The following is a 54182-nucleotide window of genomic DNA, read 5'->3' on the forward strand; positions in this document are numbered from 1 at the left end:
CTGATCCGCGAGCTAACCATCGACCCGACCAGGGACTACCAACCCCGAAACGTGCCCTGCGGCCGACCAAAGAAAAAGCCCTGAACCCCAAACGCAGGTTCAGAGCTATTCCGATGTCTTGACACATCACAATGTACCCCCGATGGGATTCGAACCCACGCTACCGCCGTGAGAGGGCGGCGTCCTAGGCCGCTAGACGACGGGGGCTAGAACTGGTTTTCCGGATGGCCAGCATATCTCAGCGAGAATTGTCGGCCTAATCACGGTCATTGGCTGGGGTACCAGGACTCGAACCTAGAATGGCTGAACCAGAATCAGCTGTGTTGCCAATTACACCATACCCCATTGGCGCCCATAACCGCAGGTCACGGGACTATTTCGATCCCCCGCGGCGACGAGTGGATCCCGTCGCGCGTGTGATCGGACCGACGTGCAGACTACCAAAGATCTGCGGGCCGCTTTTCACGCCTGGGCTGCGGCCGCGGCGTACTCACGGCCGGCGCGCAACCGGGCCAGGCTGCGCTCGCGACCCAGGAGCTCGAGCGATTCGAACAGCGGCGGGCTGACCGACGCGCCGGTGGCGGCCACGCGGATCGGCCCGAACGCCTTGCGTGGCTTGAGACCCAGACCCTCGAGCAGAGCCTCCTTGAGCGCCGCCTCGATGGCCGCCGTGGCCCAGTCGCCGGTGCCTTCGAGCGCAGCCAGCGCGGCGTCGAGCACCGGAACCGCCTCGACCCGCAGCTCCTTGCCAGCGGACTTCTCATCGAGTGCGAACTCGCCGTCGTTGAGGAACTTCAACAGATCCCACGCATCACCCAGCACCACGATGCGGGTCTGCACCAGCACGGCGGCTTCGGCGAACCCCTTCTCGTCGAGGCCCGTGTCGTAACCGCGTTGGGCGAAGTATGCGTTCAACCGAGCCGTGAAATCCTGCCCACTCAGCAGCCGAATGTGCTCGGCGTTCAACGCGTCGGCCTTCTTCTGGTCGAAGCGGGCCGGATTCGAGTTGACGTCGGTGACGTCGAACGCGGCCACCATCTCGTCGAGGCTGAACACGTCGCGATCCTCGGCAATGCCCCATCCCAGCAGTGCCAGGTAGTTCAGCAGGCCCTCGGGGATGAAGCCACGTTCACGATGCAGGAACAGGTTGGACTGCGGGTCCCGTTTGGACAGCTTCTTGTTACCGTCGCCCAGAACGCTTGGCAGATGGGCGAATTCGGGAACCTGCTCGGCGACACCGATGCGGCTCAGCGCCTGGTACAGCGCTATCTGACGCGGGGTTGACGACAGCAGGTCCTCACCGCGCAGCACATGGCTGATCTTCATCAGCGCGTCGTCGACCGGATTCACCAACGTGTACAACGGCTCACCGTTGCCCCGGGTCAGCGCGAAATCGGGCACCGACCCGGCGGGGAACGTCGTTTCTCCGCGCACCAGATCCCGCCAGCCGATGTCCTCGTCCGGCATCTTCAACCGCACGACCGCGCGCCTGCCCTCGGCGCGGAAGGTCGCACGCTGCTCCTCGGTCAGGTTGCGGTCGAAGTTGTCGTAGCCGAGTTTCGGGTTTCGCCCGGCAGCCAGATGGCGCGCCTCGACTTCCTCGGGCGTGGAGAACGACTCGTACGCGTCACCGGTCTCGAGAAGTCGGGCGATCACGTCACGGTAGAGGTCGAGCCGCTCGGATTGCCGGTACGGCCCATATGGTCCACCGATTTCGGGCCCCTCGTCCCAGTCCAGACCGAGCCAGCGCAGCGCATCGAGCAGCGCGTGATAACTCTCCTCGGAGTCGCGCGCCGAATCGGTGTCCTCGATGCGGAATACGAATGTTCCGCCGGTATGGCGGGCATAGGCCCAGTTGAACAGCGCGGTGCGGATGAGGCCGACGTGTGGCGTACCCGTCGGCGACGGACAGAACCGCACCCGGACGGCGTTTTCGGTTGTCATGTTTTCCCTTTGCGCACAACTGGATTCGTCAGTGTGCCGATGCCCTCGACGGTGATACTGACGGTGTCGGATTCCTCGATCGGCCCCACCCCCTCCGGTGTGCCGGTGAGGATCAGGTCGCCGGGGAGCAACGTCATCACCCGCGAGATCCACTCGACGATCGCCCCGACGTCGTGAATCATGTTCGACGTCCGGCTGTTCTGTTTGACTTCACCGTTGACCTCGGTGCGAATCGCCAGATCCGCTGGGTCGACGTCGGTGACGATCCACGGCCCGATCGGGCAGAACGTGTCGTGGCCCTTCGCGCGGGTCCACTGCCCGTCCTTCTGCTGCTGGTCGCGGGCCGAGACATCGTTGCCGATGGTGTATCCGAGGATGTTCTCCGCCGCTCGCGCGGCAGGTACGTCCTTGCACGGCCGGCCGATCACCACGGCCAGTTCACCTTCGAAATGGACAGGATCGGCGTCGGCGGGCAGCTGAATGGGCACGTTCGGGCCGATGATCGCGGTGTTGGGCTTCATGAAGATGACCGGATCCTCGAACGACGTCACGCTGTGTCCCGCGCTGCTGCTCGCGTGCGCAGCAGCTGAACTGCTCCTCGCGTGCGCAGCCATCTCCTCGATGTGCGCGGCATAGTTCTTCCCGACACAGACCACCTTGCTGGCCAGGATGGGCGCGAGCAGGCGGACATCGGCGAGCGGCCACTGCCTACCGGTGAACTGGGGGGCGCCGAACGGATGCTCCGCGATCTCCCGCGCGACTGCCTGGTCGGGATCGTCGGGCGGGCCCTCGACGCTGACGAAGGCGACTCCGTCGGGACTGGCTATTCGGCCAAGGCGCATGCCGTCAGCCTAGTGGGGGTGGTCATCGCGGCCGCGGACCGCTCCCCTGCCGCTTACGTCTCACGATATGAGAGGACGATTCAGCATCGTGAGAAGCCTGTGTCACCATGGACCGATGTCCGTCGAGTCGATCAGCAGCGCGCGGCGCTGGTCGCTGCTTGGGACCGCGCTCGCGGCGACGACGAGCGCAAACGTGTTCATCAACGGCGCGGCATTTCTCATTCCGACGCTGCACACCGAGCGCGGACTCGACCTCGCCGCGGCCGGGCTGTTGTCCTCGATGCCCAGCCTCGGTCTCGTGATCACGTTGATCGCGTGGGGCTATGTGGTCGACCGCGTCGGGGAACGTTTCGTGCTGACGGTCGGCTCGGGCCTGATCGCCGCCGCGGCGTTCGCGGCGGCCTCGGTGGAATCACTGTTCGCGATGGGCGCCTTCCTGCTTCTGGGCGGAATGGCCGCCGCCAGCAGCAATTCGGCCAGCGGCCGGTTGGTGGTCGGCTGGTTCCCGCCCGAGCAGCGTGGGCTCGTGATGGGCATCCGCCAGACCGCGACGCCGCTCGGCGTCGGGTTCGGCGCGTTGGTGATTCCACGGTTGGCCGAAAGCCACGGTGTGTCAGCGGCATTGCTGTTCCCGGCGATCGTGTGCGCCGTCTCGGCGGCGGTCTGCGCGGTCGCGGTGATCGACCCGCCCCGGCCGCCGCGCTCCGAAGCGCCCGCCGATCATCTGGCCAACCCCTATCGCGGGTCGTCCGTGCTGTGGCGCATCCACGCCGTGTCGGTGTTGCTGGTCGTCCCACAAGCCGTGCTGTGGACGTTCACGTTGGTGTGGCTGATGACCGACCGAGGTTGGTCGGCGGCCTCGGCGGGTGTCCTTGTCACCGTTGCTCAAATACTCGGTGCCGGCGGCCGTATCGCCGCCGGGCACTGGTCCGACCGACTGGGCCGGCGGTTGCGGCCGATCCGGAGGATCGCTGCGGGCGCCGCCGTCTCCATGGGCCTGCTGGCGCTGTCGGACTGGCTCAGCTCACCGGTGAGCGTGGCCGTGATGGTCGTCGCTTCGGTGATCACCGTGTCCGACAACGGGTTGGCGTTCACCGCGATCGCCGAGATCGCGGGCCCGTTCTGGAGCGGACGCGCGCTCGGCACCCAGAACACCAGCCAGCACCTGGCGTCGGCGGCCGCCGCCCCGCTGTTCGGCGCGTTGATAGGCGCGGCGGGATATCCGGCGGCGTTCGCGGTCAGTGCATTGCTACCGCTGGCGGCCATCCCGATCGTTCCGGACGACGAAACGGCTTTCGCGAAACGTCTAGAGGCGCGAAACGATTAGAGGTTGGCCGCGATCCGATCACCGATCTGCGTGGTGGACAGCGTGGCGTCGCCGCGGGTGGCCAGATGCTGTTCGACGGCCTTGTCGACGCGGGCGGCCGCGTCGATCTCGCCCACGTGGGACAACAGCAGCGCGACCGACATGACCGCAGCGGTCGGATCGGCGATCCCCTGCCCCGCGATGTCGGGGGCGCTGCCGTGCACCGGTTCGAACATCGATGGATTGGTCCGTGTCGCATCGATATTGCCGCTGGCCGCCAGGCCGATACCCCCGCACACCGCGGCGGCGAGATCGGTGACGATGTCGCCGAACAGGTTGTCGGTGACGATCACATCAAATCGATCAGGACCGGTCACCATATGGATGGTTGCGGCGTCGACGTGCTGGTAGGCCACCTCGACGTCGGGGTAGTCGGCGGCGACCTCTTCGACGATGCGCGACCACAGCGCGCCCGCGAACGTCAGCACGTTGTTCTTGTGCACCAGGGTCAGATGCTTGCGGCGCTGTTGCGCCCGCGCGAATGCATCCGTCACGACCCGACGCACGCCGAACGCGGTGTTGACGCTCACCTCGGTCGCGATCTCGTGCGGGGTGCCGACCCGGATCGCCCCGCCCGTACCGGTGTACGGACCTTCGGTACCTTCCCGCACGACGACGAAGTCGATGTCGGGGTCGCCGGCCAACGGACTGGTCACACCGGGATAGAGGCGACCCGGCCGCAGGTTGATGTGGTGGTCGAGGGCGAACCGGATGCGCAACAGCAGACCGCGTTCGAGCACGCCGCTGGGCACCGACGGATCACCGATCGCGCCGAGCAGGATCGCGTCGTGCTCGCGCAGTTCGTCGAGCACAGAGTCCGGCAGCACCTCGCCAGTTTCGTGATATCGGCGCGCGCCCAGATCGTAGCGCGTCTTATCCACCCCGGGCACCACCGCGTCGAGCACCTTGACGGCCTCGCCGACGACCTCCGGGCCGATGCCGTCGCCGGCGATGATCGCCAGTTTCATGACAGGTCAACCACTTCCAGCATGTTGGCGCCGACCTGGTCGGCGATCGCGGAGCGCACATCGCCGGGCACATCGCGGTCGATGCGCAGCAGGATCGTCGCGCCCGGCCCCTCGGCGTCCTCGCTCAGTTGGGCGGCGTGGATGTTGATGTCCGCACCTCCGAGGATGGTTCCGATCTTGCCGAGCGTGCCCGGCCGGTCGAAGTAGTTGATGATCAGGTAGACGCCTTCCGCGCGCAGGTCGAAGTTGCGCTCGTTGATCTGGACGATCTTCTCGATCAGCTGCGGGCCCGTCAGCGTGCCCGCCACGTTGGCGGTCGACCCGTCGGCGTAGACCGCCCGCACGTCGACCATGCTGCGGTGATTGGGGCTCTCGGTCGCAGTGGTGATATCCGCCTGCACTCCGCGTTCGGCGGCCAGCGCCGGCGCGTTCACGAATGTCACGGGATCCTCGATGACCGCCGAGAACAATCCGCGAAGCGCCGAAAGCCTGAGCACCTCAACGTCTTCGGCTGCGAGCTCACCGCGCACCTGAACCGAGAGCGACACCGGCAGCTCGTCACCCAGCACGCCGACCAGCAAGCCGAGCTTGCGGACCAGGTCCAGCCAAGGCGCGACCTCTTCACCGACGACTCCGCCGCCGACATTGACTGCGTCGGGGACGAATTCGCCGGCCAGTGCCAGCTTCACGCTGGCCGCGACGTCGGTACCCGCCCGGTCCTGCGCCTCTGCGGTCGACGCGCCCAGGTGCGGGGTCACGACGACCTGAGGCAAATCGAACAAAGGGCTTTCGGTGGTCGGCTCCTTGGCGAACACATCGATGCCGGCCGCCCGGACATGCCCCGACTCGACGGCCTCCGCCAGCGCATCCTCGTCGATCAGCCCACCGCGGGCCGCGTTGACGATGATCACGCCGGGTTTGGTCTTCGCCAGCGCGTCCCTACCGATCAACCCCGCCGTCTCCGGCGTCTTGGGCAGGTGCACCGAGATGAAGTCGGCGCGGGCCAACAGGTCGTCGAGGGTCAGCAGCTCGATACCGAGCTGCGCCGCGCGGGCCGCCGAGACGTAGGGGTCGTAGGCCACGACGTGGGTACCGAACGCGGCCAGCCGCTGGGCCACCAGCTGGCCGATCCGGCCCAGGCCCACCACGCCGACCGTCTTGCCGTAGATCTCGGTGCCCGAGAACGACGAGCGCTTCCAGGTCCGCGCGCGCAGCGACGCATCGGCGGCGGGAATGTCACGCGCCGCGGCCAGCATGAGGGCCAGCGCGTGTTCGGCCGCGCTGTGGATGTTCGACGTCGGCGCGTTGACCACCAACACCCCGCGGGCGGTGGCGGCGTCCACGTCGACGTTGTCGAGGCCGACGCCGGCGCGGGCGACGATTTTGAGTTTGGGCGCCGCGGCGAGCACCTCGGCGTCCACCGTCGTCGCCGAACGCACCAGCAGCGCGTCGGCTTCGGGCACCGCGGCCAGCAACTTCGGCCGGTCCGGGCCGTCGACCCAGCGGACTTCTACCTGGTCGCCGAGGGCGGCGACCGTCGACTCAGCCAATTTGTCGGCGATCAGTACAACGGGCAGGCTCACGCGGTCAGCCTAATGGGCTTGACTCGGCGGGCGGTGGGCGGGAGAAATGCGAGCGTGGATATCACGGTCGTCGGAAGCGGACCCAACGGTTTGGCCGCCGCCGTCATCTGCGCCCGGGCCGGCCTGTCGGTGCAGGTGCTGGAGGCGCAACCGACTTTCGGCGGTGGCGCGCGCACGCTGCCCGATCCCGAATTCCCAGAAATCTCGCACGACATCTGTTCGGCCGTGCATCCGCTGGCGCTGGCATCGCCGTTCCTCGCCGAGTTCGATCTGCCCGCCCGCGGCGTGACCCTGAACGTGCCCGAGGTGTCCTACGCCAATCCTCTCCCCGGTTCGCGCTCTGCAGTCGGTTATCACGACCTCGACCGGACCGCCGCGGAGCTCGAACACGGGCGGTCGTGGCGCAGGTTGTTCGGGCCGATGGTCGAACGCGACGCCGCGGTGCTGGACCTGCTGCTCGGTGACAAGCGCTCGATCCCGACGAATCCGGTTGCGGCCGTACAGGTGGCCCGCCGACTACTCGAACAGGGCACGCCGGCGTGGGGTGCACTGTCCGGCGCCGACGCGCGTGCGTTGTTCAGCGGCGTTGCCGCGCATGTGATCTCACCGATGCCGTCGCTCGTGTCGGCGGGCGGCGGGTTGATGCTGGGCACGCTCGCGCACACCGTCGGCTGGCCGATCCCCGTGGGCGGCAGCCAAGCCATCGTCGACGCGCTGATCGACGACCTACGCGCCCACGGCGGCGTTCTCGTCGCCGACCATGAGGTCACCGAACCCGCTGCCGGCGTCACGCTTTTCGACACCGCGCCCACCGCGCTGGCCGCCATCTACGGCGACAAGCTACCTCGCCGGTACGCGAAAGCTTTACAGCGCTATCGATTCGGCCCCGGCGTGGCCAAAGTCGACTTTGTGTTGTCCGACGACGTGCCGTTCACCGACGAGCGGCTACGACGGGCACCCACTTTGCACATGGGTGGCACCCGCGAACACATGGCCCACGCCGAACGCGAGATCGTCGCCGGCCGACACCCTGAGTGGCCAATGGTGCTCGCCGCCCTGCCACACCTGCTCGATCCTGGTCGAATCGATGCCAAGGGCCGGCGGCCGATGTGGACCTATGCGCATGTGCCGTCCGGTTCGACCGTCGACCAGGCCGAGCCTGTCACCGAAATCTTCGAGCGCTTTGCTCCAGGCTTCCGCGACGTCGTGGTGGCGGTCCGGTCCGTGCCCGCCGCGCGGCTGGCAGAGCACAATGCCAACCTTGTCGGCGGGGACATCGGCGTCGGCGGCAACACGCTGATGCATGCCCTGGGCGGGCCGACCCCACGGCTCAATCCGTGGAGCACACCCGTTCCTGGTGCGTACCTGTGTTCGTCGGCCACCCCACCCGGGGGCGGCGTGCACGGCATGGCCGGCTATTTCGCCGCCCGAACCGTGCTGCGCCGTGAGTTCGGAATCAAGACGATGCCCGCGCTGTCGCCCTGAGCCCACAGCGTCGCCCAGTCATCGATGCAAAGTCGATGCATAGATGCGACCACCCTGGGGTACCCCGATTGAGTTGCCCCGATTCGGGTACTTGTCGTCGCATCGAGTGAAGGGGACGCTGCTTGACCGGTACCAACGGACACCCGCGCGCCCCGCTGCTGGCGATGGCGGAGCCCGCTGCTCCGCAGAGGGGCCTATTGGCCGCGGCCTTTCCGGTATGGCGCGACGCCTTACGGCGTGAGGTGTTGCGGTCCCTCGCCGATTTCGTCCGTACGCGCTGCGCTGACGACCTCAGCGCCGCAGGAGTCGATGTCGCGACCGACGTACTGCAGGCCTTCGTCGCCGGCGGCAAGTGTGTGCGCTCGACTTATATGTATCTCGGCTGGCTGTGCGGTGCCGACGACGATCCGGGCGCGCTTCGGGCCGCAGCCAGCCTCGAGCTGCTCCACGCGTTCGCGCTGCTGCAGGACGATGTGATGGACGGCTCCGAGCTCCGGCGCGGACGCCCCGCGGCCCACGTTCGATTCGCGCAGTGGCACCGCGAACGAGCGATGTCGGGTTCACCGGAACGCTTCGGTGAGGCGGCCGCCGTCCTGCTCGGTGACCTGTGCCTGGTGTGGGCCCAGCAGATGATGCGCGAGAGCGGAGTCGACGACGTCGCACTGTCCCGCGGCTGGTCCCGCTACGACGCGATGCGCACCGAACTCGCCGTCGGCCAGTTCGCCGACCTGGTCAACGACGCCGCCGAATTCCCGCAGTGGGAAAAGGTTCTCGACGTGCTTCGGCGCAAATCCGGCAACTACACCGTGCGCAGGCCGCTCGAGATCGGGGCGGCCATGGCCGGATGTGCGCCTTCCCAGCTGCGGCTCCTCGGGGAGTACGGCGAAGCGGTCGGCGAGGCGTTCCAGTTGCGCGACGATGTACTGGGTATCTTCGGCTCGCCCGAGATCACCGGTAAGCCCGCGGGCAGCGACCTCTTCGAGCACAAGGCGACGAGCGTGGTGGTGGCGGCCTACCGGCTCGCCGACGCGACCCGTCGCCGCGAGCTGACGCAGTTGATGAGCACCTCCGATCTCCGCGACGCCGACATCCGGCGGTGGCGGAAGCTCATCGTCGCCACGGGTGCCGTGGAATGGATTGAGCAGCTTATCGATTCGCGCCTCACCCGCGCTCTCGACCTGATCGACACCGGACAGGTGGACCCGCTGATCCGCACCGCGCTGGCCGACATGGCCGCCGCCTGCACCGAACGGGCCGCGTGATGCGCACCGTCGGGGGCAGCACCGACCGCGTGGTGGTGGTCGGCGCGGGGCTCGCCGGGCTGTCGGCGGCGCTGCAACTCGTCGGCCGCGGCCGAACCGTGACCGTCGTGGAACGCGGACAGCACCCCGGCGGACGTGTCGGCCGCATGGACATCGGCGGCTACCGCCTCGACACCGGCCCAACGGTGCTGACGATGCCCGACATCATCGACGACGCGTTCGCCGCGGTCGGCGAGACCGTCACGGACCGACTCGACCTGAGCGGCGTCGATCCCGCGTACCGCGCGTCGTTCGCCGACGGGAGCACGTTGCAGGTGCGCAGCGATCCCGATCTGATGGCCGCCGAGGTCGAACGTTTCGCCGGCCGTGCCGAAGCGGACGGCTATGTGCGCCTGCGCAACTGGCTGTCGAGGCTGTACCAGGTCGAGTTCGACGGGTTCATCGCCGCGAACTTCGACTCACCGCTTTCGCTGCTCACTCCGCAACTGGCCCGGCTGGCCGCCATCGGCGGGTTCCGCCGTTGGGACAAGATGGTGCGCCGCTACCTGCGCGACGAGCGACTGCAGCGGGTGTTCACCTTCCAGGCGCTGTATGCGGGCGTGCCGCCGCATCGGGCGCTGGCGGTGTACGCGGTGATCGCCTACATGGACACCATCGCGGGCGTCTACTTCCCCCGCGGCGGGGTGCGCGCGCTTCCCGACGCGCTGGCCGCGGCCGCATCCGATGCAGGCGTCGAGTTCCGTTACGGCTCCGCCGTGTCGGCGCTGGAACGCGGCGGCGACCGCGTGGTGGCCGTGCACACCGACGGCGGTGACCGGATACCCGCCGACGCGGTGGTGCTCACCACCGAGCTGCCCGACACCTATCAGCTACTCGGAAAGACACCGCGTCGCGTGCTTGCGCTGCGACCCGCGCCGTCAGCGGTCGTCGCCCATGTCGGTTGCCGCGCGGTCGGGTGCGACGCCGCCGACATCGGTCACCACACCATTGTTTTCGGTGACGAATGGAAGCAGACATTCACCGACATCATCGACGACGGACGCGTGATGAGCGATCCGTCGTTGTTGGTCACCCGGCCCAGCGCCGCCGACGCCTCGCTGGCGCCCGCCGGCCGCGACCTGCTCTACATCCTCGCGCCCGCACCCAACCTCCAAGTGGGACAGGTCGACTGGGCGTCGATGCGGGACCGCTATGTCGGTCAGATGATGGACGTCGTCACCACCCGGCTGCCCCGATTGGGGGTGGACGCCGAGGTGTTGCACGTCATGGATCCGTCGGATTGGGCGCGTCAAGGCATGGCCGCCGGCACCCCGTTCGCCCTCTCGCACACGTTCGGCCAAACCGGCCCCTTCCGTCCCGCCAACACCGTGCGCGGCATCGCGAATGTGGTGCTCGCCGGGTCGTCGACCGTCCCCGGTGTCGGCGTGCCCACCGCGCTGCTGTCGGGGCGGTTGGCCGCCGACCGAATCACCGGCCTACCGATACGGCGGGCCCGTAGCCAGGTGGTGCAAGCATGATCGGTTCCGAACTCGACGCCGCGGGCGTGCATGACCCCGCCCTGCGCGAGGCCTATCGTCGTTGCCGCACAATCAACGCCGAGCACGGCCGCACGTTCTTTCTGGCCACCCGCTTGCTGGCTCCCGAACAGCGCCCCGCCGTGCACGCTTTGTACGGTTTCGCCCGCCGCGCCGATGACATCCTCGACGACTTCGACCCCGTCGTCAGCACGGGTGAACGCGCAGACCAGTTGCAGCGACTGGCCACCGAGCTCTTCAACTGCCTCGCGCAGGGCAGCTGCGACGACGACGACCCGACGCTCGCCGCGGTCGTGCACTGCGCGCGCCGGTACGACATCCCGTGGGAGCTGTTCGACGACTTCCTCGGCTCGATGCGCATGGACCTGACCGTCACCGACTATCCCGACCGGGCCGCGCTCGACCGCTACATGTACGGCTCGGCGGAGGTCATCGGCCTGCAACTGCTGCCGGTGCTCGGCACCGTCGGCCCGCCCGAGGAGGCGGCACCGTATGCGGCTGCACTCGGAAAAGCCTTCCAGCTCACCAACTTCCTGCGTGACATCGACGAGGACCTCGAGCGTGGCAGGGTCTACCTGCCCGCCGACGAACTGGCCAACCACGGCGTGGACCGCGACGTGCTGACGTGGTGCCGCGAGAACCGGCGCACCGACGCCAAGGTGCGGCGTGCGCTGGTCGAACAACATGCCATCAACCGGCGCGTGTACGACTACGCGCGGCACGGTATCGCCCTTCTGCGCCCGCGTTCGCGCCCGTGCGTGACGGCGGCCCTGACGCTGTACTCCGAGATCCTCGATCGCATCGAGGAGATGGACTTCGCCGTGTTCAGCCAGCGCGCCTCCGTGGGCATCGGCCGCCGCATCCGAGTCGGCGGGACCGGGCTGTTGAAGGCCTGGGCCGCACGGCATCGGGAACACAAGGTGTGACGATGGACAATTGGCAATACCTCCTCGTGCTGGCCGCCTGCCTCACGATCACGGCGCCGTTGGAGCTGCTCGGCGACGGGGTTTACCGGCAGGCGCGGCGGGCCGCGGCCGCGGTGCTCCCCGTCGCGGCGGTGTTCGTGCTCTGGGATGCGATCGCGATCGCCGCCGACGTGTGGACCTACAACCCGCAATACGTCACGGGTATCGACGTCGCGGGCGTGATGCCCGTCGAGGAACTCCTGTTCTTCGTGGTGATCCCGCTGTGCGGCCTACTGACCTACAACGCCGTCGACACCATACTGAGCTGGCTGCAACGGATGCGGAACCGAGCGGAGCGCGTGAAGTGATCGGTCTGGGATACACGGTGCCCGCCGTGCTGGCGGTGATCGCGGTCTGTGCAATGGAATTGGGCGTTCTGCGCACCGGGCTGTTCCGCAGGCCGGCGTATTGGATCTCGATGGTCATCGTGACCGGTTTCCAGATCCCGGTCGACGGCTGGCTCACGAAGCTGAGCGCACCCATCGTCATCTACGACGAGAAGCACACCAGCGGAATCCGCTTTCCGCTCGACATCCCGGTCGAAGACTTCCTTTTCGGATGGGCGATGGTCACCGCGGTGTTGCTGCTGTGGGAGCGGCAGCGGCTACGCGCACAGCGGGAGGACTTGTCGTGAAGGTCGGTGCGGGCCGTAATTCCGAAGACCCCTGCGATGTTCCGGCCGCATTCGACGACGGCGCACCGGCGTATGACACTCTGGTCGACTCCAATCCGGGATACCACGCGCACCTTCGGGTCTCCGCGCAGCGGATGCGGTTACCCGACTCCGGCCGCGGGCTACGCCTGCTCGACGCCGGGTGTGGCACCGGCGCATCAACCGCCGCGCTGCTGTCCGTGGCGCCACACGCGCAGATCGTGGGCGTGGACGGCTCGCAGGGCATGCTTGCCGAGGCGCGCGCCAAGCGGTGGCCCTCGACAGTCCGATTCGTACACAGCCGCATCGAGGACCTCGCCGCCGCCGGCGTCCACGGGCCCTTCGACGGTGTCTTCGCCGCCTACCTCGTGCGCAACCTGCCCGACCCCGATGCCCAGCTGCGCGAGTTCCGTTCGCTGCTGCGGCCGGGCGCGACGCTGGCGGTGCACGAGTACTCGGTGCGGGACTCACGGCTGGCCACCGCAGTGTGGAACGCCGTCTGTGCCGCGATCATCATCCCGAGCGGTCGGCTCCGCAGCGGTGACGCGTCGCTGTACCGGTATCTGCGCCGCAGCGTGAACCGCTTCGACGGTGCCGCCGAGTTCCGTGACCGTCTGCGCCGCAACGGGTTCACGGCGGTACGCAGCGAGACGATGCCGGGGTGGCAACGCAACATCGTGCACACCTTCCTCGCCGAGGCCCCCCAATGACCGATCCGCGCCGCGTGACGCACGCCGCGCCGACCGGCTCTGCCGCCGCGGCCGCGCTGCCGGACAGACCGCATGCGGTGGTCGTCGGCGCGGGCATCGCCGGTTTGGCTGCGGCCACCGGGCTGGCCGAACGCGGCGTGCGCGTCGATGTCCTCGAACGCGAGCCCTACCTCGGTGGGCGCGTCGGAGGCTGGACCGAGTCGCTCGAAGACGGCGCGCCGGTGGCCATGAACCGCGGTTTCCACGCATTCTTCCGGCAGTACTACAACTTGCGAAACCTCTTGCGGCGCATCGATCCTGCGCTGCGAATGCTCAGTCCTGTGCTGGACTACCCGCTCGTCGACGCGCACGGCAGGTGCGACACCTTTCGCGGTCTGCCCCGCACCCCACCGCTGAATGCGCTGGCCTTCGCGCTGCGCAGCCCGACCTTCCGGTTGCGCGACCTGGCGCGGCTCAACGCGCGCGCCGCAGCACCGTTGGCCGCGGTCACGGTGCCCGGGATCTACCACGAGCTGGATCACCTCGATGCCGACACTTTCCTGCGCGAGATCAACTTTCCCGAGCCCGCACGCCACCTGGCTTTCGAGGTGTTCTCGAGAAGCTTCTTCTCCGAGCCGGCCGAGCTCTCGGCCGCCGAGCTGGCGACGATGTTTCACATCTACTTCCTGGGTTCCAGCGAAGGCCTCGTGTTCGACGTCGCCAACGCCAACTTCGATGCGGCACTGTGGAACCCGTTGCGTGCGTATCTGGATTCACTGGGCGTACGCGTGCACACCGGCGTGTCGGCGACCGAGGTGCACAGCGGGGCCCGGTTCGTGGTGCGTACGGACGGCGGAGACCGCATCGAGGCGGACGGGGTCGTGCTCGCGACCGACGTGGCGGGCCTGCAGCGCATCGTCGACTGCTCGCCTGCCCTCGGCGACACCGACTGGCGGTCCCGGATCGGCGCAATGCGTACCGCCGCACCGTTCGTCGTGCAGCGACTGTGGCTGGACCGGCCGGTGAATTCGGACCGCGCCGCGTTTCTCGGGACGGGCGGGCGGCCGCCGCTGGACAATGTCAGTGTGCTGGACAGATACGAGCGCGAGGCCATGAGCTGGTCCAGCCGCACCGGCGGCTCTGTGGTGGAGTTGCATTCGTATGCCGTGACCGACGGGCCGGCCGACGTACGCGAGCGCCTACCGGCGCGGATGCGCGAACTGTATCCCGAGACCGCCGGCGCCACCGTCGTCGGTGAGCGGGTGCTGTGCCGTCAGGATTGCCCACGTTTCGCGCCCGGCGACTTTGCGCGCCGCCCGACCGTCGCGACACCGCAGGCCGGTTTGGTGTTGGCCGGCGACGGTATCCGCGTCGACCTTCCCGTCGCGCTGATGGAGCGCGCGGCCACCACCGGATGGACGGCGGCCAATCTGCTGCTGAAGCGCTTCGGCCTCACTGGACACGATCTGCACACCGTGCCGACCCAGGGTCGCTTCGCACCCCTGCGGCGACTGGCCGAAAGGCAGCACACATGAGCATGCTCGCGGACCTGAAAGCCCGGTTGGCGAAAACCACACCGTTCGAGGTACTTCCACGCACCCCGTGGTCCGGACAGCGGCCCACCTACCGCGACGCCGAACCGGCGGTCATCTCGTCCGCGCTGCGGCGCTCCCAACGCAGGCCCAGCGGCAACTGGTACGCGTTCGCGGCCAGCGACAGCATCGACAAACGGCCGATCGGTGCCACCGTCGGTGGTATCGAACTGGTCGCGTGGCGCGCCCGAGACGGTGCGCTCGCGGTCGGACCCGCGGCCTGCCCACACCTCGGCGCGGACCTCTCGACGGGCACCAACGACTGCGGAACGTTGATCTGCCCGTGGCACGGTTTGCGCTTCGACGGCGCCAGGACATGGAGTTGGCGGGCCTATCCGGCGCATGACGACGGGGTGCTCGCCTGGGTTCGGCTCGACACGCTCGGCGGTGAAACACCGACGGCGACACCGCTGTTGCCGAAGCGACCGCCGGGACCACAGCTGTCCGCGGTGACCCGGCTGGTCGGCGCCTGCGAACCCCGCGACGTGATCGCCAACCGGCTCGACCCGTGGCACGGGGCGTGGTTTCACCCGTATTCCTTCACGCGACTCGAGGTGCTTTCGTCGCCGGCCGCCGACGACGAACTGCCGGAGGAGACGGACCGCTTCCTGGTTGCCGTCACATTTCGGATCGGCCGGCTGGGGGTCCCGGTGATCGCGGAGTTCAGCACTCCGGAGCCGCGCACCATCGTCATGCGCATCATCGACGGCGAAGGGACGGGCAGCGTGGTGGAGACCCACGCCACCCCACTTGGAACCGATGCTGACGGCTCGCCCCGCACCGCCGTGATCGAAGCGGTCATCGCGCACTCCGACCGTCCCGGCTTCATCCATGCGTTGCGCGGCGCACCGTTGATCACCCCGTTCATGCGACGCGCGGCCACGCGGTTGTGGCGCGACGACCTCGACTACGCCGAGCGGCTCTATCGTCTCCGTCGACCCACTTGAGTCGGTTTTGCATCGATTTCATTGGGTATCCGTGCCTGATGAGCACAAACATCGGCAAGGGCGACAAGGTTCAGTGGAAGAGCCATGGCAACACCGTGACCGGGACGGTCGAGGAGAAGATCAGCGCCGACACCGAGGCCGCGGGCCGCACCGTGCGCGCCGACTCCGACAATCCGCAGTACCGGGTACGCAGCGACAAAAGTGGCCGCGACGCGGTGCACAAGCCGGAATCGCTGAAGAAGAAGTAGCGCCGTGGCCGGCACCTCAGGCGATCGCGCCACGACCTATGAAGAGTTCTCAGATGCCGTCAACATGACGACATCTGAGCTCGAGAAGTGGCTCGACACAGCCGAATCCAAGGAAGTGGGGCAGAAATCCGGCGGTGGCGAGTCGACCGGACACGCCAGCGGCCGGCGCATCGTCGACCTGTTGCGCAAGAAGAAGTCAGAACTCGACGACGATGACTACGCCCACATGCGCAAGGTCGTCGGCTATGCGCACCGCCACCTCGCCCAGCGACCGGATGGCGATGTCACCGACTCGGCGTGGCGCTACTCGCTGATGAACTGGGGCCACGATCCGTGCAAGTAGCGCTCGTCAAGTAGCGGTATCTGCTCCATGGCCCAGGGACTGATCGACCACGGCAGCGCGACGGCCGAGCGAAGCTGCTTCCAGGAGACCCACATCCATTCCATGACCTCGTCCGGATCGGGTCGAAGCCGGTCGTCGCAGCGGGCGAAGAACACCGGGCAGATCTCGTTTTCGACGGTGCCGTCGGCGGCCACCGCGCGATACCGGAAGTCGGGCAGCACGCAGACCAGCGATTCGATCGACACGCCCAATTCCTGTGCGGCACGGCGGCGCACCGCGTTCTCGACCTGCTCCCCCGGCGCCGGATGCCCACAAAACGAGTTCGACCACACCCCCGGCCACGTCACCTTTCCCAGGGCCCGACGGGTCAACAGCACATGACCGTCCGCGTCGAACAGATAACAGGAAAACCCGAGGTGCAGGGGTGTCGCGGCGTGGTGGACGGTCGTCTTGGCGGCGCTGCCGATGTGGCGTCCGTCCTCGTCGAGCAGCACAACGGACTCATCCGTCGTGGCGGTGGTCGATGCTGACACCTCGAATACATACCCAGAATCGGGCTAACCGACGCGAAGTCGATGCGCACGCGTCACGAGCCCGGTACGCAGCACTTCACGGCCTCGCGCAGGCTGTGCACGCGCACGCCCGGCTTCACCGCCGACATGGCCTCCCACCCCGGGCCGCCGAGCAGTACCTCGGCATCGGCGGCCGCCGCCCGAACCATTTCGCCGTCAGCGGTATCGGCGGTCTGCGACCACAACATCACCGTGACGGGCGGCCGCACCCGCGCGATCGCGTCGGTCAGCGCCGAGAGTGGAACGTCCGCGCCCAGGGTCAGCGCACCGTGTCCACGTTCCCCGAGCGTGGCGCGCAGCGCCTCGAGCGGCAGTGCGTGCGTCTCCCGCGAAGTGCATGCCAAGACCACGGACGACGTGTCGAGCGGCGCGAGCGGCTCCCGCTGCAGCGCCCGCGACACCGCCCAAGACAGCGCGTGCTCGACGTCGATACAACCGCCGCTCGCATCCTGTCTGGAAACGATGGCCGCGAACGCCGGCCGCACGATCAGGTCCCACGTATCGAGTACGCCGAAGTGATGCAGGTGCGACTCCAGCAGCCGGCCCAGCGCAACGAGGTCGAGTTCGAACGCTGCCGCCAACAACGAGTCGACGTCGCCGCGCGGTGGCAGAACGGATTCCATCGCCAGCCGCGCCGCGCTGCGCGCGCTCGTGCCCTGGTCGATCAGCTCGTGCATGTGCCGCACGACCACGACGTCGTTCTCGCTGTAGAGCCGATGCCGGCCGGGCCGGTGGCGCGACGGCCCCACGCCGTAGCGCTGACTCCAGCTGCGCAGCGTCGCCGTTGGGACACCGACACGTTCGGCTACCACACGGACGGTGTACCTGGGTTTGTCAGCGTCGTCCATCGGGCTTTCCACTGCGGTTTCGACCTCGTCACAGTAAACCCGTCGGCGAACTCAACGCACAACCGATGCAGCGATTCGTCTTTTGGATATTGCGGCGCCGCGAAGGGGGTAAATGTAGCTCCATGACCGATCAGGGCAAGGATCACCACCGCCGTCCCGAGGGACTCGACGACGCGACGGTCGAGGCCGTCGGCGCCGTATCGGAGGCGCTGGAGTGGGTGGAACGCGCGCGCGGCGAGCTGTATTCGTTCCATCAGCTGATGGGCCGGGCGGATGTTCTGCTCGGCGAGGCCTGCGACAAACTGCGCGATGCCGGTCATGCCGCGGTCGCCGACCGACTCCAGGATGAACTCGTCGGTCGCAATGTCCTCCACGGTCGCTGGACTTTTCAGATCGTCGAGGAGTTCGACGACTGCTACTGGTCGGTGTTCCGCGACCACGAACGCATGGTCCGCGACGAGCTACAGCAGGGCCGCAGACACGTATACGAGTCCGAAATGAAGGAGCGGCGCCGGACCCACGGCAAGCCGGGTCACGAACGCCGCCCCAACGAGTGATTTCGGTGTAGTCAGTTGCGTCCAGCGCAACCAACTACACCGAAATCGCAACTAGGCCGTCTCGGTGATGGGCCGGTCGACCCAGCTCATCAGGTCGCGCAGCTTCTTGCCGGTGACCTCGATCGGATGCTCGGCGTTCTTCTTGCGCAGCCCTTCGAGTTCCTTGTTGCCGCCCTCGACGTTGGCGACCAGCTTCTTGACGAAGGTGCCGTCCTGAATCTCTTTGAGGATGTCGCGCATCCGGTCCTTGGTGTCCGCGTCGATGACCCGCGGCCCCGACAGGTAGCCGCCGAACTCAGCGGTGTCGGACACCGAGTAGTTCATCCGGGCGATGCCGCCCTCGTACATCAGGTCGACGATGAGCTTGAGCTCGTGCAGCACCTCGAAATACGCCAGCTCGGGTGCGTATCCGGCCTCGACCATCACGTCGAAACCTGCCTTGACGAGTTCCTCTGTGCCACCGCACAACACGGCCTGTTCACCGAACAGATCGGTCTCGGTCTCGTCCTTGAACGTGGTCTTGATGACGCCGGCGCGGGTGCCGCCGATGCCCTTGGCGTACGACAGCGCCAGCGCCTGGCCCTCGCCCTTGGGGTCCTGGTCGATCGCGATCAGGCACGGCACGCCCTTGCCGTCGACGAACTGGCGCCGCACCAAGTGGCCGGGCCCCTTCGGGGCGACCATGCCGATGGTGACGTTCGCCGGCGGCTTGATCAGGTCGAAGTGGATGTTGAGGCCGTGGCCGAAGAACAGCGCGTTGCCATCCTCGAGGTTGGGCTCGATGTCGCGGGAGAAGATCTCGGCCTGAGCGGTGTCGGGCGCCAGCAGCATGATCACGTCGGCCCACTTGGCCACCTCGGCAGGCGTGTCGACCTCGAGACCCTGCTCGCTGACCTTCTCGCGCGACTTCGATCCCTCTTTGAGGCCGACCTTCACCTGCACGCCGGAGTCTCGCAAGCTCAGCGAGTGCGCATGACCCTGGCTGCCGTAGCCGATGACGCCGACTTTGCGGCCCTGAATGATCGACAGGTCCGCGTCGTCGTCATAAAACATCTCTACTGCCACTGAATTTCCTTATCTCTCACCTGATGGGGCTTACTTGGTGGTGCCGATCCCGCGGGGGCCGCGGGACAGCGACACCACGCCGGACTGCACGATCTCGCGAATTCCGTAGGGCTCCAACACCCGTAGCAGCGCCTCGAGCTTCTCGGGTGTGCCGGTCGCCTCGATCGTCAACGACTCCGTCGACACGTCGACGACCTTGGCCCGGAACAGGTTCACCGCCTCGATGACCTGACCGCGGGTCGACGCGTCGGTGCGCACCTTGATCAGTGCAAGCTCACGGGAAACCGAGTTCTCTTCTTCCTGCTCAACGATTTTGATCACGTTCACCAGCTTGTTGAGCTGCTTGGTGATCTGCTCGAGAGGTGCTTCCTCCACGCTGACGACGATCGTCATCCGCGACATGTTCTTCTGCTCGGTCGCTCCGACCGCCAGGGACTGAATGTTGAAGCCGCGCCGCGAGAACAGCGACGCGACCCTGGCCAGCACGCCGGGTTTGTCCTCGACGAGCACCGACAACGTATGCGTGGTGGTGCTCATGCGTGTCCTTCTTCCGGATCGTCGAACAGCGGGCGGATACCGCGAGCGGCCTGGATCTCGTCGTTGCTGGTGCCCGCCGCGACCATCGGCCACACCTGGGCGTCCGCGCCGACGATGAAGTCGATCACCACCGGGCGGTCGTTGATCTCACGCGCCTGCCTGATCACGTCCTCGACGTCTTCGGCTCGCTCACAACGCAATCCGACGCAGCCCAGCGCCTCGGCCAGCTTGACGAAGTCGGGGATGCGATGGCTGTGGGTGGCCAGATCCGTTTGGCTGTACCGCTCTTCGTAGAACAGCGTCTGCCACTGCCTCACCATGCCGAGGTTGCCGTTGTTGATGAGGGCCACCTTGATCGGCGCGCCCTCGACGGCACAGGTGGCCAACTCCTGGTTGGTCATCTGGAAACAACCGTCGCCGTCGATGGCCCACACCTCGGCCTCGGGGCGGCCGAACTTGGCCCCCATCGCCGCGGGCACGGCGAAGCCCATGGTGCCCAGGCCGCCGGAATTCAGCCACGTCTTCGGGTTCTCGTAGGAGATGAACTGCGCGGCCCACATCTGGTGCTGGCCGACGCCTGCCACGTACACCGCCTCCGGCCCGGCCATCTTGCCCAGCGTCTCGATCACGTACTCCGGCGACAGGCTGCCGTCGCTCTGCGGCCCGTAGCTCAACGGGTAGGTCGCCTGCACGCCGCGCAGGTACTCGAGCCAGTTCTCGATCAGGATCGCGCCGATGGTGCCGTCCCGGCGCAGGGCCGCGATCAAGTCGACGATCACCGCCTTGACGTCGCCCACGATCGGGACGTCGGCGTGGCGGTTCTTGCCGATCTCGGCCGGGTCGATGTCGGCGTGGATCACCTTGGCCTCGGGCGCAAAGGAATCCAGCCGGCCGGTCACCCGGTCGTCGAAGCGGGTGCCCAGCGCGATCAACAGGTCGCTGCGCTGCAGCGCGGCCACCGCGGACACCGTGCCGTGCATCCCCGGCATGCCCATGTTCTGCGGATGGCTGTCGGGGAACGCTCCGCGCGCCATCAGCGTGGTGACGACGGGGATGCCGGTCAGCTCGGCCAGTTCCAGCAGCTCGGCGCTGGCCTCGCCGCGGATCACGCCGCCGCCGACGTAGAGCACCGGCTTGCGGGCCGCCGCGATCAGCTTGGCGGCCTCGCGGATCTGCCGGCTGTGCGGTTTGGTGTTGGGTTTGTAGCCGGGCAGGTCGATGCGCGGCGGCCAGCTGAACGTGCACTGGCCCTGCAGAACGTCCTTGGGGATGTCGACCAGCACCGGACCGGGGCGGCCCGACGACGCTATGTGGAACGCCTCGGCTATCGCCTGCGGGATCTCATCGCCGCTGCGCACCAGGAAGTTGTGCTTGGTGATCGGCATCGTGATGCCGGAGATGTCGGCCTCCTGGAACGCGTCGGTGCCGATCAGGCCGCGTCCGACCTGGCCGGTGATCGCCACCACCGGGATCGAGTCCATGTGCGCATCGGCCAGCGGCGTGACGAGGTTCGTGGCGCCGGGACCGGAGGTGGCCATCATCACGCCGACCTTGCCGGTCGCGTGCGCGTAGCCGCTGGCCGCGTGTCCCGCGCCCTGCTCGTGGCGGACCAGCACGTGGCGCAGCTTCTGCGAGTCGAACAGCGGGTCGTAAACGGGAAGCACAGCGCCGCCGGGGATTCCGAAGATCGTGTCGACGTCGAGTTCCTCGAGCGACCGGATCACCGCCTGCGCACCGGTCATCTGTTGCGGCGCAAGCCGTTTGGCTGATGCGGGCGCCGGCTTGGCCGCCGGTTTCGCGGCATGTCCGTCATCGGGCACGGTGGCCGCCACTTGCTCCAGCGGTCGGGTGGTTGGTGCGCTCACGGTGTTCGCTCTCCTAAATCCTGTTCCGGATCCGTATCTAGGGTCTCAAATCAGTGGTCGGGCAAGAAAAAACCCCCGTCAGCTGGGCTGCTGTACGAGGGTCGCGCGTCGGTGCCGGTGGTTATGCCCGAGTAAGGGCGAGCGCGGCATCAACGCGCTTCCCAATTACTACGAGCAACCCCACGGCCTGCATAACCGTCGACCGTAGCCTCCGCACTGGTCACAGGTCAAATTGCGGAACCGCGGCGGTCGATTTCCCGGCCCCGGCAGCAGCGGTGCGAAGATGACCAGGTGAGTCCCGACGCCGAACCCGCCCCCGTCGTCATCCGTATCTCGCCCATGGCGCATTTCGCGGTGGGATTCCTGGCGCTGAGCCTGCTTTCGCTGGTTCTGGCCGGGCTGACGTGGGTGGCCGTTCTGCTGATCGTTCCGATCGGATTGTCGGTCTATGTTGCGCGCTACCGGACTGTTGCCGACCGCGACACGGTCACCGCGCGATCCCTACTGGGCAGCGAGACGGTGCAATGGGACGACGTCGACGGTCTGAGATTCGGTAAGGGATCGTCGGCCTACGCCCATCTCAAGGACGGTAGGGACCTGCGTCTGCCGGCGGTGACGTTTGCGACGCTGCCACTGCTGACCGAGGCCAGCGGCGGCCGCGTTCCGAACCCGTATTCGCAGGGTTAGGCGAGCGGGTTGCCGCCGTTGAACAGCACCCAGATCGCCACACCCGCACCCGCGCCGAGCACGAGTGCACCGAACGACCCGATGAACGGCCGGCGCGCCCAGCCGCGGCCGGCGTCGAACCCGTACCGGCCGGGGCCGGTCAACACGAGAGCGGCCACCGCGCACGCCAGGAACACCTTGTACTCATGCCCGTCGGTGAGGAAATCCGACAGCCGCGCCGCTTCGTGGGCCTCCATCGCATCGGCCAGCACGCCGGTCACCAGATATGCCAGCGCGCCGGCGGCCGCCACCGGCGTGAACAGGCCCAGGATCAGCAACACCCCGGCGGCGATCTGACCGCCGGTGGCGACGTAGGTCAGGATGTCGGCGTAGCGGAAGCCCATGTCGGACAGTTCCGCCTCCCACCCGTTGAGTCCGGGCCCGCCCCACAGGCCGAAGGCCTTCTGCAGGCCGTGGCCGATGAACAGCGCGCCGATCGCAAGGCGCAATAGGAGAATGCCGAGGTCGAGGGTGCCGCGGCGGTGCTTTTCCCGGCCCAGCGGCTCGGCTTCGATCTCGGCCGGTTCAGCCGCGAAGCCGCTCATGGCATGCCGCCCGCCGGGCTGCACGTACGGCAGCGGCTCGGGTTCGTTGAGTAGCCCGAACCCCGGCGTGCCCGAAGCGGTGCCGTTGGCGTCGTAGTGCGGGATCGCGGTGGTTTCGAAATCGCCTGCGTAGTCGGTGGACGGCAGATCGTCTTCGGGATCGACCAGGCTCGCCGACACGGGCCGCCCAGCCGCGTCGTCGGGCCGCTGCCAGGCGAGTGGGTCATTGGAATGACTGGTCACATTGCCAGCGTAAGTGCTAGTCACCCGCTAGTCGGGTATTGGCGCGGTGCTTTCCCGACCTTAATTTGCGAGCTCCCCGCGGTGACGTCAGGCGGGTGTGCGTGGCGCGTCCCGCCGAATGATCCGTAACCTGGCTCGCATGAAACTGCGCCGGCCGATGAGGGGCGTGCTCGCCGTGTTGTGCGCGGCGTCGCTCGTCGGTTCGGGCTGTGCGCGGTTCGACGACGCGCAATCGCAACCGTTCACCACGGAGCCGAAGCTCGAGCCGGGTCCGACATCGACGCCGCCGCCCCCGCCTCCGTTGCCTCCGACGCCGTTCCCGAAGGAGTGCCCGGCGCCCGGCGTCATGCAGGGCTGCCTGGAGAGCACGAGCGGGCTGATCATGCTGCCCGACAGCCAGTCGGCTCTGGTCGCCGAGCGCACGACCGGTGTGGTCAAGGAGATTTCGGTCCGGGCCGAACCCAAGGTCAAGACCACGATGCCGGTCGACGGCTCGGGTGACGGCGGGCTGATGGACATCGTGCTCTCGCCGACCTATCAACAGGACCGGCTGATGTACGCCTATGTCAGCACGCCGACGGACAACCGCGTGATCCGCATCGCCGACGGCGACATCCCCAAGCCGATCCTGACCGGCATCCCGAAGGGCGCCACCGGTAACACGGGCGCATTGATCTTCACCAGCCCCACGACGCTGCTGGTGCAGACCGGCGACGCGGGCAATCCCGCCGACGCGGCGAATCCGGATTCGTTGGCGGGCAAGGTGTTGCGCATCGAACAGCCCACCACGGTGGACCAGGCCCCGACGACGACGGCGCTGTCGGGCTTGGGCGCCGCCGGCGGCATGTGCATCGACCACTCGGACGGGTCGCTGTACGTCACCGACCGCGCGCCGTCCGGTGACCGGTTGCAGCGCATCACCAAGGACTCCAAGACGTCGACCGTGTGGACCTGGCCCGACCGTCCTGGCGTGGCGGGCTGCGCAGCGCTCGACGGCACGGTGTTGGTCAACCTCGTCAACACCAAGCAGACGGTCGCCGTGCGGCTCGCTCCCGATACCGGCGCGGTCACCGGCGACCCGGAGGTCGTGCGGCAGGATCAGCACGGCCACGCGTGGGCGCTGGCGATGTCACCCGACGGCAACGTCTGGGGCGCGACGGTCAACAAGACGGCAGGCGACGCCCAAAGACTCGACGACGTCGTCTTCCCGTTGTTCCCGCAGGGTGGCGGGTTCCCGCGGCAGAACGCCGACAACACCTGATCGCCCCGCGGGTCATGCGTTTGTTCCACCGTCGACGGTGAGCACCGCGCCGGTGATGTTGGACGCGCCCGGGCCCGCCAAGAATGCGACGGCATCGGCGACATCACGGGCGGCGGCATACCGGCCGAGCGCGCTCATCGCTCGTTGTTCGTCGGCTCCGGCAGCGTCGGCGGGGTTCATGTCGGTGTCCGTCGAGCCGGGTTGCACGAGGTTGACGGTGATGTTCCGACCGCCGACATCGCGCGCCAGCCCCTTGGTGAACCCGACGAGTGCGGCCTTGCTCATCGAATACAGCGTGACGCCCGGAAATGGGACGCGTTCGGCCAGATTGCTGCCGATGCTGATGATCCGGCCGCCGTCGGGCATGTGCCTAAGCGCGGCCTGGCTGGCCAGGTAAACCGCGCGGGCGTGGATGGCGAGCGTGCGGTCGATCTCGTCGACCGAGACGTCGTCGATCGGGCCGTACGGGAAGACGCCCGCGTTGTTGACGAGGATGTCGAGCCGGCCCAACTCGGCATTCGTCTGTTCGACTGCGGCCACCACGTCGACGGAGGCGCTGTCCGCCTTGATGGCCAGGCCGCGGCGGGCCTGCGCAGTGACCCCGTCGATCACTTCGTCGGCGCGCTCCTTGGATTGGGCGTAGGTGATGGCGACGTCCGCGCCGAGTTCGGCGAGCCGAGCCGCGATGGCGGCACCGATACCCCTGCTGCCTCCGGTTACCAGGGCGGTCTTTCCCGACAGGTCCGACATGGCGTTCTCCCTTTTTGTGTCGTTCGATACATAACTATCTGACATGCTTATGCTTGTCAACGATTACTTTGTCGTTCGATACAAAAGGAGGGTGCGGATGGCGTCACGCGGCAGACCGCGCACCTTCGACCGAACGCGCGCCTTGGAACGGGCCATGGAGGTGTTCTGGCAACACGGCTATGACGGTGCGTCGATGACCGACCTGACCACGTCGATGGGAATCAACTCACCGAGCTTGTACGCGGCGTTCGGCTCCAAGGAGGAGTTGTTCCGCGAGGCCGTCGCCCACTACGACCAGACCTTGGGCGCCGCGGCGGCCGCCGAATTGCGGGATCGGCCAACGGCGCGCGAGGCCATCGCGGCGGTGCTGAGACACCACGCCGACGTGTTCTGCAATCCCGACAAACCTCGCGGTTGCATGATCGTGCTCGCGGCCACCACATGCACCGAGCGCACCCGGTCAGTGCATGAACACCTCGCGCAGTGGCGGATCGCCACCGAGGACGCCTTCCGTGCGCGCGTCGAACGCGGCATCGCAGACGGTGACGTACCCCCCGGCGCCGACGCCGCGACGATTGCCGCGTTCTACAACACCGTGAACCACGGGATGGCGATTCAGGCCCGCGATCGCGCGGACAGAACCAAGCTGTCGGCGATCGCCGAAGCCGCAATCGCGGCCTGGGACAGTCTCGTTCGCGCTTAGTAGGCGTGAAATTGCGTTCACGGCTGTGGTTCGGCGTGAGCGAACAGCCCTCAGCGCGATTTCGCGATCAGGAGCAAGCCGCCAAGACCAGTTCACGCACCCGGGCCGCGTCGGCCTGCCCCTTGGTCGCCTTCATCACGGCGCCGACGATCGCGCCTGCGGCCTGCACCTTGCCGCCGCGGATCTTCTCGACGATGCCGGGGTTGGCCGCCAGCGCCTCGTCGACGGCGGACTGCAGTGCCGAGTCGTCACGCACGACCTCCAGGCCGCGGTGCTTCATCACCTGTTCGGGTTCACCTTCACCGGCGAGCACACCCTCGACGACCTGACGGGCCAGCTTGTTCGACAACTTGCCGTCGTCGACGAGTTTGACCACCGCGGCCACCTGCGCGGGCGTGATGGGCAGCGCGTCCAGTTCGACGCCTGACTCGTTGGCCTTCTGCACCAGGAAATTTCCCCACCATGCCCGGGCGGCGTCACTGGACGCCCCCTGTGCGACGGTCTCGGCGATCAGATCCAAGGCTCCGATGTTGACGAGGTCGCGCATGACCTCGTCGGAAATGCCCCAGTCGTCCTGAATCCGCTTGCGCAGCAACCACGGAAGTTCGGGGATCGTGCCACGCAGTCGCTCCACCCACTCGGCGTCGGGAGCCACCGGCTCGAGATCGGGTTCGGGGAAGTACCGGTAGTCCTCGGCGGTTTCCTTGCTCCGGCCCGGCGAGGTGTAGCCGTCCTCGTGGAAGTGTCTGGTCTCCTGTGTGACGTGACCGCCCGAATCGAGAACCGCTGCCTGGCGGCGCATCTCGTAACGGACGGCGACCTCGACGCTCTTGAGCGAGTTGACGTTCTTGGTTTCGGTGCGGGTCCCGAACTGCTCCTGCCCGATCGGCTTGAGCGAGACGTTGGAATCGCAGCGCATCGACCCCTGGTCCATCCGTACGTCGGATACGCCCAAGCCCCGCAAGAGATCCCGCAGCGCGGTCAGATACGCACGGGCGATCTCGGGAGCACGCGCACCGGTTCCCTCGATCGGCTTGGTGACGATCTCGATCAGCGGCACCCCGGACCGGTTGTAGTCGATCAGCGAGGTCGTCGCACCCTCGATGCGGCCGGTGTCGCTGCCGAGATGGGTCAGTTTGCCGGTGTCCTCTTCCATGTGGGCCCGCTCGATCTCGACCCGCCAGGTGGACCCGTCATCGAGCGGCACATCGAGGAAACCGTTGATCGCGATCGGCTCGTCATACTGCGAGATCTGGTAGTTCTTCGGCATGTCCGGATAGAAGTAGTTCTTCCGGGCGAACCGGCACCACGGCACGATCTCACAATTCAGCGCGAGCCCGATCCGGATCGCCGACTCGACGGCTTTCTCGTTGAGCACCGGCAGCGACCCCGGCAGCCCAAGACAGACCGGGCACACCTGCGTGTTGGGTTCGGCTCCGAACTTGTTGGCGCAGGTGCAGAACATCTTGGTCGCGGTGGACAGTTCGACGTGCACTTCCAAGCCCAGCACCGGCTCGTATCGCGCGACCACGTCGTCGTAGTCGATGAGTTCGGCGGTGGCGACAGTCATGACCCCGATCCTAGTGCGTCCTCTTTTTCCGCCGGACAGACGCAAACTGTCCGAAAAAGCCGCGAAAAGGGACCACTTCGCGGCTGCTCGCGGGAAGAACTCAGCCGAAGAACTCTGCGGCGTCGTCGTAGCGGCTCTGCGGCACCAGCTTCAACTGGCGGGTCGCATCGGCCAGCGAGACGCGCCCGATCTCCTGCCCGCGCAGCGACACCATCATCCCGTACTCGCCGGCATGTGCGGCATCGGCGGCGTTGACCCCGAAGCGGGTGGCCAGTACGCGGTCGAACGGCGTCGGAGTGCCGCCGCGTTGCACGTGGCCGAGCACCGTCACCCGCACCTCTTTGTTGATCCGCTTCTCCACCTCGAGCGCGAGTTGCTGCGCGACGCCGGTGAAGCGTTCGTGGCCGAACTCGTCGATGCCGCCTTCGCGCAACTGCATCGACCCCTCGGCGGGCTTGGCGCCTTCGGCCACCACGCAGATGAAGTGCGAATCGCCGCGCACGAAGCGCCCTTTGATCAGCCGGCACACCTCTTCGACGTCGAACGGCTGCTCGGGGATCAGCGTCATGTGGGCGCCGGAGGCCAGCCCGGCGTTCAGCGCTATCCATCCGGCGTGGCGGCCCATCACCTCGACGAGCATCACCCGCTGGTGCGATTCCGCGGTGCTGTGCAGCCGGTCGATGGCTTCGCTCGCCACGCCGAGCGCGGTGTCGTGACCGAACGTCAGATCCGTGCAATCGATGTCGTTGTCGATCGTCTTGGGGACTCCGACCACCGGGACGTTCTCCTCCGACAGCCAGCGCGCCGCGGTGAGCGTGCCCTCGCCGCCGATGGGGATCAGCACGTCGATGCCGTTGTCGTCGAGCGTCTGCTTGATCTGGTCCAGCCCGGCACGCAGCTTCTCCGGGTGTACCCGCGCGGTGCCCAGCATGGTGCCGCCCTTGGCCAGCAGCCGATCGTTTCGGTCGTCGTTGGCGAGTTGGATGCGCCGGTTCTCCAGCAGACCGCGCCAGCCGTCCTGGAAGCCGACGACCGACGACCCGTACCGCACATCGCACGTGCGCACCACCGCCCGAATGACAGCGTTCAGCCCCGGACAGTCACCGCCGCCGGTCAGCACTCCGATACGCATGCCTCCATCCTCCCCGAGCGCACGGTTCTTTGTGTCCTCAGTCGAGGTTTGCGTACAACAACCGTGCGCTCGCGTGTTTTACAGGGCCGTTGGCAGCGGTCCCCGGGCAGCTTCGTAGGCCGCGCCGACGCGGTACAGCCGGTCGTCGGCCAGCGCGGGCGCCATGATCTGCAGCCCGACCGGCAGGTTGTCGTCGGGCGACAGGCCCGCGGGCACCGACATTCCGCAGTGGCCCGCCAGGTTCAGCGGCAGGGTGCACAGGTCGAACAGGTACATCGCCAGCGGATCGTCGACCTTCTCCCCCAACCGGAACGCGGTGGTCGGCGTCGCCGGCGAGACCAACACGTCGACCTTCTGATACGCCTCGTCGAGATCACGCGCGATCAGCGTGCGTACCTTCTGCGCCTGGTTGTAGTACGCGTCGTAATAGCCCGCAGACAGCGCGTAGGTACCAATCATGATGCGGCGCTTGACTTCCGGACCGAAACCGGCGGCCCGGGTCAACGCCATGACTTCCTCGGCGCTGTGCGTGCCGTCATCGCCGACACGCAGCCCGAAGCGCATCGCGTCGAACCGCGCGAGGTTGCTCGACACCTCGGACGGCAGGATCAGGTAGTAGGCCGACAGCGAGTAGTCGAAGTGGGGGCAGTCCACCTCGCTGACCTCGGCGCCCAGCGCGGTCAGCTGTTCGACGGCGGCGTGGAACGACTGCAGCACGCCGGGCTGGTAGCCGTTGCCGTGCAACTGCTTGACCACGCCGACCCGCACGCCGGCCAGGTCGCCGGCCGCGCCTGCCCTGGCCGCACCGACGACGTCGGGCACCGCGGCGTCGACCGAGGTCGAGTCCTTCGCGTCGTGACCGGCGATCGCCTGATGCAGCAGGGCGGTGTCGACGACGGTGCGCGCGCAGGGCCCGCCCTGATCCAGTGACGACGCGCAGGCCACCAGCCCGTAGCGCGACACCGTGCCGTAGGTCGGTTTCACCCCGACCGTCGCGGTCAACGCGGCCGGCTGGCGAATCGAGCCGCCGGTGTCGGTGCCGATGGCCAACGGCGCCTGGAATGCCGCCAGCGCCGCCGCACTGCCACCCCCGGAGCCGCCGGGGACGCGGTCGACGTCCCACGGGTTGCGGGTCGGCCCGTATGCGGAGTTCTCGGTGGACGAACCCATCGCGAACTCGTCCATGTTGGTCTTACCGAGAATCGGCAGGCCCGCCGCACGCAACCGCATGGTGACGGTGGCGTCGTACGGAGCCATCCATCCCTCGAGAATCCTCGAGCCGCAGGTCGTCGGCATGTCGGTTGTGGTGAAAACGTCCTTCAGCGCCACCGGCACCCCGGCCAGTGGCGAGGGCAGGTCCTCCCCTGCCGCCACCGCGGCGTCCACTCGCGCCGCCGCGGCCAGCGCGCGGTCCTCCGCGACGTGCAGGAATGCGTGGTAGCGGTCGTCGCTCGCCGCGATCTGGTCCAGGCATGCCTTCGTGACCTCGGTCGAGGACACCTCCTTGGTCGCGATCTTGCGCCCGAGCGTCGCGGCGTCCAACCGGGTCAGGTCGCTCACTGGGCCTCTCCCAGGATGCGCGGGACTGCGAACCGGCCCTCGGCCGCCTTGGGCGCCTGGTCCAGCGCCTCATCCTGCGTCAGGCTCGGCTCGACGGCGTCGGGACGGAACACGTTGACGTCGGTGAGCGGATTGCCGGTCGGCTTGACGCCCGCGACATCGACGGACTGGATCTGGCTGACGTGGGCGAGGATGGCGTCCAGCTGCCTGGCATAGCTGTCCAATTCGTCTTCGGTCAGGGCGAGGCGGGCGAGACGGGCCAGGTGGGCCACCTCGTCTCGGGAGATCTGCGACACGACACGCAAGCCTAGTCACCGCGTTGTGCAACAGTGTTGCGCGTGCCTTCGTACCTGCTACGGGTCCAGCTGGAGGACCGACCAGGCAGCCTCGGTTCGCTGGCCGTGGCACTCGGGTCGGTGGGCGCCGACATCCTCTCGCTCGACGTGGTGGAGCGGTCGGCCGGCTATGCCGTCGACGATCTCGTGGTCGAGCTGCCCGCCGGCGCGATGCCCGACATGCTGATCACCGCCGCCGAACAGATCAAGGGCGTCTACGTCGACTCCGTGCGCCCACACACGGGGCTGCTCGAGGCGCACCGCGAACTCGAGCTGATCGACCACATCGCCGCCGCAGAGCGCGGGGACAAGCTGCAGGTCCTCGCCGACGAGGCACCCCGGGTGCTCCGCGTGGGCTGGACCACCGTGGTCCGGCTTTCCGAGTCGGGTCCGAAGCGCATCGTCGGCAGCCCCGGCGCACCCGAGACGCAGGCGGCCCAGACGCCGTGGCTGCCACTTGACCGGGCCCGAGCCCTGGACGGCGAGGCCGACTGGGTGCCCGAGCTGTGGCGCGACATGGCGACCACGCTGGCCGCGGCCCCGCTCGGCGATCCGCGCACCGCAGTGGTGCTGGGCCGCCCCGGTGGTCCCCTGTTTCGGCCCTCGGAGGTCGCCAGGCTCGGCTATCTGGCGGGCATCGTCGCCACGATTCTGCGCTGACTTGCGCGTACGACGCGGCTGTTACGGTGGCAACGATCCCATCAACCGCACCGCTCAACGCCGATCGGAAGGTTTCGCGTGGACACGCTGCTGATCGTGCTCGCCGTCGTACTGCTCCTCGGGGCGGTCGTTGTGTTGGTGGTGGCGCTTCGACGGCCGAAGAAGCCGAAAACATCGACCCCGCGTGAAGATCCGCTCAAGTTCGCCGCCACAATGCCGCAGTTCGGCCCCCGCCAACTCGGGCCCGGCGCGATCGTCGCCCACGGCGGAATCGACTACGTCGTCCGCGGCACCGCCACGTTGCGGCAAGGCCCATTCGTGTGGTGGGAGCATCTGCTCGAAGGTGGTTCCGAACCGGTGTGGTTCAGCGTCGAAGAGGACGAGGGCCGGCTCGAACTGGTGATGTGGACGCGACGCAAGGACGCGTCGCTGCAACCCGGTGGGGACCTGGTCCTCGACGGAGTCAGCTACCGCGAGGTCGAGCGCGGCAGCGCATCGTTCACCACCGAGGGCACCACCGGGCTGCCCGCGGGCGGCGAGATGGAGTTCGTCGACTACGCCGACGCCGACGAGACCTCCTTCCTCGGCTTCGAGCGGTGGGCTCCGGACATGCCGTGGGAGGTCTCGGTCGGGAAACCGGTGCTGCCCGGCGAACTCACGGTGTATCCCGCTCCTCCGCCCACCGAGTAGGACACCGGGTGCCCTTTCACCGACTGGTAGTGAACCCGGCCGACGTGTCGGGAACGACGCTGCGGCTGGCGTTGAATTCTCCTGCACCGCGGCCGCTGGCGACATTGCCGCTGGCCGGTCCCGAGGGCAGCACATTGGTGCTCGGCGTGCTCGGCGCATCGCATCTGGTCACCGTCGAGAATCCGAAACACACGTTCTCCGAGGAGGTTTCGTGCACAGCACGCACTGATGCCACCCTGCCCGGGTGCGCCGTCGCGCCCGGTTACCGCATCGAGTCCCGCACCGAAGCGCAGGACGCTGCCGGTTTTCGCAGGCTCGCGGAGAAGCTGCGGATCAGGTGTGAACGGATGGACGGATGGCTCGGCGGTGTGTTTCCCGGTGACGATGCCGCACTGACCGCGCTGGCCGCTGAGCCCGATGGCGCCGGATGGCGTTGGCGGACATGGCATCTGTATCCCGACGGAGCCGCGGGTGGCACAGTCGTCTACACCAGTAGCCGGTGGCGGCCGTGAGCCGCACCGCGTTGTTCTGGCTGGCCGGCGGGCTCGCCGTGGCGGGCATCGCATGCCTGCTTCTCGGTATCTCGTTGCAGAACCGCGACATTCGTACATACGTCGCCGAGAACTACGCCGCTTACTCGCATGGCGCGGAGGCCAGCAGCTACGAGTGCACCGGCTCGCCCGGCGAAGTGGCCGACCGGCTTGCCGATTACCGGCGTCCCGAGGCCCGGGCCACCGACCGCGGTATCGAGTATCTGCGCTACGACGACGACATCGTGATCGTCGGGCCCGACGGTAACCGCCCGTGCACCATCCGGGTCGAAGACGTTCGCGGCAGCAGATACAGCGGAGGCGGGTTCATCTTCCTCGGACCCGGGTTCTATCCCGGGTCACCCGCCGGCGGCGCGGGCGGCAGCCCGGGCGGACCGGATGGGACGAAATGACCCGCGCATCGAGGCCAACCGGTAAGGAGAACCCATGAATCTGGCGGTCGAATTCGGCACCATCAGCGGCGGAAGCCTCGCTCAGAATGTGGTCGCCGCGATCCTGTACTTCATCGTCGGCGTCGCCGTTCTCGCGGCCGGTTTCGCCATGGCCGACCTGCTGACACCGGGAAACCTGCGCCGGTTGGTGTTCGTCGAGCGGCGGCCCAACGCGGTTGCGGTCGCATCGGGAATGTATGCCGCCCTCGCCATCGTGGTGATCTCGGCGATCGTGGCCAGTGCCAACGAACTCGGCCAGGGACTCGTCGACGCGGCGGTGTACGGCCTCGTCGGCGTGGCGCTGCAAGGCCTGGCGCTGGTCGTGCTGGAGGCGGTCGTGCCCGGCCGCTTCCGCGATCTGATCGCCGAGGAGCGGTTGCATCCCGGCGCCGTCGCCACCGCCGTGATGCTGATCGCCGTGGGAGGGGTGAACGCCGCCGCGCTGTCATGACGGTGACCGATCACGACGCTCCCTCACCGGCACCGCGGCTGGCAGGTTCGGCGACGCGCTGGCGCGCGGTGTTGCTGGCGGCAGTGGCGGCGTGCGCGGCGTGCGGCATCGTCTACGAACTGGCGCTGCTGACGCTGTCGACCAGCTTGCACGGCGGCGGCGTCGTGGCGATGTCGCTGATCGTCGCCGGCTACGTCGCCGCGCTGGGCGTGGGCGCTCTGCTGGTGAAGCCGCTGCTGCACCGCGCCGCGGTCACCTTCATCGCCGTCGAGACGGCGCTGGCGATCGTCGGCGGATTGTCGGCAGCCGCACTGTATGTCGCGTTCGCGTTCGTGGGCGGCTCGCTGTGGGTGCTCGCGATCGGCACCGCGCTGATCGGCTGCCTCGTCGGCGCCGAGGTGCCGTTGCTGATGACGCTGCTGCAGCGTGGAAGGACCGCGGGCGCCACCGACACCGGCCGGGTGCTGGCCAACCTGAACGCCGCGGACTATTTGGGTGCGCTGATCGGCGGGCTGCTGTGGCCGTTCCTCCTGCTGCCGTACCTGGGCATGATCCGCGGTGCCGCCGTCACGGGGATCGTCAACCTCTCCGCGGCGGCCGTGGTGGCGCTGCTCCTGTTGCGGCACATCGTCAACGCGCGTGAACTGGCCGCGTCCCTGATGGTGCTGGCGACCGCGCTGGCCGTGCTCGTCACGCTGCTGGTGCGCGCCGACGGCATTGAGGCCTCGACCCGTCAACGGCTCTACGCCGACCCGATCATCGCCCATGAGCATTCGGCGTACCAGGAGATCGTGGTCACCCGCCGCGGCGACGACATGCGCCTGTATCTCGATGGCGGGCTGCAGTTCTCGACACGCGACGAGTACCGCTACACCGAAAGCCTGGTCTACCCGGCACTCGCAGACGACGCCCGGTCGGTGTTGGTCCTCGGTGGCGGCGACGGACTGGTGGCCCGGGAAGTGTTGCGCGACAAGGACATCGACACGATCGTGCAGGTGGAGTTGGATCCGGCGGTCATCGAGATGGGGCGCACCACGTTGCGTGAGGCGAACGGCGGCGCGCTGGACGATCCGCGGGTTCGGGTGGTGATCGCCGACGCGATGACGTGGCTGCGGGACGCACCGCGCGACGTCGCGCCGGGCGGATTCGACGCGGTGATCGCCGATCTGCCCGACCCAGACACCCCGGTGTTGGGACGACTGTACTCAGTGGAGTTCTACGCGCTGATCGGCCGCGCGCTGGCCCCTGGCGGTCTGTTGTCCGTGCAGGCGGGCAGCCCGTTCTCCACCCCCACCGCCTACTGGCGCACCGTGTCGACGATCCGGGCCGCCGGGTACGCGGCGACGCCGTATCACGTGCACGTGCCGACGTTCGGCGACTGGGGCTTCGTGCTGGCCCGCCGCGGGCCGACCGCGCCGACGCCGAAAGTCCCGGCCGACGCCCCGCCGCTGCGCTTCCTCGACCAGCGTGCGCTCGACGCCGCCACGGTGTTCGGCGGCGACATGCGGCCCCAGTCGTTGGAGCCGTCGACGCTGGACCACCCGCGCATCGTCGACGATGTGCGGCGCGGTTATCGCTGACCTTCAGCCTCCGGCGGGAACCGGGTAGCGGTCATTGACGTCGGCGTTGCTGTCCTTGCGCGCGCAGTGCGCACAGCAGAAGATCGCTTCCTCGGTCTCGATGCCGTGGCCGAGGATGCGGCACCCACAATGGGCGCATTCGGGTGCCACCTGCACGGCGGCGCACTCGATGCTGTCGAACGTCGCGTTGCGGCCGTCGGGCCATGTCACGGTGAACGCCTTGTCGTAGTCGTTGCCGCAGGTATCGCAGATCGCCATCACAACTCCTTGTCGCCTCGAACCTGTCGGGTGCCCGGTGGACGGGGCAGACAAACGCCGCAGCGCTCGAGATCCGCCGGAGCGGAGCGCGGCCTCAGATCCCGTCGGGCCCGTTCTCCAACAGCCGCGTGAACCCGTCTTCGTCGAGGATCGGCACGCCCAGCTCGACGGCCTTGTCGTATTTCGAGCCCGGGGAATCGCCCGCGACCACATAGGCGGTCTTCTTCGACACCGAGCCGGCCGCCTTGCCGCCGCGCGCGACGATCGCCTCTTTCGCGTCGTCGCGGGAGAACCCGGTCAACGACCCGGTGACGACGATCGACAGTCCCTCGAGGGTGCGCTCGACGCTCGGGTCGCGTTCGTCGGCCATCCGCACCCCGGCGGCGCGCCACTTGTCCACGATCGCGCGGTGCCAGTCGACGGTGAACCATTCGGTCACGGCGGCCGCGATCGTCGGGCCCACGCCCTCGACCACCGACAGCTCGGCCTCTGAGGCCGTCATGATGGCGTCCAGGCTGCCGTACTCGGTGGCCAGGGCGCGCGCGGCCGTCGGGCCGACGTGCCGGATCGACAGCGCGACGAGTACCCGCCACAGCGGTTTGGCCTTGGCCTCGTGCAGGTTCACCAGCAACCGCTTGCCGTTGGCCGACAGGTTGCCGTCCTTGGTCCGGAACAACTCGGTGCGCAACAGGTCCGCACTGCCGAGCGTGAACAGGTCGCCCTCATCGGCGATGACGCCGGCCTGAAGCAGAGCGGTCGCGGCCTCATAGCCCAACCCCTCGATGTCGAACGCGCCGCGGCCCGCGACGTGAAAAACCCGTTCGCGCAACTGCGCTGGACACGACCGGGTGTTCGGGCAGCGGATGTCGGCGTCACCCTCTTTGGCCGGCGCCAGCTTGGTGTGGCACTCCGGACAGTGCGTGGGCATCACGAACTCGCGTTCGGAGCCGTCGCGCAGATCGACGACGGGCCCGAGCACTTCGGGTATCACATCACCGGCCTTGCGGATCATCACCGTGTCGCCGATGAGCACGCCTTTGCGCTTGACTTCGGACGCGTTGTGCAACGTGGCCTGGCTGACCGTCGAGCCGGCCACCTTGACCGGCTCCATCCACGCGAAGGGGGTCACCCGGCCGGTGCGCCCGACGTTGACCTTGATGTCGAGCAGCTTGGTCTGCGCCTCCTCGGGCGGGTACTTGTAGGCGATCGCCCAACGCGGCGCCCGTGACGTCGATCCGAGGCGGCGTTGCAGTGCGACGTCATCGACTTTGACCACCACACCGTCGATTTCGTGCTCCACGTCGTGGCGATGCTCACCCCAGTAGGCGATGCGCTCGGTGACCGCCTCCATCCCCGTGACCTGAGCGGTGTGCTCGGAGACCGGCAGCCCCCACGCCTTGAGCGCCCGGTAGGCGTCGTGCAGGGTCTTCGGCCGAAAACCTTCGGCGCGACCCATTCCGTGGCAGATCATCCGCAGCTTGCGCCGCGCCGTGACGGCGGGGTTCTTCTGCCGAAGCGAGCCGGCGGCGCTGTTGCGCGGATTGGCGAACGGCGGCTTGCCCTCGGCGACCAGACCGGCGTTGAGTTCCTCGAAGTCGGCAACCCGGAAGAACACCTCGCCCCGCACCTCGAGAACCTTCGGGACAGGGAATTCTTTTGTGCCGGTGAGTCTTCCGGGGACATCGGCGATGGTGCGCGCGTTCAGCGTGACGTCCTCACCGGTGCGGCCGTCTCCTCTGGTGGCGGCGCGTTCCAAGCGCCCGTCGCGGTACACCAGCGACAGCGCCACACCGTCGATCTTGAGCTCGCACAGGAAGTTCGCATCTTCACCGATCTCGCTCTTGATTCGGCCCGCCCACGCGGCCAGTTCCTCCGGCGTGAACGCGTTGTCGAGGCTCAACATCCGCTCGAGGTGCTCGGCCGCGGTGAAGTCGGTGGCGAAGCCGGCACCGCCGACCAACTGCGTCGGCGAGTCCGGGGTACGCAGCTCCGGGTGGTCGTCCTCGAGGGCCTGCAGTTCGCGCAGCAGCTTGTCGAACTCGGCGTCGGTGATGATCGGCGAGTCACGCACGTAGTAGCGGAACTGGTGCTCGCGCACCTCGTCGGCGAGTTCCTGCCAGCGGCGACGCACGTCCGCGTCGGGTCCGTCGCCGGCCTGTGCGGCCAGCGTCGTCTCGGGATCGGGCGTTGCCTCGGGACTCACTCTCGCAGGCTAACGGAGCGGCCCGACAGGCCCGCACCGTTACCCTGGCCCCATGCCGCACCCGATCATGTTCCGCGACGACGACCCGGCACTGGCGCGGGTGCGGGCGGTCGCGCTGGCGTTCCCCGAGGCCTACGAGAAGGTGTCGCACGGCAGGCCCGCATTCTTCGCCGCGAAGATGTTCGTCATGTACGGCGGCAGCGTTCGACCCCGGACCGGGGGTGAATACGTGCAGTACCCGCAGTCCATCATCGTCAAGGTCGACGAGAGCGACCAGCAGGCGCTGAGGCAGGACGGCCGGTTCTTCTACCCCGCTTATCTGGGCCCGTCGGGTTGGCTGGGCTTGGACCTGACGGGCGCGAAGAAGGCGGACTGGGATGAGGTACGTGAGCTGATCGACGCCTCATACCGGTTGACCGCTCCGAAGAAACTCATCAGACAGCTCGACGAAGTTTGACCCGGTAGCCGGCAGGCCATTATTCGATCGGAGGCACAATGAGTTTCGCGAGCCCGTTCCCCGAAGTCGACATTCCGTCCACCAGCGTCTACGACTACCTGTTCGGTGATATCGCCGAAGCCGACCTGGATCGCGTCGCGCTCGTCGACGCGAAGTCCGGGCGACAGACCACTTACCGCGAGATGGTCGCGCGCGTAGACGCGTTCGCGGGCGCGCTCGCCGGCCGCGGCATCGGCGTCGGCGACGTCGTCGGGTTGCTCTCGCCGAACAGCTCGGGCTTCGCGGTGGCGTTCCACGGCATCCTGCGCGCCGGTGCGACGGCCACGACGGTCAACGCGTTGTTCACGGCCAAGGACATCGCCAAGCAGCTGACCGACTCGAACGCGAAAATGCTGGTGACGGTGTCGCCGCTGCTGGCGCAGGCCAAGGAAGCGGCCGTGGCCGCCGGAATTGCAGACGACGGCCTCGTCGTGCTCGACGGCGCCGGCCGACAAGCCGACGGGCATCCCAACGCCGCCGACCTGATGGGGCCCGGGCAGCCGCCGCCGCGGGTCAGCTTCGCGCCGTCGTCACACTTGGCGGTGCTGCCGTACAGCTCGGGAACGACCGGAAACCCCAAGGGCGTCATGCTCACTCACCGCAACCTGGTGGCCAATGTCGCCCAGATCCGGCCGCTGCACGGGATGGTCGCCGACGACACGGTGCTGGCCGTGCTGCCGTTCTTCCACATCTACGGGATGACGGTCCTGCTCAACGCCGCACTGCATGCGCGTGCCCGGTTGGTCATCATGGGTAGCTTCGACCTCGCCGACTTCCTGGCCAACATCCAGGATCACCGGTGCACGATCGCGTTCATCGCACCGCCGGTCGCCGTGGCGCTGGCCAAGCATCCGCTGATCGACGAGTACGACCTGTCGTCTCTGAACGTCGTGATGTCGGGAGCGGCCCCACTGGACGCCGACCTCGGCCACGCCGTCGCAAAACGCCTCGATTGCCGCGTCGTGCAGGGCTACGGCATGAGCGAACTCAGCCCGGTCAGCCACATCACGCCGTTCGACGGCGGCCGGCAGGAGATGAAGATGGTCGCGCCGCTCAGTTCGGTCGGCTGGACGGTGTCCAACGCGGTGTCGAAGATCGTCGACCCCGAAACCGGTGACGAAATCGACCCGCCCGCAGACGGTCTCAGCGAAACCGGCGAATTGTGGTTCAAGGGTCCCAATGTGATGGCCGGCTATCTCGGCAACGAGAAGGCCACCCGGGAGACGATCGACGATGCGGGCTGGTTGCACACCGGCGACCTCGCCCAGGTCGACGCGAACGGCTGCGTCTACATCGTCGACCGGCTCAAGGAGTTGATCAAGTACAAGGGCTATCAAGTGCCTCCCGCCGAACTGGAGGCCGTCCTGCTGAGTCATCCCGACATCGCCGACGCCGCGGTGGTCGGGGTCAACGACGCCGAGGGCGAAGAGATCCCGAAGGCGTTCGTGGTCAAGCGATCCGGCGCCGAGTTGACCGAAGAGCAGGTGATCGAGTTCGTCGCCGGCCAGGTGGCGCCCTACAAGAAGGTCCGCGAGGTCGCGTTCATCGATGCGGTACCGAAGTCGGCGTCCGGCAAGATCCTTCGCAAGGACCTGCGTGCTTGATCAGGGCCGGCGTATCCGTTCGGCGGCCTGCGCCGCACGCGCCTGCCGGTAGCCCAGCACGGCGCCTGCCGCCGGGATGAGCAGCAACCCGGCGATCCCCCACAGCGGGTCGGTCGATCCGGCGCCGGGCGCGACGACGAACTGCCGTGCGCTCGCCGGTGGGGTGGCCACCCGGTGCACCCAGGCCGGAGCAGGCGGCGGAGGTGGTGGCGGCGGCGGTACCGGCGGTGGCGGCGGCGCCGGCTCGGCGGGTGCCGGTGCGGGAGCCTGCCGACGCGGTTCAGGTGCGCCGCTCCGGATCCCCGGTGAACGTCCGTTGCCGAATGTCACCTCAGGGGGGTCGAATGCCGACCCTCGCGGGCCGGGCGCATCGGATCCGGGCGAACTCCCGCCGCCCGCGCTGCCCGCCGGGATTTCGCTGGCTGCAGTCGACTCGCTGATGACCGGCCCGCCGCTGACGCCCACGCGGTCGGCCGATCCACCGCTGACGCCCACGCGGTCAGCCGATCCACCGCTGACGGCCGAGCGTCGCGCCGCATTCGAGTCGTCGGCGACCGCCGACCGGTTACTCGAAGACAACTGCGGAAGGTCGTCGCGGCCGGACCCCACGCGCGATGAAGGACCGCCGCCGGTCTTCTCGGTGCCTCCGCCACGGTTGCCGGTGCCGTTGCGGGCGCCGCTGCCGTGGTCACGTCGGCCGGCGCCGTGGCCGTCATCGTCCGACCCGCGACCGTGATCGCCGGCACGATGGTCTGAGCTGCTTCCCCGGTCGGAGCCGTGCGAATCGCCGGGATGCGCCGATGCGACGGCAGCGCCGGACCCGCCCAGCAGGAGAACGACGGACACCGCGCCGACACCTGCTGCGAGGCGCGGATTCACTCGGGCACCATTCCTCTCGGGCAAACAAGGTCGACGACGCGTGCGAAGCATTCTTGCACGCGGGCCAACTTCACATCCCGCGTCTGGACGGAACGCGCGCAAATCGTCCAGCGAACCGCAGCTTCAGTCCTCGACGTAATTGCGCAGCCGGTCGATCGCGCGGTCCCAGCGCTGCGACAACTTCGCGAGGTACTCGCTCGCGTCGGCCAACGGGGCGGGTTGCATCCGCCAGATACGCTCGCGGCCACTGCGTTCACTGCTCACCAGGCCCACCGATTCCAGTAGCAGCAGGTGTTTGGTCGTCGCCTGCCGGCTCACCGGCACCACCGCGGTGACCTCGGTTGTCGAACACGGCCCGCCCTCGCACAGTTGGGTGACTATGCGCAGGCGGTTGGGGTCTCCGAGTGCGTTGAAGACGGGGGCTTCTACCGGTGCGGCGCTCACACCGTCTCGCTGATGGCGAGGTACTTGCGCACGAGTTCGACCTGCGCGGCCCAACCCTCGCTGTTGCCCTCGAACGCCGATGCGCGGCGCTCGACGGGTAGTGCGTCGAACCCGGATTCGACGATGCGCAGCAGCACTCCGTCAGCGGTCTCCTCGAGCGTGAACTCCACCAGCGTGGTCGGTTCGTCGGTGACGTCGACGCCTTCCTCGACGCCGTAGGGATGCCAGCGGAACGCCAACCGCCGTTGCGGCTCGACCGCCTCGATGTGCCATGCGTCGGCCGTGCCGGCATACGGTTCCTGGGCCTTGGCGACGTCGGCGTCGACCGCCGTCGGGGTCATGACGCCGGTCACCGATTTGCCCGCCACGAACGGTCCGTCGAAGCGCACCCCGAACCATTGCCCGAACTCGTCGGCGTCGCTGATCGCCCGCCAGACGCGCGCGAGCGGTGCCTTCAACAGAACTTCCTTCTCGATACGATCCGTACTCATATGCAACCTCCTGGTTGCGTCTCACGCTATCGCTTGCTGCGGCTTAATGCAACCATTTGGTTGCACCTTCTTCCCGGCCGGCGAGGTCTCAACCGAATTCTGCCGGAGGGCAGCGGTTTCCGACGAAGCTCAGCCCTCGTGCAGATCTCGAGACCGGCGTCAGATCGCGTCGGGATCCTCGGCGAAGGCGTCCGCCGTTTTCTGCGCCAATCCGATCGCGGCGCGTGCCCACTCGGCGGTCGCCCCGGCCAGGCCGCACGTCGGCGTGATGCCCATGCGCTCGCTCAGCACGGAACGGGTGAAGCCCAGCCGATCGGTCACCGAGACCGCGGCGCGGGCGATCTCTTCGACCGACGGTCGGCCGTCCGGAGCCGTCGAGGGCACCACGCCGAACAACACAGTGCGCCCCGTGTCGACGAATTCACCGATACCGTCGAGGTCGCCGGCGACAACAGTGGTCGTGTCAACGGAGACAGCATCGATACCGCTGCGCTGCAATGCTTTCCATGGCACACCCGATGCGCAGCTGTGCAACATCACGGGAGCGCCCACCGCGGCGACGCACTCGTCGAGCAAGTCGACGGCCAGCGGCTCGTCGACCGGATGCACCGGCGTCAAGCTGGTCACCCCGGTCAACCGGCCCTCCAGCGCGGCGGGTAACAGTGGCTCGTCGAATTGCACCACGACGGCCGCGTCCAACCTGCGCGCGACCTGTGCCCGGTGCGCTGCCACGCCTTCGGCCAGCGAGGCGGTCAGGTCGCGCACTGCGCCGGGATCGGTGAGCGCGCGGTGGCCGTTGGCAAGCTCCAATTGCGCCGCGAGTGTGACCGGACCCGGCGCCTGCACCTTGACGGTGCGGCCTCCGCCACGCGAACCCGCCTTCTCCCAGGCCTCCTCGAGCGCGTCGAGGTCCTCATCGAGCAGGCTCAGCGCCCGCCTTGCCATGGCCGTGCGGCCCGACGCGATCCGATAGCCGCGAGGGACGGTGTCCATGCCGATGTCGACAAGGAACGCCGCGGCCCGCCCGATCGTGTCGGCGCCCACGCCGCGGCCCGGCAATTCGGGCAGATGCGGCAAGGTATGCAGTTCGCCGATCACGACCTCGGCGGCCTCGCGTGGCGACGTCCCCGGCCATGACCCGATGCCGGTGGCTGCGGCGAAGACATTCACTCGTTTGACAGTATTCGATGGGGCTAATCTCGGTCCGGAAGGGTTGGGAGGACGCACCATGCCCGCAGTGCTGAGGTCGATCGTGCTGTGGTGCGCGACGGCGGCGCTCACGGCAGCGTGCACGCAGAGCATCAGTGGTCACGCGATACGTGCGGTCCCCGGCATCGACGACGACTCGCTGTCACCGGTCGACGTCGAAACGATCATGCTCGACCAGTCACAGATGCGCGCAATCACCGGTGCCGGCGAGGATCTCACGATCATCCCGACGATGGACGGCAAGATTCCGGTCGACATCGAGCCGCTGGCCGAGACCACTCCCCCGCAGTGCCAATGGATCTTCGCCGAAACCCAGACGTTCGGGCCCGACGTCGAGGAGTTCCGCAAGACCACCTTTCAGCACCCGCGCGGTGGCGGGCTGATCTCCGAGGGCGCAGCCGCCTACCGCGACACCATGACAGCGCGCCGGGCCTTCGATGATCTTGCTGCTCTCGTGGAGGGTTGCAGCGCAACGCCTTTGGGTTCGATGTTCGTCGGCGATTGGACGATCGGCACTGACATCCTGCAGACTCGCCCATCAGGCGCCTGCGGTCGCGACTACCGGGTGAAGTCGGTCGTGCTGGTGGAGGTGACCGCATGCCGGTTCCCCGACTCCGTGCCCGAGATCGTCATGACGAACATCCTCGCCAATGTGCCCGAATAGCGCGGCTACCGGGTGATCGTCGCGCTGCCCAGCACCTCGTCGCCGGCGGGGTCGGGGCGGTACAGCACCATGGTCTGGCCGGGTGCCACACCGCGCAGCGGGGCACGCAGGTCGACGGTCAGCAATCCGTCGCGAAGCTCGGCCACCCCGTCGCCGATGCCGCCGTGCGCACGGACCTGCACCTGGCATTCCACCGGACCGGTGGGCGCCACACCGGAAGTGAAGATCGGCCGCTCACCGGTCAACGTCCACACGTCCAGATCGGCGGCGTCACCCACGCGCACCGTCGCGCTGTCCGGATCGATCTCGGTCACATAGCGCGGCCGCCCGTCCGGACCGGGCCCCGCGATGCCCAGCCCTTTGCGTTGACCGACCGTGAAGCCGTGCACACCGTCGTGTTCGGCCAGCACCGTGCCCGCGGCGTCGACTACCGATCCCCGCCGGACCCCGATCCGGGTGCCGAGGAACGTGCGCGTGTCGCCGGAGGGGATGAAGCAGATGTCGTGACTGTCCGGCTTGTCGGCGACCGCAAGACCGCGGCGCGCGGCTTCCTCGCGGATCTGCGGCTTGGGGGTGTCCCCGACCGGGAACACGGCGTGACGCAACTGTTCTGCGCTCAGGACGGCCAGCACGTAGGACTGGTCCTTGTCGGCATCGACCGCACGCCGCAACCGTCCCTCGGACAGCCGCGCATAATGACCGGTCGCCACGGCGTCGAAACCCAGCGCCAGCGCGCGGGCAGCCAACGCGGAGAACTTGATCCGCTCGTTGCACCGGACACACGGGTTCGGGGTCTGTCCGCGCGCATACGAGGAGACGAAGTCGTCGATGACGTCCTCTTTGAAGCGGTCGGCGAAATCCCAGACGTAGAACGGGATGCCGAGGACATCGGCAACTCTGCGCGCGTCGCCGGCGTCTTCTTTCGAGCAACAACCGCGAGACCCGGTGCGCAGTGTGCCCGGCGCGGCCGACAACGCGAGATGCACACCGACCACGTCGTGGCCGGCATCGACCATCCGGGCCGCGGCGACCGACGAGTCGACACCACCGCTCATGGCCACGAGTACCTTCATCAGTCGACCACCCCCGAGCTGGCCAGGGCGGCCTGCCGGGCCCGGTCCACCGCGGCGGGTAGCACCGCGAGTGCGGCGTCCACGTCGTCCTCGGTGCTGGTGTGTCCCAACGAAAGTCGTAGCGAGCCGCGCGCACTCACCGGGTCGGCGCCCATCGCGATCAGTACATGTGACGGCTGCGCGACACCGGCGGTGCACGCCGACCCCGTCGAGCACTCGATGCCCTTGGCGTCCAACAGCATCAGCAGCGAGTCACCTTCACACCCGCGGAACGTGAAGTGCGAATTGCCCGGCAGCCGTGCGGCTCCCGTCGCCCCGTTGACGTCGACGTCGTCGATGGTCGCCAGCACACCGTCGACCAGACGGTCGCGCAGCGCCGAAACCCGCGCGCTGTTGGTCTCCAGCCCTTCGACCGCGATCTTCGCCGCCGCGGCCATCGCGACGGCGCCGGCTACATACGGTGTGCCGGAACGAACGTCGCGCTCCTGTCCTCCGCCGTGCAGCAGTGGGACGCAGGCGGTGTCGCGGCGCAGCAGCAACGCGCCGATCCCGGTCGGACCACCGAACTTGTGCGCGGCGATGCTCATCGCCGACAGTCCGCTCGCCGTGAAGTCGACCGGAATGTGGCCGACCGCCTGGACCGCGTCGCTGTGCATCGGCACATCGAATTCCGCTGCGACGGCGGCCAGTTCGGTGATCGGCATGATCGTGCCGACCTCGTTGTTGGCCCACATCACCGACACCACTGCCACGTCGTCGTGATCCTGCAACGCCTGCCGCAGCGCCGCCGCCGTCACCGAGCCGTCCGTTTCGACGGGCAACCAGGTCACCTCGGCGTCTTCGTGCTCTACCAGCCATTCGACGGAGTCGAGCACGGCGTGGTGTTCGACCGGCGTGGTCACGATGCGCCTGCGGCGCGGGTCGGCATCCCGGCGCGCCCAGTAGATGCCCTTGACCGCGAGGTTGTCGCTCTCGGTGCCGCCCGCGGTGAAGATCACCTCCGACGGGCGCGCGCCGAGCAGCTGGGCCAGCGTCTCGCGCGACTCCTCCATCCGCCGGCGCGCCGCGCGGCCGGTGCCGTGCAGCGATGATGCGTTGCCGACCGTGGCCATCGCAGCCGTCATCGCCTCGATGGCAGCGGGGTGCATCGGCGTGGTGGCGGCGTGATCGAGGTAGACCGGCTTGTCCGAGGTCATAACCAGTCAAGAATAGCCGCCGACGCGGTCGGCCCCCGATTCGCTCAGGCCGCGAGCGCGTGACCGGCCGAGCGTGGCGTGGTGTCGCCGCGCACCGCGCGCTCACAGCGGGCTGCCAGGTCACGACGGTCGGCACCGGGCAGCTGCAGGGACTCGACCTGCACCCGCACCACGGTGCGCTTCGCGGTGATCAGGCGGCGGATCGACGCCAGCAGTGTGTCGTCGCCCACATACGCCGCGACCGTGGACGCCCTGCCGTCGCGGTGGTGATAGCTCAGCCGCAACGGTTGGACCGGCCGGCCCGCGTCGACGGCGGCCTGGAACATCGCGGGCCGGAACCGGCCGTAGCCCAGGCCGCAGTAGGTGGTGCCCTCGGGAAACGCCACGACGGTCTGGCCCGCAAGCAGACCGCTCGCGATGGTGTCCACCACATCGGGGAGCCGCCGCAGATTGCCCCGCTCGATCGGTATCACCTTCAACAGTCGGGCCAGCAGCCCGAGAGCAGGCCAGTTGATGAGTTCCGATTTCGCGACGAACCGGCCCGGCAGTACCGAGCCGATCACGAAGATGTCGACCCAGGACACGTGTCCGCTCACCACCAGAACGCCGCTGAGGTTGCGAATGGGCCCGCCCGACACCGTGGTTCGCACGCCGAGGCCACGCAACAGCAACCGGCAGTAGCCGCGCTGCAGGCCGGAACGGCCCGGCACGGGCACTGCCAGCAGCGGCGCCAACGTCAGCAGCGTGACCGCGAAGACGAGACGCAGCGCAGCACGGCAGGCGACGACCACCCGCCGACCGGCCTGGCCGGCCCCGGCGCTGACGCAGCTCGCGTCGCACGCCGCCCGCGGCACCCAGCAGTTGGCGGTGCTCACGACGCGATCCCGTCGGCCGCGGCGGTGGCCGCGCCGACGGTCCTCAGCCGGCGCAGATACCTGATGTCGGCGCGACGTTTGTCGAGTAGCGCCGGGAAGTCGCCGACCCCGAAGTCCGGATCGTGCGCCGGTTCACCGCAGATCTGCGCGCCGAGCCGCAGATATCCCCGCATCAATGCCGGCACGGCCACTCGGGCGGGTGGGTCGATGTCGTCGAGCGGTCTGCCGTCCACGGTCACCGGCCGGTACGGACGCACTGTGTACTGCGCCGGGGCGGCATGCCGGCGACGGACGAAGTCCCGCACACCGCGGATCTGTGCTCCGGGCACCTGGCCGTCGGGGCCCCGGACCGGTACCGACACGCATCCGGTCACGTAGTCGTACCCGCAGCGGTCGAGGTACGCCAGGATCCCGGCCCACATCAGCAGCACCACCGCGCCGTTTCGGTGATCCGCCCGCACCACCGCCCGGCCCATCTCGACCAGGCCGGGACGCAACGGATCGAGCCCGCGGACGTCGAATTCGGTCGCGCTGTACAACCCGCCGGCGGCGGCCGCGCCCGCCGGCGGCAGCATCCGGTAGCAGCCGACCAGTTCGCCGGAGCCGTCCTCGCGCACCAGCAGGTGGTCGCAGTGCTCGTCGAACCGGTCGGCGTCCAAGCCGTCGGCGGCACCGCGCAACGCGAATCCGGGTTCGGAGGTGAACACCTCGTGGCGCAGACGCTGCGCGGCCTCGATGAGTGTGGCGTCCGTCGACAGCAGCAGGGTGTAGCGGGGCACGGGCGTCGAAGAAGCCGCCCGCCCGGGGTCGATTTCGTCCGGGGCGATGAGTACAGAAGCACTGCTCATGGCTGCACGGTCGCGCAGCCGGGTCTCCGAACGGCGTCGGCAGCGTGACGTGTCCGTGAGCGCTAAGTGACGAATTGGTCGCGCAGAGCGCGCCTGCAATCAGCGACTCGGGGAAAGCCAGTCAGCAAACCGCGTGCTCGACAGCACCCCGTCCTCGCCGGTGACGAGGCTCGAGTCGTCGACGCGGGCGCCGAAGTAGGTGGCCTGTGCGTCGACGACCACCGGCGTATCAGCGCCCTGCGCGGCCAGCACAGCATGCGCGAGGTCGGCGAAGCTCATCTTGTCGGGGCCGCCGACGTTGAGGACACCGTTGACCGGTCGGCCTTCGGCCGCACGCGCGACTTCGGTGGAGACATCGGCCGCCGCGATCGGCTGAATGCGTCCGTCCGGTGCCCTCACCTTCCCGTCGACGATCAGCGATCCGACGATCGCCTCGGCGAATTCGTGGAACTGCGTCGCGCGAACGATCGTGTACGGCAGCCCCGACCCGGTCACGATCTTCTCCTGGGCGACCTTGGCGCGCATGTAGCCGCTGTCGGGCAGCATGTCGCATCCCACGATCGACAGGGCCACATAGTGGCCGACGCCGTGGTCGCGGGCCGCCGCCACCAGGTTCGTCGACGATGCGGTGAAGAAATCCATCACCGGGCCGTCGTCGAAGGACGGTGAATTCACCACGTCGACAAGGACATCGGCGGCCGACAGCGCTTCGCCGAGACCCTCGCCGGTGACCACGTTGGCGCCCGTGGACAGCGATGCCGCGGTCACCTGATGACCGTTCGCTCGCAGCAGGTCGACTACTTTCGCACCGATCTGTCCGGTGGCCCCGATAACCGTGATCTTCATGTCGGAGATCTTCCGCCTTGTGAGCCGTCCAGATACGCCAAACCCCGGTGCGCGATGCACCGGGGTTTGCGTAGCGCGTATCGCCCTCGATCAGCCCTTGCGGGCCTTGACCGCCTCGGTCAGCTGCGGTGTGACCTTGAACAGGTCTCCGACGATGCCGAGGTCGGCGATCTCGAAGATCGGCGCCTCTTCGTCCTTGTTCACCGCGATGATCGTCTTGGACGTCTGCATGCCGGCGCGGTGCTGGATCGCACCGGAGATGCCCAGCGCGATGTACAGCTGCGGCGACACCGTCTTACCGGTCTGGCCCACCTGGAACTGGCCCGGGTAGTAGCCCGAGTCGACGGCCGCACGTGAGGCGCCGACGGCGCCACCGAGCGAGTCCGCCAGTTCCTCCACGACGCTGAAGTTCTCGGCGCTGCCGACGCCGCGGCCGCCCGAGACGACCACGGTGGCCTCGGTCAGCTCCGGACGGTCACCCGCGACGGCGGGCTCGCGTTTGGTGATCTTCGTCGCGTTCTCCGCCTGCGCGGGGACCTCGACGTCGACGACCTCGCCTGCGGCGTCGGCGGGCTCGGCGTCGACGGACCCGGCCCGCAGCGTGATCACCGGGACCTCACCGGTGGACTCGGCCTCGACGGTGAACGCACCACCGAAGATCGAGTGGATGCCCTTGCCGCCGTCGGTGATGTCGACGACGTCGGTCAGCACACCCGCGCCGATGCGGGCCGCCAGGCGCCCGGCGATCTCCTTGCCGTCGGCGCTGGAAGACAGCAGCACGCCCGCGGGCGAGGCGGACTCGACCAACGAAGCCAAGACGTCGACCTGCGGTGTGATCAGGTAGTTGTCCGCGTCGTCGGACTCGGCGACGTAGATCTTGGCCGCGCCGGCGGCCTTCAGGCCGTCGACGAGCGGTTGTGCGGTGCCCGGCGCGCCGACGACGACGGCCGAGGGCTCGCCGAGCTTGCGAGCCGCGGTGATCAACTCCGAGGTGACCTTCTTCAGCGCACCTTCGGCGTGCTCAACGAGCACGAGTACTTCAGCCATGAGTTTTCTCTCGTCTCTTGTGTTCGGAAGTCAGAAGGAATGATCTGCTAGATGATTTTTTGAGCGACCAGGTACTCGGCGATCTTCGTTCCGCCGTCGCCTTCGTCGGTCACCTTCTCACCCGCGGTCTTGGGCGGCTTCGGCGTCGACGAGAGCACCTTCGATCCGGCGTTGGCCAGACCGACCTCGTCGGGCTCGACACCGATCTCGGCGAGCGTGAGCTTGGTGACTTCCTTCTTCTTGGCGGCCATGATGCCCTTGAAGGACGGGAAGCGGGGCTCGTTGATCTTCTCGTTCACGCTCACCACGGCGGGCAGCGGCGCCTCGACGGTGAACACGCCGTCGTCGGTCTCGCGCTCGCCGGTCACCTTGCCGTCCTCGACGGTGACCTTGCGCAGGTGCGTCAACTGCGGCAGGCCGAGGTACTCGGCGATGATCGCGGGAACCGCGCCGCCGGTACCGTCGGTGGCCTCGTTGCCGGCGATGACCAGTTCGGTGCCCTCGATGGTGCCCAGCGCGCGGGCCAGGGCCCAACCGGTCTGCACCATGTCCGAGCCGTGCATGCCATCATCGACAAGATGCACGGCCTTGTCCGCACCCATCGACAGCGCCTTGCGGATGGCCTCGGTGGCGCGCTCGGGGCCGGCCGTGAGCACCGTCACGGTGCTTTCGCCGCCTTCCCGTTCCTTGATGAGCAGCGCTTCCTCGACCGCGCGCTCGTTGATCTCGTCGAGCACCGCGTCGGCGGCCTCCCGATCGAGGGTGAAGTCGCCGTCGGTCAGCTTGCGCTCCGACCAGGTGTCAGGGACCTGTTTGATCAGGACCACGATGTTCGTCATGAGTCTGGTTCGTCCTCCTCGAAGGGACCGATGGTCGGCCCGCCATACCACGCTTTGAGCAACCACCACCATGTTACTCGTCGGTAACTTGCGGTGGTTCGCAGGAACACCATAGCGGGTCGAAGTTCGTGTTCTAGCAGCACGTAGGCGGTGAACCGTTCGTCTGTGGGCCGATTCACGTTAGCCTGCCTTGCAATGAGCGCATTTGTTACCGACGGTCCGGACCTCCCCCTGACCGGGGAACGCACGGTTCCGGGACTGGCGGAGGAGAACTACTGGTTCCGCCGCCACGAGGTCGTCTATGAGCGGCTGGCCGACCGCTGCGCGCAACGCGACGTGCTCGAGGCAGGCTGCGGCGAGGGCTACGGTGCGGACCTGATTGCCGAGGTGGCCCGACGCGTGATCGGTCTCGATTACGACGAGTCGGCGGTCGCCCACGTCCGCGCACGGTATCCGCGGGTGGACATGCGTCACGGCAACCTCGCCGAACTGCCGCTCGCCGACGGTTCGGTGGACGTGGTCGTCAACTTCCAGGTCATCGAACACCTCTGGGATCAGGCGCAATTCGTCGGCGAATGCCTGCGTGTGCTGCGTCCCGGCGGCACCCTGATGATGTCGACGCCGAACCGAATCACCTTCTCCCCCGGTCGCGATACGCCGATCAACCCGTTTCACACCCGTGAGCTCAACGCCGCCGAGTTGACCGAACTACTGACCACGGCCGGGTTTTCGGTGGAGGCGATGCTCGGGGTCTTTCACGGCCCGCGGCTCGTCGAGCTCGACGCCCGGCACGGCGGATCGCTCATCGACGCCCAGATCGCCCGCGCGCTGGCCGATGCGCCGTGGCCCGACGGCCTGCTCGCCGACGTGGCGTCGGTGCGCAGCGACGACTTCGATCTGATGGACGCCCGCGACCGCAACATTGATGACAGCCTGGACCTGGTGGCGATCGCGGTGTCGCCGTGACTTCTGCGGAACCCGTACCGGGGCTGTTCACCTTCGTCCTGCACACGCATCTCCCGTGGCTCGCCCATCACGGCCGCTGGCCCGTCGGCGAGGAATGGCTCTACCAGTCGTGGTCGGCGGCCTACCTGCCGCTCATGCGGGTGCTGCGCACGCTGGCGGCAGAAGGCCGGCGGCACCAGCTGACGTTGGGCATGACGCCCGTGGTGACCGCGCAACTCGACGACCCGTACTGCCTCACGGGTATGCATCACTGGCTGGCGAACTGGCAGCTGCGGGCGCTCGAGGCGACCACGCTCGGTGATCCCTTGCGGCAGTTGGGCCTTCGTGAGCACGCCGAAGCCGAACAGGCAATCGACGACTTCGCGACGCTGTGGTCCCACGGGGGCAGCCCGTTGCTGCGCGAGCTGATCGACGCCGACACCATCGAGCTGCTCGGCGGACCGCTGTCGCATCCGTTCCAGCCGCTGCTCAACCCGCGGCTGAGGGAGTTCGCCCTGCGCGAGGGACTCGCCGATGCCCGACTGCGGTTCGCCCACACCCCCGTCGGCATCTGGGCCCCGGAATGCGCTTACGCGCCGGGGATGGAGAGTGACTACGCCGCAGCGGGAATCGGCCACTTCATGGTCGACGGGCCGTCGCTGCACGGTGACACGGCACTGGGCCGCCCGGTCGCTGCCTCCGACGTCGTCGCGTTCGGCCGGGATCTCCAGGTCAGCTACCGGGTGTGGTCGCCGAAGTCGGGTTATCCGGGGCACGCCGCCTACCGCGACTTCCACACCTACGACCACACCACCGGGCTCAAGCCGGCCAGGGTGACGGGCCGCAATGTGCCGTCGGAGGCGAAGGCGTCGTACGACCCCGAGCGTGCCGACCGCGCAATCGACTCCCACGTCGCCGATTTCGTCGAGGTGGTCCGGCAGCGCCTGCGCGACGAGAGCGAACGCATCGGACGCCCCGCGCACGTCATTGCCGCGTTCGACACCGAATTGTTCGGCCACTGGTGGTACGAGGGCCCCGTATGGCTCGAGCGGGTGCTGCGCGCACTGCCCGACGCCGGTGTGCGCGTCGGCACGCTGGCCGACGCGAAGAGCGACGGTTTCATCGGCTCGCCTGTCGAATTACCGCCCAGCTCTTGGGGTTCCGGTAAGGACTGGCAGGTGTGGGCCGGCGAGCAGGTCGCCGACCTGGTGCAGTTGAACACCGAGGTCGTCGACACCGCGCTGACCACCGTCGACAAGGCGCTCGAACAAAACGCGTCCCTCGGCGCGCCCACCCCTCGGGATTTCGTCGCCGACCAGATCCTCCGCGAGACCCTGCTCACCGTTTCCAGCGACTGGCCGTTCATGGTCAGCAAGGATTCCGCGGCCGACTATGCGCGTTATCGCGCGCATCTGCACGCCCATGCCACCCGCGAGATCGTCGACGCCCTGGCGTCCGGCCGTGACGAGCAGGCCCAGCGCCTCGCCGCGGGCTGGAACCGCGCCGACGGCCTGTTCGGCGCACTGGATGCCAGGCGGTTACCACGATGACCGACGCGCCTTCTCCCGCGAGCGACCGTGTTTGCACACCGACACGCCGCTCCGCGTGTACATTCACCGGTCACTCGCGCAGGAGTCAGCGACCGTGAAAATCCTCATGGTGTCGTGGGAATACCCGCCGGTGGTGATCGGCGGCCTCGGACGCCACGTCCATCACCTAGCGACTGCACTGGCCGAGGCCGGCCACGAGGTCGTCGTGCTCAGCCGCCGACCGTCGAACACCGATCCGAGCACCCATCCGTCGACCGATGACATGGCCGAGGGGGTGCGCGTCATCGCGGCGGCGCAGGACCCGCACGAATTCGACTTCGGCAGCGACATGATGGCCTGGACCTTGGCAATGGGGCACGCGATGGTCCGCGCGGGCCTGGGCATCCGGGATCGACGTGGCCGGTCGTGGTGCCCAGATGTGGTACATGCACATGACTGGCTGGTCGCCCATCCGTCGATCGCACTCGCCGAATACTTCGATGTACCACTGGTTTCGACCATTCACGCCACCGAGGCGGGCCGGCATTCGGGATGGGTGTCGGGCCGCATCAGCCGGCAGGTGCACGCCGTGGAGTCCTGGATGGTGCACGAATCCGACTCACTCATCACGTGTTCGAGGTCGATGAGCGACGAGATCGCCGAACTGTTCGGCCCCGGCTTGGCCGAGACACGTGTCATTCGCAACGGAATAGACGTCGCGCGTTGGCCTTTCGCGGAACGCAAGCCCCGCGTCGGACCCGCACGGCTGCTGTACCTGGGCCGCCTCGAGTACGAGAAGGGCATTCACGACGCGATCGCGGCGCTGCCGCGCATCCGGCGGACCCATCCCGGGACGACGCTGACCATCGCCGGCGAAGGAACCCAACAGGACTGGCTCGTCGAACAAGCGCGAAAACACAAGGTGCTCAAGGCGACGTCGTTCGCCGGCCATCTCGATCACGACGCCCTGGTTCGGATGCTGCACACCGCCGACGCCGCGGTTCTGCCCAGCCACTACGAGCCGTTCGGCATCGTGGCGCTGGAGGCGGCGGCGACCGGGATTCCGTTGGTCACATCGAATGTCGGGGGTTTAGGGGAAGCGGTCATCAACGGGCAGACCGGCGTCTCGTATCCGCCGCGGGACGTCGCGGCGCTCGCCGCGGCGGTGCGCTCGGTGCTCGATGATCCGCACGCCGCCCAGCAGCGCGCGATCGCCGCCCGCGAACGGCTCACCTCCGAATTCGAATGGCACGAAATCGCCGACGAAACCGCTCAGGTGTACCTGGCCGCCAAGAGGCGGGAACGCGAACCGCACCGGCGCCGCGCGATCGTCGAGCACGCCCTGCCGGGTCGGTAGCTCAGAGCGCCGCGGTCACTAATTCCGTTCGAGCATCGGGATATTCATAGACGTGCCGACTGGCGGGGATCACGGTTTGATCCCCGCCAGTTGGGCTGTGTGGTTGTGGGTCAGAACAGGCCGGCGTCGACGGTGGTGTCGACATCGACGTCGGTGTTGACCTGACCGGAGTTGTCGACCGAGTTGTCCTGCCCGGAGTTGTCGACGGAGTTGTCCACCGAGTTGTCCACCGAGTTGTCCTCCACACTGGAGCCTCCGGAGATGCCGCCGGACACCCCGCCGTCGATGTCTCCGACGGTGGTCTGGTTGCCATCGACATTGGTGGT

56 protein-coding genes, 2 tRNA genes and 1 pseudogene are annotated in these 54182 nt (G+C 67.9%); 28 read left to right on the forward strand and 31 right to left on the reverse strand.

What is annotated here, in order from left to right; all coding sequences use genetic code 11:
* Positions 1–134: 134 nt before the first annotated feature.
* The 4 genes from AU188_RS13140 to AU188_RS13155 form a co-directional block, all read right to left on the reverse strand.
* Positions 135–207: transfer RNA gene (locus AU188_RS13140), tRNA-Glu, on the reverse strand.
* A 63-nt stretch (positions 208–270) separates the two neighbouring features.
* Positions 271–345, reverse strand: a tRNA-Gln gene (locus AU188_RS13145).
* A gap of 117 nt (positions 346–462) precedes the next feature.
* Positions 463–1944, reverse strand: a complete 1482-nt coding sequence (gltX, locus tag AU188_RS13150) for a glutamate--tRNA ligase (RefSeq protein ID WP_059164157.1) — start codon at positions 1942–1944, stop codon at positions 463–465.
* Positions 1941–2786, reverse strand: a complete 846-nt coding sequence (locus AU188_RS13155; RefSeq protein WP_059164158.1) for a fumarylacetoacetate hydrolase family protein — start codon at positions 2784–2786, stop codon at positions 1941–1943. The genes gltX and AU188_RS13155 overlap by 4 nt, the downstream gene beginning before the upstream one ends.
* Positions 2787–2901: 115 nt before the next feature.
* Between AU188_RS13155 and AU188_RS13160 the strand changes: the two genes are divergently transcribed.
* Positions 2902–4113, forward strand: coding sequence for an MFS transporter (locus tag AU188_RS13160; RefSeq protein ID WP_059164159.1), 1212 nt, complete (start codon positions 2902–2904; stop codon positions 4111–4113).
* Here AU188_RS13160 and AU188_RS13165 read toward each other — a convergent pair.
* Together AU188_RS13165 and serA are read right to left on the reverse strand one after the other, a co-directional pair.
* Positions 4110–5120, reverse strand: a complete 1011-nt coding sequence (locus AU188_RS13165; RefSeq protein ID WP_059164160.1) for a 3-isopropylmalate dehydrogenase — start codon at positions 5118–5120, stop codon at positions 4110–4112. The genes AU188_RS13160 and AU188_RS13165 overlap by 4 nt on opposite strands.
* Positions 5117–6703, reverse strand: a complete 1587-nt coding sequence (serA, locus tag AU188_RS13170) for a phosphoglycerate dehydrogenase (protein WP_059164161.1) — start codon at positions 6701–6703, stop codon at positions 5117–5119. Before serA ends, AU188_RS13165 begins: the two co-directional genes overlap by 4 nt.
* 54 nt (positions 6704–6757) lie before the next feature.
* Between serA and AU188_RS13175 the strand changes: the two genes are divergently transcribed.
* The 11 genes from AU188_RS13175 to AU188_RS13225 all read left to right on the forward strand — a co-directional run bounded on the left by AU188_RS13175 (position 6758) and on the right by AU188_RS13225 (position 16421).
* Positions 6758–8188 carry a phytoene desaturase family protein gene (locus tag AU188_RS13175; protein WP_172799492.1) on the forward strand — a complete coding sequence of 477 codons (1431 nt, stop codon included), beginning with the start codon at positions 6758–6760 and terminating at the stop codon, positions 8186–8188.
* A 164-nt stretch (positions 8189–8352) separates the two neighbouring features.
* Complete coding sequence (locus AU188_RS13180) at positions 8353–9450, forward strand: polyprenyl synthetase family protein (RefSeq protein ID WP_059164204.1); 1098 nt, start codon at positions 8353–8355, stop codon at positions 9448–9450.
* Entirely contained in the window at positions 9450–10967 is a 1518-nt protein-coding gene (gene crtI / locus AU188_RS13185; RefSeq protein ID WP_059164163.1) for a phytoene desaturase family protein, read from the forward strand. Before AU188_RS13180 ends, crtI begins: the two co-directional genes overlap by 1 nt.
* A complete protein-coding gene (locus tag AU188_RS13190) occupies positions 10964–11911 on the forward strand; it encodes a phytoene/squalene synthase family protein (protein ID WP_059164164.1) in 948 nt (315 codons plus the stop codon). The genes crtI and AU188_RS13190 overlap by 4 nt, the downstream gene beginning before the upstream one ends.
* 2 nt (positions 11912–11913) lie before the next feature.
* A complete protein-coding gene (locus AU188_RS13195; protein ID WP_059164205.1) occupies positions 11914–12258 on the forward strand; it encodes a lycopene cyclase domain-containing protein in 345 nt (114 codons plus the stop codon).
* Complete coding sequence (locus AU188_RS13200; RefSeq protein WP_059164165.1) at positions 12255–12584, forward strand: lycopene cyclase domain-containing protein; 330 nt, start codon at positions 12255–12257, stop codon at positions 12582–12584. The genes AU188_RS13195 and AU188_RS13200 overlap by 4 nt, the downstream gene beginning before the upstream one ends.
* Positions 12581–13312, forward strand: coding sequence for a class I SAM-dependent methyltransferase (locus AU188_RS13205; protein WP_059164166.1), 732 nt, complete (start codon positions 12581–12583; stop codon positions 13310–13312). The genes AU188_RS13200 and AU188_RS13205 overlap by 4 nt, the downstream gene beginning before the upstream one ends.
* A complete protein-coding gene (locus AU188_RS13210; RefSeq protein ID WP_059164167.1) occupies positions 13309–14826 on the forward strand; it encodes an FAD-dependent oxidoreductase in 1518 nt (505 codons plus the stop codon). The genes AU188_RS13205 and AU188_RS13210 overlap by 4 nt, the downstream gene beginning before the upstream one ends.
* Positions 14823–15830 carry a Rieske (2Fe-2S) protein gene (locus tag AU188_RS13215; protein WP_059164168.1) on the forward strand — a complete coding sequence of 336 codons (1008 nt, stop codon included), beginning with the start codon at positions 14823–14825 and terminating at the stop codon, positions 15828–15830. Before AU188_RS13210 ends, AU188_RS13215 begins: the two co-directional genes overlap by 4 nt.
* A gap of 38 nt (positions 15831–15868) precedes the next feature.
* The gene (locus tag AU188_RS13220) at positions 15869–16078 is read left to right on the forward strand and encodes a hypervirulence associated TUDOR domain-containing protein (protein WP_059164169.1); all 210 of its coding nucleotides are present in this window, start codon (positions 15869–15871) and stop codon (positions 16076–16078) included.
* 4 nt (positions 16079–16082) lie between these two features.
* Complete coding sequence (locus AU188_RS13225; RefSeq protein WP_059164170.1) at positions 16083–16421, forward strand: DUF3140 domain-containing protein; 339 nt, start codon at positions 16083–16085, stop codon at positions 16419–16421.
* Here the strand turns inward: AU188_RS13225 and idi are convergent.
* Both idi and AU188_RS13235 read right to left on the reverse strand, forming a co-directional pair.
* Positions 16382–16954 carry an isopentenyl-diphosphate Delta-isomerase gene (gene idi / locus AU188_RS13230; RefSeq protein ID WP_059164171.1) on the reverse strand — a complete coding sequence of 191 codons (573 nt, stop codon included), beginning with the start codon at positions 16952–16954 and terminating at the stop codon, positions 16382–16384. The genes AU188_RS13225 and idi overlap by 40 nt on opposite strands.
* 53 nt (positions 16955–17007) lie before the next feature.
* Complete coding sequence (locus AU188_RS13235; RefSeq protein WP_059164172.1) at positions 17008–17841, reverse strand: MerR family transcriptional regulator; 834 nt, start codon at positions 17839–17841, stop codon at positions 17008–17010.
* 122 nt (positions 17842–17963) lie between these two features.
* On the opposite strand from AU188_RS13235, the gene AU188_RS13240 reads away from it, so the two are divergent.
* Positions 17964–18398, forward strand: coding sequence for a hypothetical protein (locus tag AU188_RS13240; RefSeq protein WP_059164173.1), 435 nt, complete (start codon positions 17964–17966; stop codon positions 18396–18398).
* 51 nt (positions 18399–18449) lie between these two features.
* On the opposite strand, the gene ilvC is transcribed toward AU188_RS13240, so the two are convergent.
* Genes ilvC through AU188_RS13255 form a run of 3 tightly spaced genes read right to left on the reverse strand, consistent with a single transcriptional unit; the run spans position 18450 to position 21865 of the window.
* Positions 18450–19451 carry a ketol-acid reductoisomerase gene (ilvC, locus tag AU188_RS13245; protein WP_172799493.1) on the reverse strand — a complete coding sequence of 334 codons (1002 nt, stop codon included), beginning with the start codon at positions 19449–19451 and terminating at the stop codon, positions 18450–18452.
* A gap of 42 nt (positions 19452–19493) precedes the next feature.
* Entirely contained in the window at positions 19494–20000 is a 507-nt protein-coding gene (gene ilvN / locus AU188_RS13250; protein WP_059164175.1) for an acetolactate synthase small subunit, read from the reverse strand.
* A complete protein-coding gene (locus tag AU188_RS13255; RefSeq protein ID WP_059164176.1) occupies positions 19997–21865 on the reverse strand; it encodes an acetolactate synthase large subunit in 1869 nt (622 codons plus the stop codon). Before AU188_RS13255 ends, ilvN begins: the two co-directional genes overlap by 4 nt.
* Before the next feature lie 339 nt (positions 21866–22204).
* Here AU188_RS13255 and AU188_RS13260 point away from each other — a divergent pair, with 339 nt between their 5' ends.
* Positions 22205–22552: a PH domain-containing protein gene (locus AU188_RS13260; RefSeq protein ID WP_059164206.1), complete on the forward strand. Its 348-nt coding sequence runs from the start codon at positions 22205–22207 to the stop codon at positions 22550–22552.
* On the opposite strand, the gene AU188_RS13265 is transcribed toward AU188_RS13260, so the two are convergent.
* Complete coding sequence (locus AU188_RS13265) at positions 22549–23379, reverse strand: DoxX family protein (RefSeq protein WP_059164177.1); 831 nt, start codon at positions 23377–23379, stop codon at positions 22549–22551. The genes AU188_RS13260 and AU188_RS13265 overlap by 4 nt on opposite strands.
* A gap of 139 nt (positions 23380–23518) precedes the next feature.
* Between AU188_RS13265 and AU188_RS13270 the strand changes: the two genes are divergently transcribed.
* On the forward strand, positions 23519–24640 hold the full coding sequence (locus AU188_RS13270) for a PQQ-dependent sugar dehydrogenase (RefSeq protein ID WP_059164178.1): 1122 nt from the start codon (positions 23519–23521) through the stop codon (positions 24638–24640).
* A 12-nt stretch (positions 24641–24652) separates the two neighbouring features.
* Here the strand turns inward: AU188_RS13270 and AU188_RS13275 are convergent, their stop codons facing one another.
* Positions 24653–25390 (reverse strand): SDR family NAD(P)-dependent oxidoreductase, encoded by a 738-nt coding sequence (locus AU188_RS13275; RefSeq protein ID WP_059164179.1) that lies wholly within the window; start codon positions 25388–25390, stop codon positions 24653–24655.
* 97 nt (positions 25391–25487) lie between these two features.
* Between AU188_RS13275 and AU188_RS13280 the strand changes: the two genes are divergently transcribed.
* The gene (locus AU188_RS13280) at positions 25488–26093 is read left to right on the forward strand and encodes a TetR/AcrR family transcriptional regulator (RefSeq protein WP_059164180.1); all 606 of its coding nucleotides are present in this window, start codon (positions 25488–25490) and stop codon (positions 26091–26093) included.
* 67 nt (positions 26094–26160) lie between these two features.
* Here AU188_RS13280 and gatB read toward each other — a convergent pair whose 3' ends face one another.
* The 4 genes from gatB to gatC form a co-directional block, all read right to left on the reverse strand.
* Positions 26161–27663, reverse strand: coding sequence for an Asp-tRNA(Asn)/Glu-tRNA(Gln) amidotransferase subunit GatB (gene gatB, locus AU188_RS13285; protein ID WP_059164181.1), 1503 nt, complete (start codon positions 27661–27663; stop codon positions 26161–26163).
* 100 nt (positions 27664–27763) lie between these two features.
* On the reverse strand, positions 27764–28795 hold the full coding sequence (locus AU188_RS13290) for an ATP-dependent 6-phosphofructokinase (protein WP_059099577.1): 1032 nt from the start codon (positions 28793–28795) through the stop codon (positions 27764–27766).
* 78 nt (positions 28796–28873) lie between these two features.
* The gene (gene gatA / locus AU188_RS13295; RefSeq protein WP_059164182.1) at positions 28874–30355 is read right to left on the reverse strand and encodes an Asp-tRNA(Asn)/Glu-tRNA(Gln) amidotransferase subunit GatA; all 1482 of its coding nucleotides are present in this window, start codon (positions 30353–30355) and stop codon (positions 28874–28876) included.
* Entirely contained in the window at positions 30352–30651 is a 300-nt protein-coding gene (gene gatC / locus AU188_RS13300) for an Asp-tRNA(Asn)/Glu-tRNA(Gln) amidotransferase subunit GatC (RefSeq protein WP_059164183.1), read from the reverse strand. The genes gatA and gatC overlap by 4 nt, the downstream gene beginning before the upstream one ends.
* 42 nt (positions 30652–30693) lie before the next feature.
* On the opposite strand from gatC, the gene AU188_RS13305 reads away from it, so the two are divergent.
* The 6 genes from AU188_RS13305 to AU188_RS13330 all read left to right on the forward strand — a co-directional run bounded on the left by AU188_RS13305 (position 30694) and on the right by AU188_RS13330 (position 35053).
* Positions 30694–31350, forward strand: a complete 657-nt coding sequence (locus AU188_RS13305) for an ACT domain-containing protein (RefSeq protein WP_059164207.1) — start codon at positions 30694–30696, stop codon at positions 31348–31350.
* A gap of 78 nt (positions 31351–31428) precedes the next feature.
* Entirely contained in the window at positions 31429–32040 is a 612-nt protein-coding gene (locus AU188_RS13310; protein ID WP_059164184.1) for a DUF4178 domain-containing protein, read from the forward strand.
* 8 nt (positions 32041–32048) lie between these two features.
* Positions 32049–32552 carry a DUF2617 family protein gene (locus AU188_RS13315; RefSeq protein WP_059164185.1) on the forward strand — a complete coding sequence of 168 codons (504 nt, stop codon included), beginning with the start codon at positions 32049–32051 and terminating at the stop codon, positions 32550–32552.
* Positions 32549–32983: a DUF4247 domain-containing protein gene (locus tag AU188_RS13320; protein WP_059164208.1), complete on the forward strand. Its 435-nt coding sequence runs from the start codon at positions 32549–32551 to the stop codon at positions 32981–32983. The genes AU188_RS13315 and AU188_RS13320 overlap by 4 nt, the downstream gene beginning before the upstream one ends.
* Before the next feature lie 34 nt (positions 32984–33017).
* On the forward strand, positions 33018–33473 hold the full coding sequence (locus AU188_RS13325) for a DUF350 domain-containing protein (RefSeq protein ID WP_059164186.1): 456 nt from the start codon (positions 33018–33020) through the stop codon (positions 33471–33473).
* Entirely contained in the window at positions 33470–35053 is a 1584-nt protein-coding gene (locus AU188_RS13330; RefSeq protein ID WP_059164187.1) for a polyamine aminopropyltransferase, read from the forward strand. Before AU188_RS13325 ends, AU188_RS13330 begins: the two co-directional genes overlap by 4 nt.
* A gap of 3 nt (positions 35054–35056) precedes the next feature.
* On the opposite strand, the gene AU188_RS13335 is transcribed toward AU188_RS13330, so the two are convergent.
* Positions 35057–35311, reverse strand: coding sequence for a metallothionein (locus AU188_RS13335; RefSeq protein ID WP_059099570.1), 255 nt, complete (start codon positions 35309–35311; stop codon positions 35057–35059).
* A gap of 94 nt (positions 35312–35405) precedes the next feature.
* The gene (gene ligA, locus AU188_RS13340; protein WP_172799494.1) at positions 35406–37478 is read right to left on the reverse strand and encodes an NAD-dependent DNA ligase LigA; all 2073 of its coding nucleotides are present in this window, start codon (positions 37476–37478) and stop codon (positions 35406–35408) included.
* Between the two features lie 88 nt (positions 37479–37566).
* On the opposite strand from ligA, the gene AU188_RS13345 reads away from it, so the two are divergent.
* Positions 37567–37971, forward strand: coding sequence for an MmcQ/YjbR family DNA-binding protein (locus AU188_RS13345; RefSeq protein ID WP_059164189.1), 405 nt, complete (start codon positions 37567–37569; stop codon positions 37969–37971).
* Between the two features lie 38 nt (positions 37972–38009).
* On the forward strand, positions 38010–39614 hold the full coding sequence (locus tag AU188_RS13350; RefSeq protein WP_059164190.1) for a 4-coumarate--CoA ligase family protein: 1605 nt from the start codon (positions 38010–38012) through the stop codon (positions 39612–39614).
* On the opposite strand, the gene AU188_RS13355 is transcribed toward AU188_RS13350, so the two are convergent.
* The 4 genes from AU188_RS13355 to AU188_RS13370 form a co-directional block, all read right to left on the reverse strand.
* Positions 39615–40493 (reverse strand): hypothetical protein, encoded by an 879-nt coding sequence (locus AU188_RS13355; protein WP_059164191.1) that lies wholly within the window; start codon positions 40491–40493, stop codon positions 39615–39617. It abuts the gene before it with no gap.
* 123 nt (positions 40494–40616) lie between these two features.
* A complete protein-coding gene (locus AU188_RS13360) occupies positions 40617–40937 on the reverse strand; it encodes an ArsR/SmtB family transcription factor (protein WP_059164192.1) in 321 nt (106 codons plus the stop codon).
* A complete protein-coding gene (locus AU188_RS13365; RefSeq protein WP_059164193.1) occupies positions 40934–41428 on the reverse strand; it encodes an SRPBCC family protein in 495 nt (164 codons plus the stop codon). Before AU188_RS13365 ends, AU188_RS13360 begins: the two co-directional genes overlap by 4 nt.
* 159 nt (positions 41429–41587) lie before the next feature.
* Positions 41588–42598: a uroporphyrinogen decarboxylase/cobalamine-independent methonine synthase family protein gene (locus tag AU188_RS13370; protein WP_059164194.1), complete on the reverse strand. Its 1011-nt coding sequence runs from the start codon at positions 42596–42598 to the stop codon at positions 41588–41590.
* 58 nt (positions 42599–42656) lie between these two features.
* Between AU188_RS13370 and AU188_RS13375 the strand changes: the two genes are divergently transcribed.
* Positions 42657–43301 carry a sensor domain-containing protein gene (locus tag AU188_RS13375; RefSeq protein ID WP_059164209.1) on the forward strand — a complete coding sequence of 215 codons (645 nt, stop codon included), beginning with the start codon at positions 42657–42659 and terminating at the stop codon, positions 43299–43301.
* 5 nt (positions 43302–43306) lie between these two features.
* Here AU188_RS13375 and mnmA read toward each other — a convergent pair whose 3' ends face one another.
* From mnmA to AU188_RS13410, 7 genes are all read right to left on the reverse strand, one after another.
* A complete protein-coding gene (gene mnmA, locus AU188_RS13380; protein WP_059164195.1) occupies positions 43307–44374 on the reverse strand; it encodes a tRNA 2-thiouridine(34) synthase MnmA in 1068 nt (355 codons plus the stop codon).
* A complete protein-coding gene (locus tag AU188_RS13385) occupies positions 44374–45570 on the reverse strand; it encodes a cysteine desulfurase family protein (RefSeq protein ID WP_059164196.1) in 1197 nt (398 codons plus the stop codon). Before AU188_RS13385 ends, mnmA begins: the two co-directional genes overlap by 1 nt.
* Before the next feature lie 44 nt (positions 45571–45614).
* Positions 45615–46445 carry a lysophospholipid acyltransferase family protein gene (locus tag AU188_RS13390; RefSeq protein WP_059164197.1) on the reverse strand — a complete coding sequence of 277 codons (831 nt, stop codon included), beginning with the start codon at positions 46443–46445 and terminating at the stop codon, positions 45615–45617.
* A complete protein-coding gene (locus tag AU188_RS13395; protein ID WP_059164198.1) occupies positions 46442–47293 on the reverse strand; it encodes a GNAT family N-acetyltransferase in 852 nt (283 codons plus the stop codon). The genes AU188_RS13390 and AU188_RS13395 overlap by 4 nt, the downstream gene beginning before the upstream one ends.
* 99 nt (positions 47294–47392) lie before the next feature.
* Positions 47393–48139, reverse strand: coding sequence for an SDR family oxidoreductase (locus tag AU188_RS13400; protein WP_059164199.1), 747 nt, complete (start codon positions 48137–48139; stop codon positions 47393–47395).
* A 90-nt stretch (positions 48140–48229) separates the two neighbouring features.
* A complete protein-coding gene (locus AU188_RS13405; RefSeq protein WP_059164200.1) occupies positions 48230–49186 on the reverse strand; it encodes an electron transfer flavoprotein subunit alpha/FixB family protein in 957 nt (318 codons plus the stop codon).
* Positions 49187–49233: 47 nt separating this feature from the next.
* Positions 49234–50025 carry an electron transfer flavoprotein subunit beta/FixA family protein gene (locus tag AU188_RS13410; protein WP_059164201.1) on the reverse strand — a complete coding sequence of 264 codons (792 nt, stop codon included), beginning with the start codon at positions 50023–50025 and terminating at the stop codon, positions 49234–49236.
* A gap of 195 nt (positions 50026–50220) precedes the next feature.
* Here AU188_RS13410 and AU188_RS13415 point away from each other — a divergent pair, with 195 nt between their 5' ends.
* The 3 genes from AU188_RS13415 to AU188_RS13425 all read left to right on the forward strand — a co-directional run bounded on the left by AU188_RS13415 (position 50221) and on the right by AU188_RS13425 (position 53856).
* Positions 50221–50991, forward strand: coding sequence for a class I SAM-dependent methyltransferase (locus AU188_RS13415; RefSeq protein WP_059164202.1), 771 nt, complete (start codon positions 50221–50223; stop codon positions 50989–50991).
* Positions 50988–52520, forward strand: a complete 1533-nt coding sequence (locus tag AU188_RS13420) for a 1,4-alpha-glucan branching protein domain-containing protein (protein WP_059164203.1) — start codon at positions 50988–50990, stop codon at positions 52518–52520. Before AU188_RS13415 ends, AU188_RS13420 begins: the two co-directional genes overlap by 4 nt.
* Before the next feature lie 94 nt (positions 52521–52614).
* Positions 52615–53856 carry a glycosyltransferase family 4 protein gene (locus AU188_RS13425; protein WP_156426674.1) on the forward strand — a complete coding sequence of 414 codons (1242 nt, stop codon included), beginning with the start codon at positions 52615–52617 and terminating at the stop codon, positions 53854–53856.
* 110 nt (positions 53857–53966) lie between these two features.
* On the opposite strand, the pseudogene AU188_RS25530 reads toward AU188_RS13425, so the two are convergent.
* Positions 53967–54182, reverse strand: a pseudogene (locus AU188_RS25530) (IniB N-terminal domain-containing protein); the annotation flags it as partial.

Origin of the sequence: Mycobacterium sp. IS-3022, assembly GCF_001500065.1 — a bacterium.
Classification (GTDB): Bacteria; Actinomycetota; Actinomycetes; order Mycobacteriales; family Mycobacteriaceae; genus Mycobacterium.

Coding starts and splice junctions, on each gene's coding strand:
- AU188_RS13275 (WP_059164179.1), bottom strand. CDS start 25,390: ATGTCGGACCTGTCGGGAAAGACCGCCCTGGTAACCGGAGGCAGCAGG.
- AU188_RS13415 (WP_059164202.1), top strand. CDS start 50,221: ATGAGCGCATTTGTTACCGACGGTCCGGACCTCCCCCTGACCGGGGAA.
- AU188_RS13375 (WP_059164209.1), top strand. CDS start 42,657: ATGCCCGCAGTGCTGAGGTCGATCGTGCTGTGGTGCGCGACGGCGGCG.
- AU188_RS13335 (WP_059099570.1), bottom strand. CDS start 35,311: ATGGCGATCTGCGATACCTGCGGCAACGACTACGACAAGGCGTTCACC.
- mnmA (WP_059164195.1), bottom strand. CDS start 44,374: ATGAAGGTACTCGTGGCCATGAGCGGTGGTGTCGACTCGTCGGTCGCC.
- AU188_RS13180 (WP_059164204.1), top strand. CDS start 8,353: ATGGCGGAGCCCGCTGCTCCGCAGAGGGGCCTATTGGCCGCGGCCTTT.
- gltX (WP_059164157.1), bottom strand. CDS start 1,944: ATGACAACCGAAAACGCCGTCCGGGTGCGGTTCTGTCCGTCGCCGACG.
- AU188_RS13165 (WP_059164160.1), bottom strand. CDS start 5,120: ATGAAACTGGCGATCATCGCCGGCGACGGCATCGGCCCGGAGGTCGTC.
- AU188_RS13210 (WP_059164167.1), top strand. CDS start 13,309: ATGACCGATCCGCGCCGCGTGACGCACGCCGCGCCGACCGGCTCTGCC.
- AU188_RS13195 (WP_059164205.1), top strand. CDS start 11,914: ATGGACAATTGGCAATACCTCCTCGTGCTGGCCGCCTGCCTCACGATC.
- AU188_RS13240 (WP_059164173.1), top strand. CDS start 17,964: ATGACCGATCAGGGCAAGGATCACCACCGCCGTCCCGAGGGACTCGAC.
- AU188_RS13330 (WP_059164187.1), top strand. CDS start 33,470: ATGACGGTGACCGATCACGACGCTCCCTCACCGGCACCGCGGCTGGCA.
- AU188_RS13215 (WP_059164168.1), top strand. CDS start 14,823: ATGAGCATGCTCGCGGACCTGAAAGCCCGGTTGGCGAAAACCACACCG.
- AU188_RS13235 (WP_059164172.1), bottom strand. CDS start 17,841: ATGGACGACGCTGACAAACCCAGGTACACCGTCCGTGTGGTAGCCGAA.
- AU188_RS13410 (WP_059164201.1), bottom strand. CDS start 50,025: ATGACGAACATCGTGGTCCTGATCAAACAGGTCCCTGACACCTGGTCG.
- AU188_RS13350 (WP_059164190.1), top strand. CDS start 38,010: ATGAGTTTCGCGAGCCCGTTCCCCGAAGTCGACATTCCGTCCACCAGC.
- AU188_RS13400 (WP_059164199.1), bottom strand. CDS start 48,139: ATGAAGATCACGGTTATCGGGGCCACCGGACAGATCGGTGCGAAAGTA.
- AU188_RS13395 (WP_059164198.1), bottom strand. CDS start 47,293: ATGAGCAGTGCTTCTGTACTCATCGCCCCGGACGAAATCGACCCCGGG.
- ilvC (WP_172799493.1), bottom strand. CDS start 19,451: ATGTTTTATGACGACGACGCGGACCTGTCGATCATTCAGGGCCGCAAA.
- AU188_RS13345 (WP_059164189.1), top strand. CDS start 37,567: ATGCCGCACCCGATCATGTTCCGCGACGACGACCCGGCACTGGCGCGG.
- AU188_RS13190 (WP_059164164.1), top strand. CDS start 10,964: ATGATCGGTTCCGAACTCGACGCCGCGGGCGTGCATGACCCCGCCCTG.
- AU188_RS13365 (WP_059164193.1), bottom strand. CDS start 41,428: ATGAGTACGGATCGTATCGAGAAGGAAGTTCTGTTGAAGGCACCGCTC.
- AU188_RS13280 (WP_059164180.1), top strand. CDS start 25,488: ATGGCGTCACGCGGCAGACCGCGCACCTTCGACCGAACGCGCGCCTTG.
- AU188_RS13325 (WP_059164186.1), top strand. CDS start 33,018: ATGAATCTGGCGGTCGAATTCGGCACCATCAGCGGCGGAAGCCTCGCT.
- gatB (WP_059164181.1), bottom strand. CDS start 27,663: ATGACTGTCGCCACCGCCGAACTCATCGACTACGACGACGTGGTCGCG.
- AU188_RS13220 (WP_059164169.1), top strand. CDS start 15,869: ATGAGCACAAACATCGGCAAGGGCGACAAGGTTCAGTGGAAGAGCCAT.
- AU188_RS13405 (WP_059164200.1), bottom strand. CDS start 49,186: ATGGCTGAAGTACTCGTGCTCGTTGAGCACGCCGAAGGTGCGCTGAAG.
- AU188_RS13155 (WP_059164158.1), bottom strand. CDS start 2,786: ATGCGCCTTGGCCGAATAGCCAGTCCCGACGGAGTCGCCTTCGTCAGC.
- AU188_RS13385 (WP_059164196.1), bottom strand. CDS start 45,570: ATGACCTCGGACAAGCCGGTCTACCTCGATCACGCCGCCACCACGCCG.
- AU188_RS13270 (WP_059164178.1), top strand. CDS start 23,519: ATGAAACTGCGCCGGCCGATGAGGGGCGTGCTCGCCGTGTTGTGCGCG.
- ilvN (WP_059164175.1), bottom strand. CDS start 20,000: ATGAGCACCACCACGCATACGTTGTCGGTGCTCGTCGAGGACAAACCC.
- crtI (WP_059164163.1), top strand. CDS start 9,450: ATGCGCACCGTCGGGGGCAGCACCGACCGCGTGGTGGTGGTCGGCGCG.
- AU188_RS13290 (WP_059099577.1), bottom strand. CDS start 28,795: ATGCGTATCGGAGTGCTGACCGGCGGCGGTGACTGTCCGGGGCTGAAC.
- AU188_RS13160 (WP_059164159.1), top strand. CDS start 2,902: ATGTCCGTCGAGTCGATCAGCAGCGCGCGGCGCTGGTCGCTGCTTGGG.
- AU188_RS13260 (WP_059164206.1), top strand. CDS start 22,205: ATGGCGCATTTCGCGGTGGGATTCCTGGCGCTGAGCCTGCTTTCGCTG.